The sequence below is a fragment of the Pseudomonas zanjanensis genome, from assembly GCF_014268745.2.
Classification (GTDB): domain Bacteria; phylum Pseudomonadota; class Gammaproteobacteria; order Pseudomonadales; family Pseudomonadaceae; genus Aquipseudomonas; species Aquipseudomonas zanjanensis.
In genome coordinates this window covers 1-57,671 of record NZ_JABWRB020000002.1, presented here as the reverse complement: position 1 = coordinate 57,671, position 57,671 = coordinate 1, and the positions used below count along the sequence as shown (strand labels likewise).

Below are 57,671 nucleotides of genomic sequence, written 5' to 3'. Positions count from 1 at the left end.
TTGGTGAACACGGTTGTAGGCTTCATCGGCCCGGAATACCTCTACAACGGCAAGCAGATCATCCGCGCCGGCCTCGAAGACCACTTCTGCGGCAAGCTGCTCGGCGTGCCGATGGGCTGCGACATCTGCTACACCAACCACGCCGAAGCCGACCAGGACGACATGGACACCCTGCTGACCCTGCTGGGCGTGGCCGGGATCAACTTCATCATGGGCATCCCCGGCTCCGACGACATCATGCTCAACTACCAGACCACCTCGTTCCACGACGCCCTCTACGCCCGCCAGACCCTGGGCCTCAAGCCGGCGCCGGAATTCGAAACCTGGCTGGCGAACATGGGCATCTTCACCCAGGCCGATGGCCGGGTGCGGTTCGGCGACAACCTGCCACCGGCGTTTCGTCATGCCTTAGCGCACTTGGGATAAGAGACCCGCCATGGATAAATCACCTGTCGATCCACAAAACCCCTGGCTGAACCTGCGCAACCTCACCCCGGCGCGCATCGCCCTGGGCCGCACCGGCACCAGCCTGCCGACCTCGGCGCAACTGGATTTCCAGTTCGCCCACGCCCAGGCCCGTGATGCCGTGCACCTGGCGTTCGACCACCAGGGCATCCGCGCACAACTGGATGAACGCGGCCGTGAGAGCCTGTTGCTCCATAGCGCGGCCAGCGACCGCAACAGTTATCTACAGCGCCCGGACCTGGGCCGACGGCTCGATGAGGCATCCGCGCAAATGCTGGACGCGTACGCGGCGGCCCACCCTGGCGGCGTGGACCTGGCCATCGTCGTGGCTGACGGCCTGTCGGCGTTGGCGGTACATCGCCATACCTTGCCGTTCCTGGCGCGGCTGGAAGAGCAGATCGCCGCTGACGGCTGGTCGGTGTCGCCCATCGTTTTGGTGGAACAAGGCCGCGTCGCCGTGGCCGATGAAGTGGCGCAACGGCTCGGTGCCAAGATGTCGGTGATCCTGATCGGCGAACGCCCCGGCCTCAGCTCCCCCGACAGCCTGGGACTGTATTTCACCTACGCCCCCAAGGTCGGCCTGAACGATGCCTATCGCAACTGCATCTCCAACGTGCGCCTCGAAGGCCTGAGCTACGGCATGGCGGCTCATCGCCTGATCTACCTGATGCGCGAGGCCTGTCGCCGGCAGCTCTCGGGGGTCAATCTGAAGGACGAAGCCCAGGTAAACACTCTAGAGTCGGAAAACGCTGCCGATATGAAAGGTAATTTCCTACTGGCGCCGCCCCGCGACTGATCCGTTTATCCGATTGCGTTTTTGATCCGCTTTCAGGCAGCATCAAAAGCACGGCAGCGCGACAGTGTTGTCAGAATATCTGTCGACCCTTGCAGACGAGACCTACCATGCGGATTATCCAAGCAACCCTGGAACACCTGGACCTGCTGACCCCATTGTTCGTCAAATACCGGGAATTCTACGGCTCACTGCCCTACCCGGATTCGTCCCGAGCCTTCCTCGAAAAGCGCCTGCGCCGCAAAGAGTCGGTGATCTACCTGGCCCTGCCCGATGACGACGACAACCGTTTACTGGGGTTCTGCCAGCTCTACCCGAGCTACTCATCGCTGTCGCTCAAGCGCGTGTGGATCCTCAACGACATCTACGTCGCCGAAGACGCCCGCCGCCAGCTGGTGGCCGACAACCTGATCCGCACCGCAAAAAAAATGGCCAAGGAAACCAACGCCGTCCGCATGCGCGTCTCCACCAGCAGCAACAACGAAGTCGCGCAGAAGACCTACGAATCGATTGGGTTCAAGGAAGACACCGAGTTCAAGAACTACGTGTTGCCGATCAGCGAAGATTTGACCTGATGACCGCGGACTGATCGTCCCCACGCTCCGCGTGGGAGCGATCAAACCTCTGTGGCCGAGTGAAACCCCTGTGGCGAGGGAGCTTGCTCCCGCTGGGCTGCGCAGCAGCCCCAATCTCCTGCAACCTCAACCTCAATGACACAGCACTAACCTGTGGCGAGGGGATTTATCCCCGTTGGAGCGCGAAGCGGTCCCAACAGCAGCCACCTTGGTCAACCTGATACACCGCATGCTCAGGTTTGGGGCTGCTGCGCAGCCCAGCGGGGATAAATCCCCTCGCCACAGGTATTCCTCTCGCCCCAAGGTGTTTGCCCTACCTCGAAATCCCCAGCTACAAACTCCCCCCGCATGCCCCCCGCGCCACCGTATAATGCCGCTCTTCCCAGCTTGTAAGAAAAAGCTACACACCCTGTAGCCATACTCAAAGCCAGACCCACCCGCCTGCCGAGTCGGGCCGCCACCACAGGTGCCATACATGGATTTCAACCCCCTCGACCTCATCCTGCATCTCGACGTCTACCTCGACATGCTGGTGACCAACTATGGGACGTGGGTCTACGCCATCCTGTTCCTGGTGATCTTCTGTGAAACCGGCCTGGTGGTCATGCCGTTCCTGCCCGGCGACTCCCTGCTGTTCATCGCCGGCGCCGTCGCCGCCGGTGGCGCCATGGACCCCGTCCTGCTGGGCGGCCTGCTGATGCTCGCGGCGATCCTCGGCGACAGCACCAACTACCTCATCGGCCGCACCGCCGGCGAAAAACTCTTCAGCAACCCCAACTCGAAAATCTTCCGCCGCGACTACCTGCAGCAAACCCACGACTTCTACGCCAAACACGGCGGCAAAACCGTGACCCTGGCGCGCTTCCTGCCGATCATCCGCACCTTCGCCCCCTTCGTCGCCGGCGTCGGCAAAATGAACTACCTGCGCTTCTTCGGCTTCAGCGTCCTCGGCACCGTCCTCTGGGTCGGCGGCCTGGTGACCCTCGGCTACTTCTTCGGCAACGTGCCCTTCATCAAGCAGAACCTGTCGCTGCTGGTCGTGGGCATCATCCTGCTGTCGCTGCTGCCGATGATCATCAGCCTGGTGCGCAGCAAACTGAACCAGCGCGCCTCGAAAGCCCACCCGCGCTGATCGCCATGTGGTCCCTGAGCAACTGGCGCCGCCGACGCACCCTCGCCAAACACCCCGTGGCCGAGGACACCTGGCAGCGGGTGCGCCAACAATTGAGCTTCCTCGACGGCATCAGCGCCGCCGAGGACCAATGGCTGCGGGAAGCCTGCGTGCTCTTCCTCCACGACAAACACCTCACCGCCCTGCCCGGCGTCGAACTGCACCAGGAACAACGCCTGCTGCTCGCCGCCCAAGCCCAATTGCCACTGATGCACCTCGGCGACCTGAACTGGTACCAAGGCTTCCACGAAATCGTCCTCTACCCCGACGACTTCCTCAGCCCCCAACGCTACCGCGACGCCAGCGGCATCGAGCACGAGTGGGACGGCGAACACAGCGGCGAAGCCTGGCCCCAAGGCCCGATCATCCTGGCCTGGGACGGCGTCATGGCGAGCGGCGGCTGGGACGGCTACAACCTGGTGATCCACGAACTGGCGCACAAACTCGACATGCTCAACGGCGACGCCAACGGCCTGCCACCGCTGCACGCCGACATGCGCGTCAGCGACTGGGCCGAGGCCATGCAGCAAGCCTTCGACGACCTCGACCGCCAACTCGACCACAACCCCGACGCCCAAACCGCCATCGATCCCTACGCCGCCGAAAACCCCGCCGAGTTCTTCGCCGTCACCAGCGAATACTTCTTCAGCGCTCCAGACCTGCTGCACCAGGCCTATCCACGGGTGTATGAACAGCTCAAGGCGTTCTACCGCCAGGATCCGTTGGCCCGGCTGCGGCAACTTCAGGCCGAAGATCCGGTCTATCAGGCGTCATACTAAGGTCTCTAAGACCCTGGTAACGTGGCAACAGCGGCCGAATATGCCTATAATCGCCGCCACTTTTTGGTCAATCCGACCAGTCATTTGGTCAACTAACGGGGGCACCGCCCAATGAGCTACAGCAAGATTCCGGCTGGCAAAGACCTGCCGAACGACATCTACGTCGCAATCGAAATCCCGGCCAACCACGCCCCGATCAAATACGAAATCGACAAAGACAGCGACTGCCTGTTCGTTGACCGTTTCATGGCCACCCCGATGTTCTACCCGGCCAACTACGGTTACATCCCCAACACCCTGGCCGACGACGGCGACCCCCTCGACGTGCTGGTCGTGACCCCTTACCCAGTGGCCCCAGGCTCGGTCATCCGCGCTCGTCCAGTCGGCATCCTGAACATGACCGACGACGGCGGCGGCGATGCCAAAGTCATCGCAGTGCCACACGACAAACTGTCGCAACTGTACGTCGACGTGAAGGAATACACCGACCTGCCACCGCTGCTGATCCAGCAGATCGAACACTTCTTCGCGAACTACAAAGATCTCGAAAAAGGCAAGTGGGTCAAGATCGAAGGCTGGGCCGGTGCTGATGCCGCCCGTGAAGCGATCACCCAATCGGTTGCCGCCTACAAAGGCTGAGACTGAACTTAAAAAGAACCCCGGTTAGTACCGGGGTTTTTTATGTTTGGACCCTGCTTAATACAACTTCGTATTAATAGCGTTTAGCTACGTTTACATTGCCAGTTTCGATTCCCGCAAACGGAAAGATCATCTTATAAATTCACACGACATGTTTATTGCCCAAAGCACAGTCGTCTCTAAACTTTCCGTTTATGAAAATACTTTCCAGTGGCGACCGCTTCAGAGCCCTCCTCAGAGAAGCGAACATCCGATCCGCCGACTTCGCGAAGTTGTACGGCGTGAAATCCCAACACGTGAACAACTGGTTCAACCGTGGCATCCCGCCCGGACGCATCCACTCCATCGCCAGCCTGCTGACCGTCAGCCCGGAGTGGCTCGCCCGCGGCGAAGGCCCACAAACGCCATTGGGCCTCGGCCCCGGCACCACCTATGAAGCCGCCGAAAACGACGGCGTCTACAGCGTGGCGGAACCCACGGACATCGAACTGCCCTTCTACAAGGAAGTCCCCATCGCCCCCGGCGAAACCAAAACCCACATCACCGAAATCCCCGACCAATCCATCCGCCTGCCCCGCAGCCACCTCGAATCCCTGGAAATAGACCCCAGCGACGCCATCTGCATCACCATGGTCGGCGACAGCATGGCCGAACGTATAGAAGACGGCTCCACCGTCGCCATTGACCGCGGCTTGACGCAAATTGTCGACGGACAAATCTATGCCCTCGAACATGACGGCATGCTCCGCATCAAATACCTCCACAGAATCCCCGGTAACCGACTGCGACTGCGCAGCCACAACAGCGCCGCGTACCCCGACGAAGTCTTCAGCGCCGAACAAATCGACGCACAACACATCCACGTGATCGGCTGGGTGTTCTGGTGGTCAACCCTCAACAAACAGAGACCGCCGGTGTCCGACTAACCCACCCAAGGCCAGAAACAGTGGCAGGAACTGCAGTAGAAGCTGTGGCAGGAGCTTTTGTGGCAGAGAGCTTTTGTGGCGAGGGAGCTTGCTCCCGCTGGGCTGCGCAGCAGCCCCCTGCTTTCCCCCTAAATCCCCCTAACCCAATGATTCCACACCACTTACCACTGGGCTTCCGAAGCAAACCCGCGTATCCTCCGCCCCACATTTGCGAGCCCACGCCTCGCACCGACAAGGCAGATCACTTTCTGACCAAGTCCCACAGCCGGCCGCAAGAGCCGGATGTACGTTTTGAAGGCTGGTAAGGTTTGTCAAAAACGAGCTGAATCAGTCAACGAGAAGCCGGCCATAAGCCGGCTTTTTAATGCGTCATTTATTGACCGTTGCCCATCTCACGTGCCCAAGACAACTCTAGTTGCTTATTGAATGGCGCAACGCCATGGCCAAACTCGCCTTACCTTCGTTAAGCTACCGCGACTTACGCATCAAAGCGCAGGCTTCGCGCAGAGTGGCTACGCAACCGAAGGATCGAACATGGCAGCCAGCAGTAATTTCGCCTTTCTCAAGGAACACGATCCCGTTTTCCTAAAGCTTGCGAGCACAGCCGAGCAGGTATTCGCCAGCGATCCCAATACAACGTTGATCAAACTACGCCAACTTGGCGAAGCCTTGGCCCAGGATTTGGCCAGCCGCGCCGGTATCGAATTTGATACCCACACCTCTCAGTCCGACCTGCTGTACAAGCTCAGCCGCGAAATCCAGCTGGATCAGAACATCCGCAGCCTGTTTCATACCCTGCGTGTTGAAGGGAACAGGGCCACTCACGGGTTCCATACTCAGCATCGTGAAGCCATGGATGGACTAAAGGTCGGTCGGGCCTTAACCATCTGGTATCACCGGTCCTTCGGCAAGAACGCCGAGTCCTTTAAGCCCGGCCCTTTCGTTACCCCCAGCGACCCCAGCGCCCCACTACGCGACCTGCAAAATCAAATCGAACAGCTCCGAGCGCAGCTCAACGATTCCAGCCAACAGCTGGAAAATAATCAGCAACTTGCCGAACTACTCAAGCGCGAAGCTGAAGAATACGCTGTGCTTGCCGAGCAGATGGATGCTGAGTCGCGCAGCAACAAGCAACTGATCAAAGAGCACGAAGCAGCCCTACAAAAGATGCGCTCAGAGCATGAGCAAAGCCTTAAAGCGCTGCAGCAGCAACTGGCCGCACAGCCGCAGGCCAGCAAACAGGTTGCCAAGAAAACCCAACAGGCCAGCAGTAGCTTTGATCTTTCGGAAGACCTCACCCGTATTTTGATCGATCAGCAATTAATCGACGCCGGATGGGACGCAGATTCTCTTGACCTCACTTACAGCAAAGGTGCACGTCCCGAGAAAGGTAAAAACAAAGCCATCGCCGAATGGCCAACCAGCAGCCCCAAAGCCTGCGCCGACTATGTGCTGTTCGCTGGCCTAATGCCTATCGCCATCGTCGAAGCCAAGCGTAAACGCATCAATATTGCCGACCGAATTCCCCAGGCTGAGCGTTATGCCCGCGAGTTCAACCTATCCAGTGAGCATATACAGCCTTGGTTGCAAGCTGGCCAAGCACAGCCTTGGAGCGATGGTGACGGTAGCCATTTCCGCGTGCCCTTTGCTTTCGCCTGTAACGGTCGTCCCTTTATTAAGCAGCTTGCAGAACAGTCCGGCACTTGGTTCCGTGATCTGCGCAGCCCTGCCAATACCCGCCGGCCGCTGCAAGATTTTCACAAGCCAAACGACTTACTAGATCTGCTCAAACGCAGCCAGGCGGAAGCCGAGGCCAAGCTCAAAGCTGAGGGCTTTGCTTACCTCAAGTTGCGCGATTACCAAGAGAAAGCCATCCAGGCCGTGGAACAGGCGCTGGCTGACAATCAGCGCGATTGTTTATTAGCCATGGCCACCGGCACGGGTAAAACCCGCACCATCATTGGCCTGATGTATCGCTTCCTCAAAACCGAACGCTTCAAGCGCATTCTCTTTCTGGTCGACCGTAGTGCCCTTGGCCAGCAAGCTATTGACTCGTTCAACGACACCACGCTGGAGCAAAATCACACCCTGGGGCAGATTTACGACATTAAAGAGCTCGGCGACATGGCCGCAGAAGCGGAGACCCGCATCCAGGTAGCCACCGTACAAGCCATGGTCAGTCGGATTTTCCGCTCGGATACCCCACCGTCCGTAGGGGAGTTCGATTGCATCATCGTCGACGAAGCTCACCGGGGTTATACGCTCGATCAGGAGATGACCGAAGGTGAGCTGACCGTACGCGATCACAGCCAATACCTCTCCCAATACCGACGTGTGCTCGATCACTTCGATGCCTGCCGTATCGGTCTAACGGCCACGCCAGCCAAACACACCAGCGAAATTTTCGGTAAACCGGTGTACACCTACAGCTACCGGGAAGCTGTTGCTGACGACTGGCTCATCGATCATGAGCCGCCGATCCGCTATGAAACCCAACTCAGTAAGCACGGCATCCGCTTTGAGAAGGGCGAATCGGTCAGCGTGATTAACACCCTGACCGGTGAGGTCGATGCAGCGGAGCTGGACGATGAATTGACTTTTAACATCGAGTCGTTCAACCGTACGGTCATAACACCGGCCTTTGACAAGGTCATCTGCGACGCACTGGCCAACGAACTGGACCCGTTCGGCGAAGAAAAGACCATGATTTTCTGCGTCAACCAAGCCCATGCAGAACGAGTAAAAAACCTGCTTGATGAGGCCTTCAAGGCAGCCTATGGCGAGCAGTACAACGAAGCGACCGTGCGGATCATTACCGGCCAGAGCGACAAGGTCGAGCAACTGATTCGCCGCTACAAAAACGAACCGCACCCCAGCATAGCCATTACCGTTGACCTGTTAACCACCGGCATCGACGTGCCGAAAATCTGCAATCTGGTGTTCATGCGCCGCGTCCGCTCACGTATTCTTTATGAGCAGATGAAAGGCCGTGCTACCCGTCGTTGCGACGAAATCGGCAAGACCGTGTTCCGCATCTACGACCCGGTCGACCTCTACGCCAGCCTCGAAGCAGTCGACACCATGAAGCCGTTGGTGAAGAACCCAAACATCTCGCTGGAACAACTGGTCAGCGAACTCACCAGCAGTGCAAGCCACGACGCACCCGGCAGCCAAGAAGACAGCAGCCATGCCCATGACGTGCTCGATCAACTCAGTCAGCGCATCATGCGCATCTTGCGCAAAGCCCAACACAAGGTCGAGAACAAACCAGGTCTTAAACGGAAACTTGATGAGCTGCAGGATATCTGGGGCATTGAACCAGCCAAGCTGCATAAGCACTTGCACGAGCTTGGTCCGCAGCAAGCCGCTAATTTTGTACGCCAACATAGCCAACTGATCGACCAGCTGGCTGCCGTCAGCGCCCTGTTGGGTTCGGAAAAATACCCGGTCATATCCCCTCACCCCGACCAGTTGATGGTACGCGAGCAAAACTATGGGCAATACCAAAAACCCGCGGACTATCTGGAGAGCTTCCATGAGTTCATTCACAAACAACTCAACCAGTCCGCTGCTCTTGGCGTCGTGGTTAACCGTCCCAAAGACCTAACGCGCGGACAACTGCGAGAAGTACGGCTGCTACTCGATCAGAACGGTTTCAGCGAAGCCAGCCTGAAAAGCGCTTGGCGTAATCAGACCAATCAGGAAATCGCTGCCAGCATCATCGGTTATATCCGCCAAGCCGCTATTGGCGAAGCATTGCTGCCATTCGATCAACGCGTCGCCAATGCCATGCAGGGTATTTACGCCTCGCAGCCCTGGACACCCGTACAACGCCGCTGGCTGGATCGTCTGGCCAAGCAACTGGTGCACGAAGTGGTGATTGATCCACAGCAGGTCAATGATGCCTTTAGGGGAGATGGAGGGATCAAGGGGCTGGATCGTAACCTGGGAGGGAAACTGGATTTGGTGCTGGAAGCGCTGAACGACAATCTTTGGTCGGCTGTTGGATGAATCTGAACCGTTTGAGGATTTTCCGGAGCTCATCATCCGCAGCCCCAGTACCGAAGGCATGCGCCCTTATACCCCAGCAGCGGAATCGCGCAGATCCGCAGGCGTCGCCTGTTCCACTCATCCTTGCGGCGCCAAAAAACTTGCAAAACGGAACATCTGTGCATAACCTCTCACGCAACACACCCGCCATGCCTATGGTTGCTCCGGCAGCTACGCACAAATTGAGCGGGTTTTTTATGCCCGGTAGTTTTTCCGCATGAAGCTTTTCAGCAAGCCAGCCATCGATATTCCTGCGCAATTGGCACTGCTCAAACAACGCGGGCTCACTATTCTGGATGAAGGCAAGGCACATTGTTTTCTCGAAGCCGTCAGCTTCTTTCGCCTCACGCCTTATATGCGCCCTTTCCAAATCTTGGAAGACGCCGAGCACGGTTTCAGACCCGGTACGCGGTTGCAGGCGCTCACTCGCCTATACGACTTTGACCGACGCTTGCGACTGCTAGTCATTGATGCCATTGAACGCATCGAGGTCGCGGCCCGAGCCGCCATCAGCAATCATATGGGGCCACACTTTGGCGCTCACTGGTATCTGGAGAGTCGCTTCTTTCAGCGCGATTATCGTCATCAGGCATTGCTCGATAGCATTCATAGCAAGCAAGACAAGGCGCGCCAGGACCATATGCGTGAATGCCGACGCATCGACGCATCCCAGGCGACCGAAGCCCGCAAAGCGCAGCTCAAAAGTCTGCGGACCAAGGAAAGCTATGCACGCCATTACGCATTGACTTACAACACTCCCGACCTAATGCCTGCTTGGGCAGCAATGGAAGAAATCACCCTTGGCGAGCTTTCGCACTTGTTCAAGGGATTGGCACGCGATGCCGACAAAAAGGCCATCGCCCGACGTCTAGCTTTGCCCGGTCCACTGCTGCAATCCTGGCTGCATACCCTAACGACCATCCGCAATATTTGTGCGCATCACGCACGGCTGTGGAACCGGGAACTGGGTATCCGTCCTGAACTGCCAAAAACCGTTAATTTCCTTTGGCCTCAACACTTACAACGTCCAGGGCAGCATGCCCGTATGTTTACGGTGTTATGCATCCTCAATTTACTGATGCGCCAGGTCAGCCCGCATACCAGCTGGGATAGACGTTTGCATGAGTTGTTAAACGAGTTCGCCGATATCAACCTGGCAGCCATGGGCTTCCCGCCGGACTGGCAGAATGACCCGTTCTGGCAAGTGCCCGGCTGAATAAGATTTTCGCGACCTACCCCGCTTACCATGAATCCTTTTTGAGAGCTCCCATGACCAACTCCGATATCGTCCAGAAGCTCTGGAACCTTTGCGACGTACTGCGCGACGACGGCATCAATTACAGCGACTACGTCACCGAGCTGGTATTGCTGTTGTTTATCAAGATGGAATTCGAACAGGTCCAGAACAATGACAGTTTCACCCATAAGTTGCCTGAGGGTGCCCGCTGGCCAGACCTGGCAAGCAAGTCCGGGCTCAACCTGCTCGATCATTACCGGCAGATGCTGTTGGACCTGGGCAAAAACAACGACCCGCTGATCGCCGCGATTTACGCCGACGCCCAGACTCGCTTGAAAGAGCCTCGCCACTTGGAGCAGTTGATCAAAAGCCTGGACGGGATCGATTGGTTCAGCGCCCGCCGCGATGGGCTTGGTGATCTTTACGAAGGTCTGCTGGAGAAGAACGCCAGCGAAACCAAATCCGGCGCCGGCCAGTACTTCACCCCGCGTCCATTGATCGACAGCATCATTCGCTGCATCAAGCCGCAGCCCGGGGAAACCATCCAGGACCCTGCCGCCGGTACCGCAGGTTTCTTGATCGCGGCGGATGCCTATATCAAAGGCAACACCGACGATCATTACGAACTCAATGACAAGGACCGCAGCTTTCAGCGTAACCGCGCCTTCATCGGCATCGAACTGGTGCCCGGCACCCGCCGTTTAGCCTTGATGAACACTTTGCTGCACGGTATGGAGGGTGACGAAGAAGGCGTGGTGCATCTCGGCAATGCCCTCGGCCAAACCGGGGCTAACCTACCCAAAGTTGATGTCATCCTCTCGAATCCACCGTTTGGTACAGCCAAGGGCGGCGGCGGTCCAACTCGCGATGATCTGACCTACAAAACCAGCAACAAACAACTGGCCTTTCTTCAGCACATTTACCGTGGTCTGAAATCCGGTGGCCGCGCCGCGGTGGTACTGCCGGACAACGTATTGTTCGAAGCCGGCGTTGGTACCGATGTACGCCGCGACCTGATGGACAAGTGCAACCTGCACACGATCCTGCGCCTGCCCACCGGTATTTTTTACGCTCAGGGCGTGAAGACCAATGTTCTGTTCTTTCAGAAGGGTACTGCTGACAATCCCCGGCAGGATCAAGGCTGCACACAGCGCACTTGGATTTATGACTTGCGTAGCAATATGCCTAGCTTTGGCAAACGAACGCCTTTTGGGGCGCAGCATCTCAAACCTTTTGAAGATGCCTATGGCGAGGATGCAAACGGTAATAGCCCGCGTGCTGAGAATGTCGAAGGCGTTGGCGAAAGCAGCCGCTTTCGGGTGTTTACCCGCGACTACATCCGCAAGGAACGGGGTGACTCGCTGGATATCAGCTGGCTTAAGGACGCTGACAGCGTGGATGCCGCTGATCTGCCCGCACCGGAAGTGCTGGCGGGTGAGGCTATGGCTGAACTGACCGAGGCACTGCGTGAATTGGAAGAGCTTATGAAGGCGCTGGGGGCTGGGGATGAAGTGGCTGCGCAGAAACACTTGATGGCCGAGGTTATGGGGCTCGCAGTAGTTGAGGGAATGGAAAATGAGTGACTTGCCAAAGGGGTGGACTGAAGAGAAGTTGACTGAATTGTGCCGCCCCAAGCAGTGGAAAGTAATCTCTGCTGCAGAGCTAACAAATACGGGGTACGTTGTTTATGGCGCAAATGGGAAAATCGGTTTTTATTCAAGCTATACACATGAAACCCCAACGCTAATGATTACTTGTCGAGGGGCCACCTGCGGCAATTTGCACGTATCGGAGCCGCGATCCTACATAAATGGAAACGCCATGGCTCTGGATAATTTAGCTGAGCAAGCCACTTCCACAAGTTATTTGAGATATATGCTCCAAGCTCGAGGCTTAACCGATGCAATTACTGGCTCAGCACAACCTCAAATAACAAGACAAAGCTTATCTCAGGTCTCGATAAGGTTGGCCCCGCTCACCGAACAAACCCGCATAACGCAAAAACTCGATGAGCTATTAGCGATAGCCGCCTCTCTTAAAGCACGTGTCGACGCCATCCCCGCCTTGCTTAAACGCTTCCGCCAATCGGTTCTTGCCGCAGCAGTTTCTGGAAGGCTGACGGAAAACTGGCGAACCGGAGATGTTCATTCTGCAAATGAAGACATACATTGGATAGAAACCCCTTTAAAAGTTCTGGGAGAGTTAGCTCGAGGAAAATCAAAGCATCGTCCTCGGAACGATAAAAGGCTATTCGGCGACAAGTACCCTTTTATACAAACGGGCCAGATATCCAACTCAACAGGGCGCATCAACAACACAAATATTTTCTATAGCGACTTTGGTTTAGCGCAAAGTAGACTTTTCCCAAAAGACACGCTTTGCATAACTATCGCAGCCAATATAGCAGACACAGCAGTCCTTGGCATTGAAGCTTGCTTCCCAGATAGCATCGTTGGCTTTATCGCAAACAATGAAAAATGCTCAACTCAGTTCGTCAAGTACCTCATTGATATAAACAAGAAAAAAATTGAAGCCCTTGCGCCGGCTACCGCTCAGAAAAATATAAACTTGAAGGTTCTGAGTGAGTTGGCTTTCCCGATGCCTCCCCTCGATGAACAAAAAGAAATCGTCCGCCGAGTCGAGCAACTCGTCGCCTTCGCCGACCAGCTAGAAGTCAAAGTCTCCTCAGCAAAGAAACGCATCGACCACATAACCCAAAGCATCCTGGCCAAAGCGTTCCGTGGCGAACTGGTACCACAAGACCCCAACGATGAACCTGCCAGTGTGCTGCTGGAGCGCATCAAGGCCCAACGTGCCGCCGCTCCCAAGGCCAAGCGTGGGCGCAAGGCCTCAGCTTGAGCGCATCACTGTCGCTATTTTCACGCTGGCCGTTACGCCCGGCAACTGAATAGGAAGTCATTTATGCCCATCCCGGATTTCCAGAGCGTCATGCGACCGATACTGGCCACCGTCGCCGACAATACTCCGCTAGCCCTAAGCGAACTTCGCGAGCGCATCGCTAACGAGTTTCAGCTCAGCGAGGAGGAGCGCAGCGAACGCCTGCCTTCCGGCAAGCAAACAGTCATTAACAATCGAGTCGGTTGGGCGCGAACCTATCTGAATAAGGCGGGGCTGCTGAGCATTCCGGCAAAGGGACTGGTGCAAATCACTGAACGCGGTCGAGAGGCGCTAAACAGCGGGCCGGCACGTATTACCGTTAGGTGGCTCAAGCAATACCCTGAATTCGCCGCGTTCCATACGACCAGTCCCGCCGATGACCCAGCGTTAGCCTTGCAGAGCGAACCGGTCGAACAAGCTACTCCCGACGAGCAACTGGCCGCAGCACACCAGGCGCTGACGCAATCATTGGCGGATGAACTGCTGGCCCTGGTGCGTGCAGCTTCACCAACTTTTTTCGAGCAACTGGTGGTCGATCTGATGATCGCCATGGGCTACGGCGGTTCACGCAAGGAAGCAGGACGCGCAACGCAACAAACCAACGACGACGGCATCGACGGAATCATCAAAGAAGACAAACTCGGCCTGGACGTCATCTACCTGCAAGCCAAGCGTTGGACCAACACCGTACACCGCCCGGAAATCGATAAGTTCATCGGCGCCCTCACCCGCCAACGCGCTCGCAAGGGTGTGTTCATTACCACTTCGGACTTCTCCAACGGAGCCCGTGAGGCCGCCTTGAGCCTGGATATCAAAGTGGTCTTGATCGATGGGTTGGAGCTGGCGCGGCTGATGGTCGAAAACAATCTCGGCTGCAACGTCAAACAGGTTTACGAAGTGAAGCACTTGGATAGCGATTACTTCGTGGAAGATTGACCCAGCTGGCTTGCCGCTCACCGCACCCACTGATGTCGTGCTGAGGTTCACAATTGTCCAACAGGCTGTTGGACAAATTGAGCGTGTTTCCGGGCTCTCTTATACAAAAACGCCTCTCTCGTCAGGGCAATTGGGCAGCAAGCTGTTGCACGACCTCAGTGCTCACCACCTGGATAACTCCCGGTAATTGTGCAAGTACCTCTTGCACAATTTGAGTCCATCGCTTATTCCGCGCCCCCTAAGAACATTCCTACAGCAATACTTCCTACATCCAAATACCGCGTCAACTCCGGACAAAACGTATCCCCTCTTGGGAACCATCCTACAACTTTCTGTTTTAGGACCTTGCTACCATTCGCCCAGAGCATTCCGACCTCATTAAAATATTCACCCCATCGAATTACTACAGCCAAACCTTTTAGAGTTTACTCATGACGACATCTGCCGAAGAATCGACACCCACAACCCAAGCGACGCCCCTGCTAGCCGCCCCTCGGTTCTACATCGTCTCGAAAAACAAATTCATCGTCATGTTTTTATTAACCCTTGGTTACTATTACACCTACTGGCTGTACAAAAACTGGAAAACATACAGGATCGCCACCAATGCAAGAGTGCTGCCCTTGATACGCACCATCATGGGCGTGCTATTTACTTATTCATTACACATGAAAATTGATCGACAACTATATATTTCTCATACGCACTACAAATGGCACCCGCGCCTACTTGCACTTGCACTTATAGTTTCCGAGTTTGTAGGGATTTATGCCGCATTCTGGCCGAGCGCACCTGGAGCTCATTCAGCCATTCCAGCAGCAACATTGCTTTTTAACCTGTTCTGCCTACTTCGGGTTCAGTCGGCAATTAACCATCTGGAAAATGATCCGCTAGGTCAGCAAAACTCCAAAATAACTGCTGCCAACTGCTTCTGGATTTCACTGACGGGTGTTGGACTGGCCATGCTGATCTATACGGCAGTGATGGCTAAGCTATAAGCCACCATGAAAAAAAGGTCTTGCCAAGCAAGACCTTTTTTTCATACCCGGGGTAAGCGCGGCCCCTTGTTACCTCACCTCAACAATATCCAAAGCCCGATTAGCCAACAGTTCACTCACCTCAATCACCTGCAAAATCCCCATCGCAACACGCCGTCGCGAACCCTCAAGGTCAAACGCCAGATCATTGATCATGGCATTGGCCGCAGCCAGGTTTTCACTGAGACTGGCAAGCAGGCATTCCGAATCAACATCAGGTGCGATGCGGAAGATGCTGTTGGGGTTGTCGGACGTTTCTTTCTTCGGCGTAGGCTTCAGGTAGTAATCCAAAGCCCGGTTAGCAGCATCATCAAGCTTCTTGTTACGAGCAGACTGAGCGCGAGACACATGCTCATCTGCAATCGGAGGGTTCGGTGTAATTTTGACCATAGCCTTAACTCTCTTTGGTGAGGCCACAACCCTCTCGCTGCTAAACGAGTGGGTGGCAGCTGTACGCGGGTTAGCAGACCGACGAGTTAAGAAATCGGCGCGCCCGAGGGCGCCCCACGCACAGCCACCATCAAATGCAGGGATGGGAATACCTGACTGATGAAGCTTGATGCGACTCAACTCGACGGGCTGCTAAACCCGATCACTGATGGGCAGTGACAGGATCAAAGCTACCGACGCGGCCAAAGACGCACAAGCCGGCGGATTCTGGCGTAGTTGTAGGCAATGGCGCAAGGTGATGTCGGTCGTGGCTAGTCTCGTGGAGTCACGATAAACAGCGGGCCGGAATGTTGTTTATACACCGCCATCGCGAGCAGGCTCGCTCCCACAGAGAAGCTTGCGTCACGCATTTCAAACATAGGAATGGCGGAGGGGTTTTGCTCGTGAATGCGGTGCGTCAGCGTCATTTAGCAAGGAGCGACGTTGCGGTTGGGGAATTGTGCAGCAGGCTGTTGCACTACTTATTAAGAGATTTCATCGTTCCAAGTACGCAATGCGGAAATGCATTCGCGACCGGCTGCATCCTTGCAGCCAGTCGCGAAGAGGGTTACGACTCGTTGTTCAATGGGGCTTGCGAGCATCGTCGCAATGAATCAGGCGGGATATCTCGATCATATCCACAACGGTTTTGCCATCGACCGCAAACCCGCTGCCTGAAACCCCGGTGTTGCTGTTACTTGAGGGTGACGTCAAGCATCGGCGGGATGTAGCCGTAGTCGTACTCGGCCACCACGAACGTCTGTTGCCCTTTTATTTTCATGCCCACCGTGGGTGCCTCGGTGCCGCCGACACGAATCTGCGTGCCGGTTTCGTCGGTCGGTACGCTGTCGATGAAGGAGGTCACCAGGCCGTTTGGCATGACATAGTGCGAGTAGGTCTGGAATGGCTGGGAGGATGGGTTGCCCAGCACCAGGCCGGAGCCGTTCAGCGGCACGTAAGGGCCGAACAGCGAGTCCGCGACGAAACCGTACACGCCGTCCGGGCCGGTGACACCGTCGGCATAGGTGAAGGTATGGCTGATGGTGAACAGGTAGTACTTGCCATCCTGGAACACGAAATGCGGGCGCTCGGTCTGGTCGTTTACCCCGACGGCGGTCAGCAGTGGCGGCAGCATTTCCCAGTCGTCGCCGTCGGCGTCGCGGGCCACGGCGATGCCGACACAGGCGGTCTGGAAGCGCGAGTTGCCGACGTCTTCATAACCCGGCGGCACGTCGCCGATTTCTGCCTCGCCTACTTTGTGGGCGCCGCGCTCACCGGCGACGTTGCCTTCGAACAGCATGTACAGCTTGCCATCGTTCGGGTCGCGGAAAGGCCATGGGTCGCGGAAACCCCAGAACGCGTTTTGTGCTTCGGTCTGGTACATGTTGCCGTCGGCCTCGAACAGCGGCTTGACCTTCTCGAAGCCGACCATGCTGACACCGTGTTCAGTGGTCACTACCCGACCGCGCACCTTGACGATGGTCGCGCCTGGGGTGACGGCGGTGTAATACAGGTCCACTTCACCTCGGTCGTTCAACAGGATCGGCGTACCGGCCCATTCGCGGGCGGTTGGGGAAACGCCTTCGGCCATCACGCGGCCACCGAATTCCCAGTTCTTGCCGGTACGAGAAAACCAGTAGTACATCTTTGCCCGACCGTGGCGATCGTTCCAATCGCGGAGGATGTCGTAGTTGCCGTCCTCGTCGAGGTACTGCGGGTCGTTTGGATGACGATCGGCGGTCAGGGTGAAGATCACCGACCAGCCATCGACGGACGTCACGTTACCGTCCAGGTCGCGCAGGGGCATGGTGTCCCAGATGAACACGTCGTTGTTCAGTACCGGGAAATCCGCGCTAACCAGCGGCTGGGTGGTGGTGGGGTCATCGGCCCGGACTTTCAGCGCGTCGGCGCGGGTCCAGAGGCTGGGTTGATGGGGGGTTGCACCGAATTTTTCAGTGGTGGTTTTCATGAGTTAGAGCCTCGTCCATGAATGGATTTAAATAAGTAGTGATTTAGAAATGCTGTATGTGCATACAGTGAAATCACCTTATAGAGGCTTGCCTATGCAGTCAAGCATAAAAATGCATTTGTGCATATTTTGGTTTTTTCTCGTAGCTGATACGTTTCAGCTTGGAGCGTTTTAAGAAGTTTGTTTTTTGGGAGATCGCCGATGTTACCTGCACGCTTGGTGTTCTGAGCGCTTGGCGCTATCGCGAGCAGGCTCGCTCCCACAGTTGGGCGTGGTATGGCTGTTATGGCGGTGGGTCAGTTGTTTTGATGTGGCTGGTGTTGCGCTATCGCGGGCAAGGCTTGCTCCCACAAGGGTTTGACTTGGTTGCGGGGTTGGGTTTGCTGGCCTTTTCGTGAACAGGCCTGCTTCCACAGAGGACCGACACAACGTGTCGCTGTTTTTTGATTTCTGCGACACGTTCCATTCTCATGTCGCTACCGGCGACATGAGAACAAAACGTGTCGTCAAAATGGTGTTTTAGCGACATGACAGATAAAGCGACTCCTTGGGACTGACTCGCCCCTCACCCCAACGTATTCAAACAAACCACCTTCGGCTGGGTCATTTCCTCGTAGGCAAAGCGCACCCCTTCCCTGCCCAAACTGCCGTACTTGGAGCCGCCAAACGGCATCGCATCGAACCGGAAATCCGACGAATCATTGATCATCACGCCCCCTGCTTCGATCCGTCGTGCAGCGCTCATGGCCGTGGATAAATCATTTGTGAAGATCCCAGCGTGAAGCGCGTATTCCGGTTCGTTCGCCAACGTGATGGCTTCATCGAACGTCTCGAATGGCTGCAACACCACCACAGGCGCAAAGGCTTCGTTGCGCCAGAGTCGGCTGGTGTGGTCGACGTTTTCCAGGACGGTGGCGGCGTAGCAGTTGCCCTGACGGCGGTGGCCGCAGAGCAAGGTGGCGCCTTGTTGCAGGGCTTCGTTGACCACTTGTTCGGCGTTCTGCGCGGCTTGTTGGCTGATCATCGGGCCGATGTCGGTGTTGGCGAGCAGTGGGTTGCCGACGACGAGGGCTTGGGCCTGGTTGACGAAGCGTTCGCGGAAGGCTGCGTAGATCGGTGCGTGGATGAGCAGGCGTTGGGTGCCGATGCAGTTTTGCCCGGCGGCCCAGAAGGCGCCGGAGACGCAGCTGTCGACGGCGGCGTCGAGGTTGCAGTCGCCCATGACGATGACGGGGGCGTTGCCGCCGAGGTCCATGGCGAGTTTTTTCAGGCCGGCGGTGCGGGCGATTTGTTCGCCGGTGACGAAGCCGCCAGTGAAGGAGATCATGCGCACGTCGCGGGCGGCGACCAGGGCTTTGCCCAGTTCCGCGCCGCCGGTGGCGACGGTGACGACGGTTTCGGGGAGGCCGGCGGCGACCAGGTACGACACCAGTTTGAGGGCCGACAACGGTGCCAGTTCGGACGGTTTGAGGATCACTGCGTTGCCGCCGGCGATGGCCGGGCCGAGTTTGTGGGCGACGAGGTTGAGCGGGTCGTTGTAGGGGGTGATGGCGACGATCAGGCCCAGGGGTTCGCGGGTGAACCAGCCTTGGCGCGATTCGGCGCCTTCGTAGGCGTCGAACGGGACGATTTCACCGGCATTGCGCTTGGCTTCTTCGGCGGAGAGTTTGAGGGTGTTGACGCAGCGTTTGACTTCTTTTTCCGCCTGTTTGAGGGTCTTGCCGGCTTCGTCGACGATGAGTCGGGCGAAAGCCTTGGCGTCGCGTTCGATGTTCAGTGCTGCTTGTTCGAGGATGCTGGCGCGGCGATGACGCGGGAGTGCGGCGCAGGTTTTTGCGCCGCTGCGTGCGGTTTCGAGCAGGTGTGGGACTTCTGAGGCGCACACGTCGGCGACGGTGCCGACGACGCTGCCGTCAAACGGGTTGAGGACTTCGATGTGCGGTTCGACGACCGCCAGGGCCAGGCGCGATACGTTCACAGGGTGTGCTCCTGTTTGCGGGTTGCCGATTGGTGGATGTGGATGATGTCGGACAGCAGTGCAAAGGCGGTTTCGGTGCGGCCGGCGCCTGGGCCGGAGACGGTGACGGCGCCGAGCAGTTCGCTGGTGAACGACACGGCGTTGGTGGCGCCGCTGATGCTGGCCAGGGGGTGGTCGTTGCTGAGCAGGCGCGGTTCGACGCTGGCGCTGACGGAGCCGTCGGCATTGCGGGTGGCTGCGCCGATGAGTTTCCAGCGTGCGTTGTCGCGGCGGGCTTTTTCGATGTCGTCGAGGGTGAGGGAGGCAATGCCGTTGCAGGTGACGTCGTTGATGGTGAGTTTGGCGTCGAGCAGTTCGTTGGCCAGGATCACCACTTTCAGGCGCACGTCATGGCCTGCGACGTCGGCGGTTGGGTCGGCTTCGGCGTAGCCCAGGGCTTGGGCCTGGCTGACGGCTTCGGCGAATCCGAGGCCGCCTTCCATGGCGGTGAGGACAAAGTTGGAGGTGCCGTTGAGGATGCCTTCGAAGCCTGTGATGGAGCTGCCGGCCAGGGCTTGTTTGGCGAGGCGGATGACCGGGGTGCCGCTCATGACCGAGCCTTCGTATTCGAAGGCGACGTTGTTGCGTCGGGCCAGGGCCTTGAGTTCGGCGCCGTGCAGGGCGATGGGGCCTTTGTTGGTGGTGACCACGTGTTTGCCACGCTCCAGGGCCCAGCGGCAGAACGAGGTGGCGGGCTCGCCGTCCACCGGGTTAGTGAAGGTGGCTTCGGCGATGATGTCGGCGCCGCAGTCTTTGATCACGGCTTCGTTGAGGGCGTCGACGGTGCCGCCGGGGAGTTGGGCCATGGCGCCTTTGCTGGCGGGCAGTCGGGCCAGCGAGGCGGCGTCGAGGCCGTGGCGGTTCATCACCGAACCGAGGAACAGGTCGGTCACGCCGACGATTTTCAGGGTGAAGCCGAGTTCGGTTTTCCACTGCTGGTTGCGCTCGGCAATCAGTTGGGCCAATGCCCGGTTTACACCGCCGAAGCCGACTAGGGCCAGTTTGTATTCAGTCATTTTTGTTATGTCCTTGATCCGGGTGATGAAGTTGTTGGGATCTAGGTTAGGGGTGTGGGGTGGGCAGTGAAATATGCCAATTTGCTCTATTTCTTGGGCGTTTTGACCAGGGGGTGGGCAAAGAGGTAGGCATGAAAAAAGCCAACAGCTTGGCTGACATCTCAGGCTGGTGGGATTGATTTGTGGTGGCTGGCTTGTACCACTGGCAGGATACCTAGCCCTGTGGGAGCGAGCCTGCTCGCGATGGGGGCAGGTCAGGCACATTGATGGTGGCTGGTGTACCGCTATCGCGAGCAGGCTCGCTCCCACAGGTATTTTTTCAGTGTTTGGTTTATTGGGGTCAGGGCATGCACCCGCCGGCTCTTGTGGCGAGGGAGCTTGCTCCCGCTGGGCTGCGCAGCGGCCCCAAAACATGCAGCGCGGTCGGTCAGGTTGATTGGGATCACCTGGTTGGGGCTGCTTCGCAACCCAGCGGGAGCAAGCTCCCTCGCCACGGGGGTTGTGGTGGCTGGCTTATCTGTGAAGCGGCGGCGAGCAGGCGGGGCCTGACCGAACACCTTCCCCTGTGGGAGCGGGCTTGCTCGCGAAAGGGCCAGGTCAGGCGACATTGATGGTGGCTGGTGTACCGCTATCGCGAGCAAGCCCGCTCCCACAGTTTTCTTCAGTGTTTGGTCTATTAGTGGCAGAGCATGCACCCGCCGGCTCTTGTGGCGAGGGAGCTTGCTCCCTCGCCACGGGGTTCACTGCTGTGACGGCTAGCGTGCCTAGACCACCGACGACAACACAAACGACGTCACGGTGTTCTCCACGCCCGGCAGCGCCGAGATCTCTTTCCACACCTTATGCACCCGCTCCGGGTTCGCCGCGCCGACCCTGAGCATCAAATCAAACTCGCCGCTCATCACATCGCACTGCAGCACTTCCGGCATCGCCTGCAACGCTTGCAACACCTCGGCACCGCGCATGCGGTCGTAGCGGTAGACGAAGATCACCGCGTTGATGTTCGACGACGCTTGCGCACCCTCCCCCGTGCGCACCGTATAGCCCTGGATCACGCCGTCGCGTTCGAGGCGTTCGATGCGTTGGCGCACGGCGTTGCGCGAGAGGTTGACCTTGGCCGCCAGCTCGGCGTGGGCGGCGCGGGCGTTGAGGCGCAGTTCGGCGATGATGCGTTCGTCGAGGGGATCGAGGATTCGCTTCATGGGGCCTCCGGTTATAGCGAGCCGAGCAGTTGATGGAGGGCAGCGAGGTCGTCCGGCTGGATGCGATGGATCTGCGCCGGGCCCTGCTCGGCCATCGGACGTTGTTGCGTCGCCACGGGGATCCCCAACTCACCAAGCAACACCGCCGATTTAATCGGTGAGATCTCGCCCAGGGTCACCATCGGCGCCACCAGGCTGCGGCGGTACAGGCGCGCCGCGAGCACACCGGTGGCGGTGTGTGGGTCGATGACATAACCGGTGTCGCGGTACAACGAAGTGATCTCGTTCAGCGTCTGCTCATCACTCACAGCGTACGAGTCGATGATCATCCGCGCCTGCAGCCAGAACTCGTTGCCAATGCTCATTTCGCCGTCGGTTTCGAAGGTGTGCATCAACGCGCTCACGGCTTGATCATCATGCCCATAGAGCTCCCAGAGAAACCGTTCCAGGTTGGAAAAGATCGACAAATCCATGGCCGGCGACAGGGTCTTGCTCGCACGTAACCGCGAATAGTGGTTCTTCAAAAAGAACTGATGCAGCGCGTCATTCTGGTTGGTGGCGACGATCATTTGCGTGATCGGCAAGCCCATCTTCTGGGCGATGTAGCCGGCATAGACTTCGGCAAAACTCGCCGCCGGCACGCTGAAACCGATGGGCCGCTGACCGCCGCCCAACTGCAGCACGGCGTGAAAATAAAACACCAACTGCGCCATGACGCTGACCCAGTTGCTGGAGTTGAAACTGATCGCCTCATGCTGGCGGAACAGTTGGGTGACGAGGGTCTGGCATTCATCGAAACTGCCCTCCACGGCCACTTGATGCACCCGCGGGTGCGCCGTCGCTTGCAGGTCTTGAAGTTGGTCTTGCGGTACGCCGGCCTCGGGATAAATCACCACCACGTCGGTCTCGTCGCAGTGCTTGAAGGCCTCAATGGCGGCCAGGCCGGTGTCGCCGTTGGTGACACCCATCACCACGGCGCGACGCCCGCGTTTGCGCAGGAAGTACTGCACCAGCCGCGCCTGCAGCTGCGCGGCAAAGTCCTTCGAGGAGCGGGTCGGGCCATGGAACAACTCCAGGACCCATTCGTTGCGATCCACCTGATGCAGCGGCGCCAGGGAGCGATGGCTGAACTGGCTGCCGGCCTCCTTGAGCAAGCGCTTGAAGTCGACCTCGGGGATCGCCTCGCCCACGAACGGGCGCATCACTCGGTAGGCCAGTTCGTCGTAGGACAACGTCGACCAATTAGCGATGTCCTGAGGTTCGAACAGCGGCAGTTCCACGGGGACAAACAGCCCGCCATCTTCGGCAATGGCCGACAGCACGACTTTTTCGAAATCGACCTGCACGGCGGAATTTCGGGTACTCACGTAGCGCATGCTCAACTCCGCAAACTCAGATAAAACAGCTCATTTGAAACGATGCGCCTGCTCCACCAGCCAGGTGGAAAACCGCGCCGCGTCCGGGTGTTGCTCGGCCCCGGAACTGCGCACCAGGTAGAACGATTCGCTGGCTTCGATGCGTTGGGCGAAGGGTTCGACCAAGCGTCCGTCTTCCAGCAATTCACTGACCATCGACGACCGCGCCAGGGCAATGCCCTGCCCCAACTCGGCCATGCGCAAGGTGCAAACCAATGTATCGAATTGCATGCCCGTCGAGGAATCCACCGAGTCTGCACCGACCATTTTCAGCCAGTAACCCCAGCCTTCTTCGTAACCCAGCACGTGCAGCAACGGATGCCTGGCCACGTCCGCCGGCACCTTCAGCGTCGCCATCAAGGCCGGCGCGCACACCGGGAACAAGGTGTCCCAGGTCAGCCGCTGCGACACCAGGCCGGGCCATTGACCGTGGCCCCAGCGAATCTCCATGTCGTCTTCGCCGTCCAGTTCCTTGACCCAGATGTTGCTGATGTAGCGGATATCGACGTGGGGATGGGCTTGACGAAAATCCACCAGTTTCGGCGCCAGCCAGTGCACGAAAAACGCCAGGCTGCCGCGCACCTTGATCGGCCGACGCTTGTGCTGGCCGAAGATTTCGTTGGTGCCCACCGCCAATCGCGTGATCGCATCTTGTACCACTGGCAGGTACGCCTGGCCCTCTTCCGTCAGACCGAGGCCACGGGGCAAGCGCTTGAACAGCGCCACCCCCAGGTGACTTTCCAACTGGCGGATCTGCTGGCTGACCGCGCCCTGGGTCAAGAATAATTCGTCGGCGGCGTGGGTGAAGTTCAGGCAGCGGGCCGACACTTCGAACGCCCGCAGCCAGTTCAACGGGGGCAACGTTTTTTGCTTCATGCTCTTACCTCGCTAACCCCCACGCACCGGGCACGTTTGCCCGCCCGTCGATGCGGTTTAAAACGCGTCGGACGGTTGTGCCACGAGGGCAACCGACAAGCGTCGCTCGCGGCTTTTGCGGGTAATGTAATACACGAAGTAACACCAGGCGATGAATGGCAAGCCGAAGTACAGCGCCACTCGCTGTTCAGGGTCGAAGGCGATGCCGATGCACGCCAGGCTGCAGCACACCAGCGCCCCCAACGGCACCCACGGATAACCGCGCACGCGGAACTTGAGGTCGCGAATGTCGCCGCCGTTGGCGACGTAGTGACGGCGAAAGCCGATCTGGCTCGCGGCGATGCTCATCCACACCACCACCACGGCCAGGCCGGAAATCGACACCAGCGCCAGGTAGATGGTGTCGGCGGCAAACACGCTGCTGAGCAGCGACGCGGCGCCGCCGGCCATGCTGACGATGATCGCGTTGAGCGGCGTGCCCATGCGGGTCAGGGCCGAGAACTGCTTGGGCAGGTGGCCTTGGTCGCTGAGGGTCCAAAGCATGCGTGAGGCGGCGTACAAGCCGGAGTTGGCCGCCGACAACAGGGCGGTGATGATCACGAAGTTCATTATGGCGGCGGAGTATGGAATGCCGATGTAGGTGAACACCGTGACGAACGGGCTTTCCACCAGACCGGCCTGTTCGCGAGGCAACAACGTCGCCAGGACAAAAATGGTCCCGACAAAAAACACCGCCAGGCGCAGCACCGTGGTGCGGATGGCGCGCGGCACGTTGCGTTGCGGATCCTTGGTTTCGCCAGCGGCGATGCCGATCAGTTCAGTGCCGGAGAAGGCGAAGGAGACCGCCAGCAGCGTCATCGCAATCGGCATGAAGCCCGTAGGAAAAAGTCCTTCGCGAGTGAAGTTACTTAACCCGATGCTGTGGGCCTGGTCGATGTTCAACAGGCCGAGAATCGCACCACCACCGATCAGCAGGAACACCACCACGGTCAGCACTTTGATCAACGACAGCCAGAACTCGGTCTCGGCGAACAACCGCACCGATACCACGTTGGTGAGAAACACCACGCCGGCAAACAGCGCGCTCCAGATCCACACTGGGGTGTCGGGAAACCATCGGGTCATGAGGATGCCGGCGGCGGTGAACTCGGAGCCGATCGCCACCGTCCACGTCAGCCAGTACAGCCAGGCCACGGTGTAGCCGGTGCCCGGCCCAAGGAAGCGCGTGGCGTAGGTGCTGAAGGAACCGGTTTCCGGCATCTGCACCGCCAGTTCCCCCAGGCACATCATCACCATGTAGACCATGAGCGCGCCGATGATGTAGGCGATCACCGCGCCCATGGGGCCGGCCTGGTTAACGGTGTAGCCGGAGGTCAGGAACAGCCCGGTGCCGATCACGCCGCCCAAGGCCAGCATGACGATATGGCGCGTCTGCATTTCCTGCTTGAAGCCGGCCCGCGTACTCGTTTGTTGTTCTGCTATGGACATGGTTGTTCTCATGAAATGTCAGGGCGCGCATCGACGTCTACGCGAGTCAGACAAGCGCCGCTGAGCTTTTATTATTATTCCTATTCATGAACGCCCCATTCACAGCCTTGTTATGGGGTACCAACTTTCAAACTTCAGCTTGCGGTCTCGATGTGGACTTCATTGAGTTGCGGATCGAGGGTCTTTTTGACGAAGGCGAAGGCCTGTTTCAGATCGTCCAGTAGATCGTCCGTGTCTTCGATGCCGACCGAGACCCGCACCAGGCCTTCGGAGATGCCCAGGGCCAGGCGTTCTTCCAAGGTGTTCTCGACATGGCTGGTGGTGCGGGCCGGGCCGTAGATGGTTTCCACCGCGCCCAGGTTGCCGGCGCAGTGGGCGAAGCGCAGGCGTGGCAGCAGCAACTTGACCGTGTCCATGCCGCCGACCAGGACAAAACTGACGATGGCGCCGAAGCCGGACATCTGTGCACAGGCGATGGCGTGGTTCGGGTGGCTGGGCAAGCCGGGATAATTCACGGCTTCCACCAATGGTTCAGTGCAGAGGAATTCGGCCAGGGCCCGGGCGCTGTGTTGTTGCTGGCGCATGCGCAATGCCAGGGTCTTCATGCCACGGATGATCAGGTAGGCCGAGAACGGGTCGAGGCTCGCGCCGTTGATTTCCCGGTAGTGCCGCACTTGGGCCATCAAGGCTTCGCTGCCACACACCAGGCCACCGAGCACGTCGCCATGGCCGCTGAGGAATTTGGTCGCGCTGTGAATCACCACGTCCACGCCCAAGGCCAGCGGGCTCTGGTTCAGCGGCGTGGCGAAGGTGTTGTCCGCCACGACCACGGCGCCGACACGCTTGGCCGCCGCCACCAGGCGCGGGATGTCGAGGATTTTCAGGGTCGGGTTGGTGGGGGTTTCCAGGTACAACACCTGGCAGCCCTTGGCGATTTCACGCTCCAGGTCGTCGTGGTCGAAGGTCTCGCACAGGGTCACCGCCACGCCGGTGCGCGGCAGAAACTCTTCGAAAATCTTGTTGGTGCCGCCGTAACTGTCCTTGGTCGACACCACCCGATCGCCATGGGCCAGGAAGGTGTAGAGCACGCTGCTGATCGCCGCCATGCCACTGCTGAAGGCCACTGCGGACTCAGCCATTTCCAGCTCGCGAATCTTGGCTTCGAGGGTCTCGACGGTCGGGTTGCTCATGCGGCTGTAGATAAAACCGGGGGCCTTGCCCAGGGCGACGTCGTACCAGACGTCGATGTCGTCGTAGCCGTACGCGGCACTGGCCACGATGGGGGTTTGCGTGGCGTTGTAGGGATGCCTGACTTGCTCCCCACCCCAAACCGCCCGGGTGCCCGCGCCGGCATTATCAAGCCCTGTGCTGTCAGGTTTATTGTTCATCGAGGCTACTCACACTGAGGGGGTGGACGTTGAGCCATCCACCGGATCTGAGGGCCAATATAGGGAAAAGCCGGGCGGTCGAGAAACGATGTTATCGGTGCCAAAGGGGTGGTTTTTTTAATGGCTGGATGAAGGTCTGAGAGTATCTGCGAACACAAAAACCTGTGGGAGCGGGCTTGCTCGCGAAAGCGGTGGGTCAGTCACTGAAGGGGTGAATGTGCAATCGCTTTCGCGAGCAAGCCCGCTCCCACACTGGAAATTGTGGTGACCTCGGGAATGCGTGAACGCCAGTCCTACAGGCGACCGCGGACTTAAAGGCTGTACGAATCATCGTGGCGAGGGAGCTTGCTCCCGCTCGGCTGCGGCGTAGGAGCTGCCGAGCGAAGCGAGGCTGCGATCTTTCCAAAGCCAGTTGAGTATCAAGCGAAAGATCAAGATCAAAAGATCGCAGCCTTCGGCAGCTCCTACCACGGCCCAGCGGGAGCAAGCTCCCTCGCCACAGGTTGTCGATCGTTCCTACGCGGGAGCGTGAGAGCGATCAAGCGAAACTAGCATTCGTCAAGATCGGCATTACCACTGCTAAGAATTTCAAGAATATGGTTCAGCCAGGATTCAGCGGATTCCCAGTCTAGCCAATAACAATAGTTGCAAGGCATTTTGTCCATGATGAATTCCCTAAGATTTTTTTCGTCAAGATCCATTGCAAGTAAAGTTGAAATTTCTTCTTTGATAATTTTGATATCTTGAGGCGCCGAGTCCGCCATAAAGGCTCTGATGATGTCATCAGGGTCCGATGAGTCGCACATCCAGTCTTGATGAAAGTAACAGCCAAAAAACTGAAAGAGCTCTGGATATTTATTTTCCATTTTTTTCAACATGCCCCGTAAGCAAATTATTCGATCGTTCCCACGCCCTTGCCGGGGATGTCGTCAGGGACGCTCCGCGTTCCGCTTCTGAATGTGACGCAGTGCATCACGGGATGCGTTCCCACGCGGGAGCGTGGGAACGATCAAACTCATAAGTTAGTTGGATAAAGGGTTAATTTTCCGAAATTCAGACTTATAAAAAGCGGAGGTCGCATAGGACAGTCCTCCAGCTCAATCATTGTTTTCGTTCCATTGATATCAATTATCGCAACTCCATCATCAGCCATGGAGATTAGAGACGCGCTGAGAAAAATGACTCCATCCTTTATGTTCAAGGAAAAACGATCACCTGAAACATCGACGTTATTGCCCCACTCAAACTCTTCATCTATCTCAAGCTCCACATCATGTTCCTCTCCGACTTTCGGAATATCGGCCGACCATGTCGCGACCGCGCTTCCGAAGTCTGTCGAAAAAGCTACTGAGATATTGCCACTGACGCTCTTCACTTCGTCTATTTTAATTTTCATTTTTTGCCCTTCGCCAAGGGAACGCGCACAACTGTATTGTCAATATTCATCACATTCCCCTTCAATTCATACGTCCATATCTCCTCATGATAATGGTGCTTGGTTGGCTTGCTGCTCATTTCATGGACACCATAACGAATACTCTTACGTCCATCTCCAGAAACCAACCTATCTGGGTCCGGCATATTTGTTCTGGGATGAATATTCGTATAGGGCCCCTCACCTAGAAATCGCTCCCACTCATCAGTAGCCTGCTGGGGCTTAATGGGCTTATTTGCGAAGACCTCCTTGTGATATCCCATTTGAGGGATATCAGAGGAAGCCTTCGGTAACTCAACTTCTCCCGCTTGAATCACCGCATCGCTGGCTGGACTCTGCTCGCCACGCAACGGCTTCTTACACCCATCCGGACAATCCACCAACCCCAACGGATCCACCCACCCCGTCGGGTTCAGGGTGTAGCGATACCCATTGAGCCCACCCACCAACTTGCTCGGGTCAGGCGTCAAATAGCGGCCAGTCTCGGGATTGTAGTAGCGGTGCCGGTTGTAGTGCAGGCCGCTTTCCGGGTCGGAGTATTGGCCCTGGAAACGCAGCGGTTGTTCAAGCTGCTCGCCGTCGCCGTGCCTGAGTGCGGTGACTTTGCCGTAGCCGTTGTAACGCGCCGACCAGACGATCTGGCCGTTGGGGTTGGTCAGTTCCTGGGGCGTGCCCAGGTGGTCGAGGTGGTAGTAGAACGGCGTGGTGTTTTCCGGGCCTTCGCCGTTGAGCATCGCCAGTGGACGGAAGGTGCCCGGTTCGTAGACGTAGCTGCGGTGATGGCGCGGGCTGTTTTCGGCGACGACTTGGTCGCCCTGCCAGAAAAACTCCGTGGTCAGGCCGTCCACGGTCTTGCTGATGCGTCGGCCGAAGGCGTCGTAGCGGTAGGAGGTTTCGCAGCCGTCGGCCGTGGTGATGCCGATCAGGCGGTGTTGGCTGTCGTAGCGGTAGGCGCTGACCAGGGCCTCGCCGCGGCGTTCGCGGATCAGGTTGCCGAAGGCGTCGTAGTCGTAGTGGCGGTCGCCCTCCTTCAGCAGGCGGTTGCCCTTGAGGGTGGTCGGGCCGGGGCGGTCCTGTATCAGCAGGTTGCCGGCCGGGTCGTGGCTGAAGTGTTCCGGCGGTTCGCTGTGGGAAAAGTCGATGCGGGTCAGGCGATCTAGAGAATCGTACTGGTAGCTGCGGCGGTTTCGGTGGTCGGAAAGGGTTTGCAGGTTGCCCTTGGGGCTGTAGGTATAGTCGCGCCAGAGCAGTTGCTGCTGTGGGTTCTGCCACGCGGTCTGGGCCTTGAGGCGACCCTGTTCGTCGTACCTGTAGTCACTGAGCAACTGGCCTTGCTGGCGTTGCCGTTCGCGGCTGCCGTCAAAGCGGTGTTCGGTCAGGCGTGCGCCGTTGAGGTCGATGGCGGTCAGTGCGCCGCCCGGGGCGTGGTGGTAGTCGAGCTGGCTGTCGTCCGGCAGGCGCAGGTGGTTGAGGCGTCCGCAGGCATCGTAGCGATAACGCAGGGTGCCCCAGCCCTGGTGCTCAGTGATCAGCCGATCTTGAGCGTCGTATTCGAAGGCCAGCGGATGGTCGCTGCCATCATCGACGTAGACCAGCCGGCCCAGTTCGTCGTAGCGGTATTCGATGGCCTGGCCGTCGGGCAAGGTCTTGAGTTGCAGCCGTCCGGCCGCGTCGCGCTGGTAGCGGGTGACCCATTGCGAACCGTCCTCGCCGTGTTCGGTTTTCTCCAGCAGGTGGCCGTTGAGGTCGTAGGCGTAGGCGGTGCGTTGGCCGTCGAAGCCGATTTGCTGTCGGATCAAGCCGTTGGGCGTGTAGTCCAGCTGATATTGTTCGCCGGATTCGTTCTCGATCTCGGTCAGCAACAGCCGCGCCGAGTCGTAGCGGTACTTCAGCTCGCTACCGTCGGGGTTCAGGCGACGGCTGACCAGGTGCAGGTCATCGGCGTATTCGTAGCGGGTGGTGCGGCCCTGCTCGTCGCGTTCGGCGATGACCTTGCCGTAGGCGTTGTAGCTCCAGGCCCGAATGGCGCCGGTGGGCAGGGTGACTTGCAGCAGTCGGCCGACGGCGTCCCATTGGTAGTGCGTGAGGGCGCCGTGTTCGTCCCGGCGGCTGAGCAAACGTCCCAGGGCATCGTAGGAAAAACACCGCCGACCGCCGTCGGGCAGGATTTCTTCGGTCAGTTGGCCCAGGCGACTCCAGGTGAAGCGATGTTCGCCGCCGTCCGGGTCGTACCTTGCCAGCAGTTGTCCGTGGGCGTCGTAGGCATATTCCGTACGCTGGCCGTCCGGGTCGATGCTGGCGATCACATCGCCAAGGTCATTGCGGCGGTAGGTCCACACCGCCTTGCCACGGGAACGGCTGTGCAGGAAACCGTTGCGGTATTCGTAGGACGTCGGTGCCTCGTCCGGTGGAATCAACGCCAGCAGCCGTCCGACGTCGTCGTAGCGGTATTCGCGGACCGCCCCCAGCGGGTCTTGTTCGGCAATCAGCCGGCCCTGTTCGTCATAGGCCTTGAGGTGTTCGCCGCCGTCGGGCTCGACCTTGCGCACCAGCCGCGCCCGGTCGTCGTGGACATACACTTCCTGGCTGCCATCCAGGTGCCGGACCGTGACGCTGCCGTCCTCGCCCCAGGTGTAGCGGCTGTCCATCTGCGCAAACGAGGCCCAATGCCGTACGCAACGGGACGCCCGCCCGACGCCTTGCCACTCCCAATAAAAACTCGCGCCGCCGGCCAGTTGCCGCTGGAGGATGACGTGCTGGTCGTCGTAGTCGTAGCGTTCGCTTTCACCGGCGGCATTGGTCGCTTCGATCAGTCGGAAACGTCCGTCGTAGCGGTAGGACACCAGCGTCTGCTCGGTCCGCCAGGCCTCGTCGAGGGTGATGGCCGGGTGGAAGCTCTGGTAATCGACGGCGATCAGGTGGCGCTGTTCGTAGCGCAAGCGCAGGGAACGCCCGGCACCGTTGTCCAGGCGGCAAATGTCGCCGTGGATGTTGCGCTGGAGGGTCAGGCGGTTGTCGTAGCGGTCGCTGAGGGCGATCAGGTGGCCGTCGCGAAAGTGCAGGAACGGGGCGTTTTCCCCCGGTTGGGCGACGATCAGTTCGTCCGGCTCGGCCCCCAGGTAGATTGCTGCGCGGGCCAGGCTGTTGTGGATCGCCGGGCGCTGGGTGGTGGGCAGTGGAAAGAGCGTGCGACGGTTTTCCTGGTCGACCCAGGTGACCTGTTCGCCGTCGAGTTCCAGGCGATGGGCCAGGGCATGGCTCCAGCCGCGCCCGAGGCCGATGTCCAGGTTGGCGGCGCTGGTGCGGTATAAACGGGTGAAAACGAACGGCAAACGGCCGTCGAGGGTGCCATCGTCGAGGGTCAGTAGTTCTTCGCCGGTGACCATTGACACCGGGCAGCCGCTGGTCTGGGTCTGGGCGGCGGTGTCGGCGCTGTCGCCGTTGGGGTTTTTCGATTGGGCGGGGGCGTCGTCGTGGGGTTCGTGTTGGCTCAGGCGGGTAGATGGCTGGGATTTTTCCCGCACGATCGGGGCCGGGTTGCTGACCGACAGCGGCGCGGAATCCCCAGTTGAGATCTGCAACGGTCTGACAGGCGCCGGCCCCACCGACGGTCCCTGACCGGCGATTACTACCGGCTTCAGTACGTCGGCATGTTTGTTGGAACTGTCGCCACCGAGTTGTCCGAGGCGTTGACTCGATGCCTGTAGCCACTTCCGGGCGCGTTCCGAGCGGACATGGCGCAGCACTTTACCGCTCATGCGCAGTCCCACGCCCAGGCCACCGGTCACGCGCGCCAAGAGGAAATTGATCAGAATCGAGGCGCGCATTTCCCCCAGGAGTTCGGCCATGTACTGGGGCGGCAGCATCCGCAGCCAACTGGTGAACGCCGCGGTGTAAACGAAGAGCAAGGGCTCATCGCTCAGGATCATCAGTCCTTTGGCAATCGCCTCGGATGACGCCTTCAGCAGTTGCTCAAGCTCGACTTCGGTGAGGTATTCCAACAATTTTTCACTGTTGGCCTGTAGATCCGCCAACAGATCGAAGACCTGTGTTACGTCGTCCCATAGCTCAAACAGGGCATTTTCAAAGCCACGTAGCTGGGCCTCCTGCAATGCGTTGAAGCGCTTTACAAAACCGCTCTCGGAAGACGCCTTCCACAATGGTTGAAACTCGTTCCACTCCGCTTTCAGCCAACCTTCAAGTTCGACGATCTCGTGCTGGTAGGACGCGTACAGCGCCCGGACATGATCGGTCGTGATATTTGGAAAAAAGCTGATCCGGTAGCGCTGGCCGCGGTCGCATTCGGACACTTCCAAAATGCCGCTGGGACCAATGACATGAGGGATCGGATCGCCAAACGTTTCCTTCCCCAGCTCGCCCGTGATGATCGGCTCCAACACCACTGGCGTGTCGCCGATCGGCACGAAACGCGAGGCCTGGAACATGTGCACCAGTGTCAGTGGGCCTTGTGCCGGACACCTCGCCACCACGGCGCTGACCTGTTTGCCACCGTCTTTCACGGGTGCGAGCGACACCTCCTTGCCGACTTTAAATACTTGCTGAATGTCCAGTGTCCGACCGGCCCAGAATCTTTCCGCCCAACTGTCGTAGTCGCCCAGACAGTGGCGAAAGTCCTGCAATACCTCCTCGACATCGGGTGAGTTCATGGCGGCCAAGACCAGCGAACCAATGGCACCGGTTAATGACGGGATCTTGTCAGGGAAACGCATGCAGGCAGCTCGCGGCGCAGGAGTGGGCGCGAGACTGTGCCGGGGATGACAGGAGAAATAAGTCAGTGAAAGAAGCGGGGCGTGTAGGGCAATTCGCTAATTAGGCCTACGTTGCGAGGATTCCGAAAAATCCTGTGGGATGCGGGCTTGCTCGCGAATGCGGTGGGTCAGCTGCCATTGATGTTGACTGACACTCCGCTATCGCGAGCAAGCTCCCACAGGGGAACTGCGGTGAGGTTGGGAATGTGTGAACAGTTGCTTTCACAGGCTCCCCTTAACTTAAGGGCATAAATCATCGTGGCGAGGGAGCTTGCTCCCGCTCGGCTGCGCAGCAGTCGTAAACCTGCCCGGACACCGCGTTGAATGGCCTTGGGGCTGCTTCGCAGCCCAGCGGGAGCAAGCTCCCTCGCCACAGGTTTAGCGTTTTTTGCATTCTCCCAGGGGGTCTTGCGCAGAAAAACGCGGGAATAGATGCCTACCCGCACGCATTCTCAAGAAATACCCGCCTGCAACCCCTCAACCTATCGTAATCTCGCACCTGTATAAGCCCAGCCCCGCCACCGGCCGAGATCTCACCCCGATGCCCTCCATCTACCAACTCAAGCCCGCCTTTCAAAACCTGCTGCGCCCCATGGTCCAACGCCTCTACAACAACGGTGTCACCGCCAATCAGGTCACTCTGCTCGCGGGCATCGTCTCGGTGTTGGTGGGGGCGGTCATTGCCTGGTTCGCCGACCATCCGTGGATTTTCGTCCTGGTGCCGATCTGGATGTTCCTGCGCATGGCGTTGAATGCCGTGGACGGCATGCTGGCGCGGGAGTTTGGTCAACAATCGCATCTGGGCGCCTACCTCAACGAGCTATGCGATATCATCGCCGACGTTGCCTTGATCCTGCCTTTTGCCTTGTTTGCCGATACCAGTCTTCTGCTCGTGTTGTTGGTCACGCTGTTGGCGTTGTTCAGTGAATACGCCGGCGTGCTGGGGGCGATGGTGGGGGCTTCGCGGCGGTATGACGGGCCGATGGGCAAGAGCGATCGCGCTTTTGTGTTTGGCGTGTTGGCGACCGGCATTGCCCTGGGTTGGCTCGGGGCACTCTGGATAAATGGTGTGATGGCGGTGGTTGCCGCCCTGCTGGTTTATACCTTGGTCAATCGGGTCCGTCATGGCCTGGGCCAGGTGACGGAAAACGCTCCCTCAGCATAAGGAAGTTGCAATGCGCGAAGCCCAACACCGGACATTCACCACCCACGATGGCGTGGAACTGTTCTACCAACACTGGCCGGCTATCGATGCCGCAGCGGGCGAACCCCGCCAGGCTGTGTTGTTGTTCCATCGTGGTCATGAACACTCCGGGCGCATTGCGCACCTGGTGGATGAGCTGGATTTGCCCGGGTTCGACTTCTTTGCCTGGGACGCGCGCGGCCACGGCCAGTCGCCGGGCGAACGGGGCGACAGCCCGAGTTTTGCCACCAGTGCGCGGGACGTGCAGACCTTCTGCGATCACATCGGCGCGACGCATCAGATCGACGAAGCGAACATCGCCGTGGTCGCACAAAGCGTCGGCGCGGTGATCGTGTCCACCTGGGTCCATGACTACGCACCGCGCATTCGCTCGCTGGTGCTGGCGTCGCCGGCGTTCAAGGTCAAGCTCTACGTGCCGTTCGCCCGGCCGGGCCTGGCGCTGATGCGCAAGTTCCGCGGCAATTTCTTCGTCAACAGCTACGTCAAGGCGAAATTCCTCAGCCATGACCCAGAGCGCGTGGCGTCCTACGACAGCGATCCGTTGATCACCAAGGCCATTTCGGTGAACGTGCTGCTGGGCCTGTACGAAGCCGCCGACCGCGTGGTGGCCGATGCCCAGGCGATCCAGGTGCCGACGCAGTTGTTGATCTCCGGTTCGGACTTTGTGGTGCACCGCAAACCCCAGGAGCAGTTCTTCGAACGCCTGGGCAGCCTGCACAAGGAAAAACACATTCTGCCGGGTTTCTTCCACGACACCCTCGGCGAGAAGAACCGCGCGCCGGCCATTGCCAGCGCCCGCCGCTTCATCCTGCAGAACTTCGCCCGTCCGCTGGAGCGCCCTTCCCTGCTCGACGCCGATCGCCTGGGCGCGACCTGCGCCGAAGCCGAAACCCTGGCCACCCCGCTGCCCCACAACTCCCTGCGTGACCTTTACTGGCGCATGACCCGCGCCAGCATGCGCTTTGGCAGCAAATTGTCCGCCGGGGTGAAGCTGGGCTTCGACACCGGCTTCGACTCCGGCAGCACCCTGGATTACGTCTACCGCAACCGCCCTACCGGCACGTCGGCGCTGGGCAAGATGATCGACCAGAACTACCTGAATTCCATCGGCTGGCGCGGCATTCGCCAGCGCAAGGTGCACGTCGAAGAACTGCTGCGCCTGGCGATGGCCGAGTTGCGCGCCCAGGACCGCGAAGTGCGGATCGTCGACATCGCCGCCGGCCATGGCCGCTACATTCTCGAAGCGCTGCAAGGCGTCAGCCCGTTGCCCGAGTCGATCCTGCTGCGCGACTACAGCGACATCAACGTGCGCGACGGCAGCGCGCTGATCGTGGAAAAAGGCCTCGGCGACATCGCACGATTCGTCAAAGGCGATGCCTTCGACCGCCAGGATCTGGCAGCCCTGGAGCCAAAACCAACCCTCGCCGTGGTGTCGGGCCTGTACGAACTGTTCGCCGATAACCAGATGGTCGGCGGTTCCCTCGCCGGCCTGGCCGAAGCCGTGGAGCCTGGTGGTTTCCTGGTCTACACCGGCCAGCCGTGGCACCCGCAACTGGAACTGATCGCCCGCGCCCTCACCAGCCACCGCGCAGGGCAAGCCTGGGTGATGCGTCGACGCACCCAGGCGGAAATGGATCAATTGGTCGAGGCGGCGGGCTTCCGCAAGATCACCCTGCGTGTCGATGAATGGGGCATTTTCAGCGTTTCGCTGGCGCAGCGAGTGCAGTAATGAGCGCCGTCATCGCTCCGGCCCGCGAACCCGCGTTGCTCAAACCGGCGGTGCTGTGGCTGCTGTTGCTGGCGCCGCTGTTCTTCACCACCTACGGCTTCGCCACCTGGGTCACCGCCCAGCGTGACGACGTCGGCACGCTGGTGTTCGCCTGGGAAAGCCACATGCCGTTCATGGCCTGGACCATCGTGCCGTACTGGTCGATCGATCTGCTGTACGGCTTGTCCTTGCTGTTGCCCAACAGCCGCGACGAACTCAAGCGCCATGCCTTGCGCCTGCTCACGGCCCAGGTGATTGCGGTCAGTTGCTTTTTGCTCTGGCCGCTGACGTTTACCTTTCCCCGGCCGGAAATGGATGGGCTGTTCGGCTGGATGTTCGACGTGCTGGCCGGCTTCGACAAGCCATTCAACCAGGCGCCGTCGCTGCACATCGCGCTGCTGGTGGTGCTCTGGGTCTGTTACCAGCGGCACTTGCAGGGTTTCTGGCGTTGGCTGATGCACGGTTGGTTCGCCTTGATCGGCGTGTCGGTGCTGACGACTTATCAACATCACTTCATTGACCTGCCCACGGGCGCGTTGGCCGGTTGGTTGTGCGTCTGGTTGTGGCCGCTGGATCGACCGAGTCCGCTGTCGAGCGCGCGCCTGACGGCCGATCCGGCCCGCCGACGCCTGGCCTTGCGTTATGGCCTGGGCGCGGCGGCGCTGTTTATCCCGGCGTTTGCCTTCGGCGGCGCGTGGCTCTGGCTGATCTGGCCGGCGGTCGCGGTGCTCATGGTGGCGCTGAATTACTTGATGTTCGGTGCAGATGGTTTCCAGAAGCGTGCCGATGGTCGCTTGAGTCCGGCGGTGCGTTGGTTGCTGGCGCCGTACCTGGCGGCGGCGTGGATCAATTCCCGCTGCTGGACGCGCAAGCACCCGCAGCCAGACCTGATCGCGGATAACGTCTGGCTGGGGCGAGTGCCTACGCCAATGGAATTGAAGGACAGCACGTTTACCGGCGTGCTCGACCTCTGCGCGGAACTGTCCATGGACAGCTCGAATGTCGCCTATCGTTCGTTACCGGTGCTCGACCTCACGGCGCCGACCGCCGAGCAATGCCTGAAAGCGGCAGAAGCCATCGAAAGCCTGCGCCAACATGGGCCGGTGCTGGTCTGCTGCGCCTTGGGTTATTCGCGCAGCGCCACGGCGGTGGTTGCCTGGTTGTTGCACACTGGCCGGGCAGCGAGCGTTGACGCAGCGATCGTGCAGATCCAGCGCGCTCGACCGCGCATTGTCTTGCACGCCGCGCACCGTCGGGCACTGGAACAGTTATCCACAACACGGGGGAATGCTCATGATCAGTGATATGGAACTCCACACCGTGGCGAGCCTATTGCGCCGGGGTCATTCGCTGGACCAGCTTTCCACGGGACTGACGCTGCTGGCGGCGCTGCTGGGGTTGGGGCAATGGCTGGTGGGCCTGATCGATCCGTGGTTGCTGCTGTTGAGTGCTGTGCTCCTGGTTATCGGAGTGGTGGAAAAATACTGGGCACTGCGCGTGGCGTTCGACGCCGATCTGTTCCAGCGCATGGCCGACAGCACCCACTCCCTGGCCGAACGCACCTATGAATTGGATCAAGCCCTCACCGCGTTGGGCCTGCAACCCGCCGAACGGGCCGGGCGCCTGTGGACCGAACGACGGCACGGCGCGTTGTTGCTGCTGCGTCGGCAGTCGCGGTTGCTGGCGATACAAGTTGTCCTGGTGCTGGGCTTCATCGTGGCCAGTCCCTGGTTAGCTTCAGGTATCTAGATAGTTTTTTGTGGCGAGGGGATTTATCCCCGCTGGGCTGCGAAGCAGCCCTCAAACCAGGCAACTCGGTGTGTCGGGAAGATTGAGTTAACTGCTTTAGGGCTGCTGCGCAGCCCAGCGGGGATAAATCCCCTCGCCACAGAAGAGTGCTCGCCACAGTGATGCTTATGTTTCTCAGGACAAGGAATCCTCATGTTCGAACCCGTGGTCGCCAACCTCATCACCTCCGCCGCTCGCATGGTCACGGGCGCTCGCAGCCTGTGGCTCGGTTGCGCGCCGACGCCGGTGCAGCGGATCTACTTCGCCAACCACAGCAGCCACGGTGACTTCGTGCTGCTCTGGGCCTCGCTGCCGCCGGCGCTGCGCAAGCTCACCCGCCCGGTGGCGGGCTCTGACTATTGGCAAACCAGCCCGGTGCGCCGCTACATCATCAACCGGGTGTTCAACGGCGTGCTGGTGGACCGCGAGCGCAAGGACCCTGCGTACAACCCATTGCAACCGATGCTCGATGCACTGGAAAACGGCGACTCGCTGATCATCTTCCCGGAAGGCACGCGCAATCCGGAGGAAGGCCTGTTGCCCTTCAAGAGCGGGATTTATCACTTGATGAAAAACCACCCCGAGGTCGAGGTGATCCCGGTGTGGATCGCCAACCTCAACCGCGTCATGCCCAAGGGTCGTGTGCTGCCGCTGCCGTTGTTGTGCACCACCAGTTTCGGTGCGCCGCTGTGCATCGAAGAGGGTGAAAGCAAAGAGCAATTCCTTGAACGCAGCCGCGCCGCGCTGCTGGCACTGGCCCCGGAGCACGTCTGACATGGATCGATATACCCTGATGTTGTTTGGCGGGATCGGCGCGATTCTGGTGCTGGCGTCGCTGATTGGTTTCATTCTCAGGCTGCGGACCAAAGGCGCGCCGAACTCGGTCATCGATAACCTCAACGCCCGGATCAACGCCTGGTGGATCATGGTGTTGGTGATCGGCGTGGCGTTCTGGCTCGGTAACGCGGCGGTCATCCTGTTGTTCTACGCGGTGTCGTTCTACGCCCTGCGGGAATTCCTGACCCTGACACCGACCCGGCGCAGTGACTACCCGGCCCTGGTGGCGGCGTTCTACCTGGCCCTGCCGCTGCAATACCTGCTGATCTACTACGACTGGTACGGGCTGTTTTCGATCTTTATCCCGGTGTATGTATTCCTGCTGCTGCCGATCCTGGCGTCCCTGGGCGGCGACAGCACGCATTTCCTCGAGCGCGCGTCGAAGGTGCAGTGGGGCTTGATGATCGCGGTGTTCTGCATCTCCTTCGTCCCCGCCCTGCTGACCCTGGACATCGCCGGTTTCGAAGGGCGCAACCTGTTGCTGATCGCCTACCTGGTGATCGTGGTGCAGCTCTCGGATGTGTTGCAGTACGTCTGCGGCAAGCTGTTCGGCAAACACAAGATCGCGCCGAACCTGTCGCCCTCGAAAACCGTGGAAGGTTTTGTCGGCGGCATCTTCCTGGCCTCGCTGATCGGTGGTGCGCTGTGGTGGATCACGCCGTTCAATCCCTGGCAGTCGTTCCTCATCGCCTTGCTGATCAACCTGCTGGGCTTTGCCGGCGGCATTGTCATGTCAGCGATCAAGCGCGACCGCGGCGTCAAGGACTGGGGCCACATGATCGAAGGCCACGGCGGCATGCTCGACCGGCTGGACTCGGTGTGCTTCGCCGCGCCGATCTTCTTCCACCTGGTGCGGTACTGGTGGACTTGAAAGAGCCTGCGGCGAACCCCTGGACCTGTGGGGGTCTGTGGTGAATACCTAACCTGTGGGAGCGGGCTTGCTCGCGAAATCGGTGGGCCAGCTTGCATTGATGTAGACTGTGCAGCCGTCTTCGCGAGCAAGCCCGCTCCCACAGTGTGCCCGGGCGGGTGGTTTAGCGGTGGGTCGACGGCATGGCCGTGGGATCAACACGAACGGTACGAGCCTGGTTCGTAGAGCGTTCCCACTCCCTGGCATCGTGACTGCAAAAAATCTCCAGGTGCCCATTCTGGCCCGCCGCCAGTTCCCGCAGGCGATCCTGATTGCGCAGCCGTGCCGGGCGATAAGTGTCCATCATGTACTGATAGAACTTCAGCCCCGGCGGGCAACGCCGCTCGGGCTGATGGACTTCATCGTGGAAGAAATACGCATCGCCGGCATGGAGCATCCAGCCGTCCGGTGTCCTCAGGGCGATCCCGGCGTGGCCGGCGGTGTGGCCTTGGAGCGGGACCAGGAAAATGTCCTCTTCTTCCGCCCCGATCAACGCGCGCACCGAATCAAAACCGAACCACGTATCACCGTCCGGGGCATAGAACTCCCAATTGTCGACGCCCTGCCACTGGCGCGCCTGGAATCGCCGTCGACTGATCCAGGTGTCGGCGCTGCGGGCCATCGCCATCTCGTCGCGCATCACGTGAACCCGAGCCTGGGGAAAGTCCTGGAGCCCGCCGGCGTGATCGAAATCCAGGTGCGTCAGCAGGATATGCCGCACATCGCCGGTGTCGAAACCCAACCGGCGCACTTGCTCCAACGCGGTGAGGCGATGCTCGAACTTGATGTTGTTGAACGCCCGGAAGCATCGGCTAAGCCGTTCGGGCGTCTGGACATCCCGCTGGCCAAAACCGGTGTCCACCAGGACCAGGCCATTGTTGTCGGTTTCGATCAACAGGCAATGACACACCAGGCACGCCGTCAGCCCCCGACTGTAGCCATCGAACAACTTCCCACCCACGGGGCACATGCAACCGCAGTTCAGGTGATGGATACGCATGGGGGCCTCCTGTCACGAATGGCGTGCCGCTCTCGGGTTTTTCTTGGGCTCTTTAAAATCGACAGGGAGGGGGCAGGCGCAATTCCGCAAAGGCGACAGGCGGTGGGTATGCCTGGGCGAACACCCATACTGTGGGAGCGAGCCTGCTCGCGAAAGCGGTGTGTCAGTCAACAATCATGTTGGATGTTCCATTGCTTTCGCGAGCAAGCCCGCTCCCACAAGGGGGTCAGTGCTTAGTCCAGAAAATCAATCAAGAATCAAATGCGGCAAAAACCGGCTGGAATCCTTGGTGATCAGGCTGTTGTCTTCCCGCACACCGATGCCGGCGGCCTGGTCGCCGATGACCCACGAGCCGATCAGGGTGTAGCTGTCGTCGAATTTCGGCAGTGGCGCAAATTCCTGGAGGATGAACGGCGCGTCGGTGTAGGGGCCGCCTTCCTTGACGGTCAAGCCGTCAGCGGTCTGCAGCTCGATGTTGGCGCCTTCCCGGGAAAAGAACGGCTTGCGCACCCAGCCTTTCGGCACCGCTTTGCGGGTGTCGGTGTCCAGGTGGGCGGCGAGCAGGTTCGGGTGGCCTTTGTTGAATTCCCACAGCAGCGGCAGGATGCCTTTGTTGGAGATGATCGACTTCCAGGCCGGCTCGAAAAACTGCGTATCGCATTGAGCGATCGCTTCACCAAAGGGCTCGTGGAAGATGAATTCCCACGCATGCAACTTGAACAGGTGCGGAATCCAGCGCTCTTCCAGGTCGACGAAACGTCCGTCGCTGTTGAGGCCGATGTCTTCGATATCGATGTGCCGCGATTCAATGCCGACTTTTTCCGCGATCAGGCGCAAGTAATCCGTGGTGCCTTTGTCTTCCACCGAGCCTTTCATCGAGGCGAAATAGAACGGCTCCTTGAGCTGCAATTGGGCGAAGGCCTGGTGCAGCTTGGTGTCGATGCTGTTGAACTGGTCGGCATGGGCCGGCAGCATGCCGCGCTCGATGCATTGCTCCAGCCACCCCCACTGGAACGCCGCCGCCTCGTAGAGGCTGGTCGGCGTGTCGTAGTTGAGTTCCAACAACTTGGCCGGGCCCGTGCCGTTGTAGGAGAAATCCATGCGCCCGTACAGGTGCGGATGGCCTTCCAGCCATGACGTGCGCACCAGGTCGAAGAACTGCGCGGGAATGCTCAGGCGTTCCAGCAATTCTTCGCTCTGGACCACCCGGGCCACCAGGTCCATGCACATGTCATGGAGCTCGGTGGTCGGGTCTTCCAGGTCGTCCTCGATCTGCTTGAGGGTGAACTGGTAGTACGCGCTTTCGTCCCAATAGGGTTCGTCGTCGATGGTGTGGAACAGAAAGCCGAGTTGCTCGGCGGTCTGTTTCCAGTCAGGACGTTCTGCGCAATGGATCTTTTTCATGACCCTCGTTCCTTAGCCGCCGGAGCTGCTCGAACCGCCCCAACCGCTGCGGGCACTGGACTTGCTGCCGAAGCCACCGCGCGAGGTGGACGACGCAACGGACATCGCCTTGCTGGTCTTGACGGAGTCGGTGTAGCTGCCGTACCGCGCCTGGTTGGACTTGGTAAAGGTCGAGCCGCTGGAAACCCGCTGGCTCAGCGTCGAGGACCCGAAGTTGCCGCGATCATCGCGGTAGCGGTAGACCGGCTCGGAGTAATAACTGCTGCGGTTGCCGCTCAACATATTGCCGATCAGCAGCCCGGTCAGCAGGTTGCCAAAGCCTGAACCACCGACGTTCGCTTCCGAAGCCGGCAACTGGGCCCGGGCGGCATCGACCTCGGACTGCGTGACTTCGCCATCGGCGTTCAGCTCGAAACCACCCAGCTTGGGCAGGAACTTGCCGGCCGAGTCCTGCTGGCACCAATCGGGCACGAAGTCGGCATCGCAATCGGCCTTGCTATCGTAGACCGGCGCGATGCGACGATGCTCACCCATGGCGGTCATGTAGGCGGTGGAGCAAATGTCCACCGGCAGCTTTTCATCGACACATTCCTGGACGGACTGGAAGTTGTACTTCTTCTGCAACTTGTAGGTTTTTTCCGCAGGCCCGCAACCGGATATCGCCAGGGCGACCGACGCGGCCAGCGAGAGCTGGACGTACTTGCTTCGTTTCATCGGGATCTCCGTGGCGCAATCAGTTCGTGGAAGGCGTCATGCACGCGGCGTTCAACATGCCGACGCTGATGGCCACGGCGGCGATGTAGATACCCGCGGCGATTTCACCGTTCTTGATGCGCGCGGAAGCGCCCTTGAGCACCAGGCTGGTGACCAGAAACGCCAGCAACTGGACGACCGCGGCGATCACTGCCCAGACGACGAAGTCCAGCATGCTGATCGAGTAGGCGATCACGTTGCTGGCCGGAATGGCGAAACCGATGACGGCGCCGCCCAGGGCGATGGCTGCAGCCACGTTGCCCGAGCGGATCAGTTCGAATTCCTTGTGCGGCGTGACGCGGGTGTAGATGAACTGGAACAGCGCGAACAGCACGGCGGCGCCGAGGATGTACATGACAAAGCCAAGCACGGCGGCTTTGTTCAGGGAAATGGAGAGCGCTTCAAGCATGGACTTCTTCCTTATTCAAAGAGTGTTCAGGTCAGTGGTGTACAGCGAAATACCCAGCGAAGTGCTCAGGCTGACAGTGCCTTCGGCGTCCTCTTCGACGGAAAACAACAGGAACTCCCGGCGATCCGTCAGGCCGGTGTCGCGGGCATACAGCATCGAACGGTGCTCGACGCTGTAGGACTCTTCGGGATTGCTTACGCGCTCGCTCAATCCCACCAGCTCGGTCTGGCCCGCCTCGGTGCCCCATTCGCGGCTGTACTCGACGCCGTCGTGGGTGTAGGTCGGCAGGCCGATCAGGCTTTCCGGGCCGGCCAGGCGACGCAATTCCGCTTCGCTGTTGATCGTGACGTAGCTGAGGTAGTTGAACAGGATCACCGACTCGACCTGCCCGGCGACGTCGCCGCTGGTGTGCACTTGCAGCCAGTAGTCTTCGTCGTTCATGTAGCAGCGCGACAGCCAGTTCGACTGCCCGAGGTCGACGATGCCCAGGCTCCAGATCTGTTGGTTGCCTGGGATGACCACGGCGGTGTTGCCGTCGAGCAGCAATTTGAGCGTGGCATCGAACATGACCTGCTTGCCGGAGGCCAGGCCCAGCGGCCCAACGACAGGCGCGCTATTGCTGGCTGTTGCGCTCGAATTCGGGGCCTCGAGCCCCATCAACTGTTTAAACCACCCCATGGGAAATTTCCTTGAGACGCGCCGAGGCGATATAGAAGAGTTCGCCGCCCACCACACGGGTGGCACCGGGCGGGTTGATCGACGGCTGGCGGGCACCCTGGGCGCGGTAACCGATCAGCGTAGCGTTGTGCTGCTCTTTCATCCGGATATAAAGGTCGCCAAACGTCGCTTCAAACGCTTCGGGCAGCTTCATCAGGTATTGCGTGGCGCCTTCGCCGACGCAGAGCAATTCATTGATGACCACCGATGAGCCCGGGTCCTGGGAGGCACGCACCAGCATCTCGATGGCCATGCTGGAGGTGCACTCCAGGCTCGGCGCGTAGGCGCTGGCGAGGGCGGCCACTTCGCTGTCATTGAAATGGGCGACCACATGCCCGACAGGCCCCAGTCGATTGACCGCCAGCACGGTGGCCAGGGTCAGGTCGTCGGAAGGGGTGCGCACCAGCACGCGTTCGGCACCTGGCACGCCGGCACGCTGCAACAGCGCGACGGAGGACAGGCTGTCGCCCTTGATGTAGGTGGCCTTGCCGGGCATGGGGTTTTCTTCGAGATCGCAATCGCAGATGACGATCAGGTTGTCATTGGACGTTTCGTCCTGCAGCAGCAGTTCGATGACCCGCTCGCTGGTGGCGCCCTCCCAACCGATGAGCACCGTGTGGCCGACCTTGCCGGTGAAATCGCCTTTGCCCTTCATGCCTTTTCTCCATACATCGATGACGCTGCTGGTGGTTTTGCCGATGACCGTCGTCAACAGGGCAATGCCCCCGAGCATGATCCAGGTCGCCACGAAAATCCGTCCGGCGGAGGTCTGTGGCAACAGATCGCCATAGCCGACGGTGAGCGTGGTGGTGAGATAGAAGTAGATAAACGTGGCGGCGGCGATGAGGTGTTGCTCGCCCAACAGCACCAGGCCGATCCAGGCCGTGGACAGGTGCACGCCCAGCGCAATGGCCAGCCCCGCCCAACCGAAGCGATGGAAGAAGGACGACGCGTACGTGCGCAACAAAAGGAAAATCGACATTGCGTCCCTGACTCCGTGGGGCTTGGTTCCTGGCGGGATCATCGCTCTGGCGCCTGGGGGCACGAGCGTAGTGGCCGGACAGCATTAAACCTGTTGCGCGGCTTGGATAGAAGTACCTGCGTAACAATAAATCCGTGGCGTGCCACACCCTTGTGGCGAGGGAGCTTGCTCCCGCTGAGGCGCGAAGCGGCTCCAAAAGGGGCCTGCTGCGCAGTCCAGCGGGAGCAAGCTCCCTCGCCACAGGTTCAGTGCGCTCAGGGTGATGAGCGCACCTGCATGACTTACTCAGCCGATTTTTTCTTCAGGCGTTCCAGGATCGCATTGGCGCTGCCTTCGTTTGGCGTGATGCCGGCATCGCGCAGCTTGCGCTCCAGGTCGGAGCCGGTGGAAGCCTCGGCCAGTTCGTCCTGGGCTTGCAGTTCAGCGGCACGTTGTTGTTGCTTGGCTTGCAGGCGGTTGAGCGTACCGACGGCAGTTTCCAGCTTGCCATTGGCGCCGCCACTGGCGATCGAGGCGCTGACCTGAGCCTTCTGCACGCTTTCACGGGCCTTGGCCATGTCCACTTGCTGGCGCAGGCTCTTGATGCGGGCTTCGGCCTTGGTGATGTCCTTGCGCATGTTGTCCGCGTAACCGCCGAATTCGGTCGCGTGCTTTTGCTCGGCGTCCAGTTCGTTGGTCAGGGTCGAAATGGCTTCGGCCACTTCCAGCGCCAGGTCTTCGCGGTTGGCCTGGATCGCGGCCAGGGCCTTGGCTTCCAGGTCCTTGATCTTGGCGTTGTATTCGCCGACGCGATCGGTCGCCAGCTTGTGCTTGGCCATGATGGTGACCAGCTCACGCTTGGCGTTGGCCAGCGCGCTGTCGGCATCGCGGATTTCCTGGTCGAGGATGCGCAGGGCCTGTTGGTCGACGATCGATTCGCCGACTTCGTTGGCACCGCCACGCAGTGCGGTGAACAACTTGCTCCAGATGGACTGAGTCATTGGATGTTCCTATTCGGCGAATTAGATGAAGAAGCGTTCGAAGGCTTCGCTGGCGCGCTGGACATTGTCGACGAGGGTTTTGACCTCGGTGACGACGTTGGTCAGGCTGGAGTCGGCGCTCAACGCACCGAACATGTTGTAGACCACCTGTCCGTTGGGCATGGTCTCGATGCCGATGGACGACAGCGGGAACATTTCCCGGCTGCGCAACACCGCGTCGTTGAAGGCCGCCACATCGCTGATCGACTCGACGTCCACCAGCACGGTATCGACGATGATCTGGTCGCCTACCACAGCGATGTAGATGGGCAAGCCACCGAAGTCATTCATTTCCAGCTTGATGCTGGACTCGGAGCCTTGGACGAGGGAGAGGGTGATGTCGTTCGCGACCACTTCGTCCAGGGCCTGAAGGGCGCTGTAGAGGCGATCGATGTTCCAGTTATTACCTGCGCTCATGTAATCCTCCGACATGAATGAGCCAGCCAGAATCGGTTGGCGTAGCTGTTTCTCCATTTGCTTGAGCAGGCTTCTGTTTTCGGGAAGCACCCAAGCCTCGTGTTTCACATAACCGGCGGCACTCAAGCCCGCGCGCATCTGCTTCATGTAGAAGCTCGACGGTTTTTTCGCCGAGGGTTTGGCGCGCTCTCCCGTGCGGCTCGCTGGATCGGTCACAGACCCGTCAGGCGGATCTGATGGAGAGCTGGTTGGCATGGTACTGACCCCACTGTGAAAAACTCACGCGTGAGAAACACTACAGGCACTTTCCAAACCCCACAATAGCTCACGCGTGAGATTTTTTATTGCAGCCCATCCAACCCTGTGGGAGCGAGCCTGCTCGCGATAGCGGTACATCAGCTTGCATTGATGTGGATGCAAGACCGTCATCGCGAGCAAGCTCAGCTCCCACAGGGGGGTTCGAGCGCTCACAGATCAGACGTTCGCCACAGTTCCTCTGTGGGAGCGGGCTTGCTCGCGAAATCGGCGGGTCAGCTTGCATTGATGCTGAATGTGCCGCCGTCTTCGCGAGCAAGCCCGCTCCCACATTAGGAGATCTCCACAGGCTGCTACCTCAGCTTTGGCTGCTGATAGGCGGCTTACGGGTAGCTAAAGCTTTTGACCAACGTCAGCTCCCCCACCGCCCGCATCGGCACGACGAAGGTTTCCATTTTCTCGTTCGGCGTGCCCTCTTCGGTGATCACGGTGACCTGCGCGGTGGTCAAGGCCTGTTGCGCCTGCGCCACGGACTCGCCCTCTTCGCCGTCCTCCTCACTGCGATAACCGCCGCCGTAGTAATTCACATACACCAGGTACTGGCCCTTGATCGGCGCGGGCATGGCGAAGATTTCCGGGCCGTAGCCGGTGGTGACGTCGACGTCGAGGGCCGCGCCGTTGGCGACGGCTCGGTCGCCGTACCAGATGTGCGCGCCATCGGGGGTGACCAGGTGCAGGTCCAGGTCGGTGCCGTCGCTGTCCCACGTCAGCAACACCCGCAGCTTGGCCGGGGTGGCGCCGCCGCTGGTGTTGAGAAATTGCGTGCGGTGGCGCTGCTGGCCATCGGCGCTGCGCACTTCAACGCTGTTGCTGCCGTTGGGGAACGAGAACGGCCGGTCGAAGCGACCTTCTTCATCCAGTTTCAGCGGCAGGCTGACGCCGTTGACGATCAACTGGCCCGGCGCGTTGCTGTCTTTGGGCGCACCCTTGATCTGCCCGGTAATGCGCGCGGTGTCGGCCTGGCCCGGGGGCGTGTTGACCGACGAGGCCGGGTAATTGACGGTTTGGCTGAAGCTTTCGCCTTCACCCCCCGGCGCACCGCTGCGCCAGCCACCAATGGGGGTGTCGAGCTTTATAGAGTCGGCGGCCATGGCCGGTGATAACGCGGTCAGGGCGCAGAGCAACAGCAAGACCTGTGGATAACGGAGTGTCATGGTCTATTCCAGCAAGAGGTGACGGGCGAGCCCTTCGATATAGGTTTCGTCCTGGCCGTTGGGGTGAGCTTCGAAGGCCAGGTGCAAATATTCATGTGTCAGGTCGAGACGGTCTTGCAGCGACAGCACGCCGCGCACGTAGATGCGCTGGCGTTCGCGGTCGACATACGGCCGGCCGAAGGCGACACGGCAGACGGCGAAAGCGCTGATTTCGTTGTAGCCGACTTCACTTTCCAGCCGCTCGCGCCAGCCCCGGCGCTGCTTCAGCAGCCAGTCCTGGGCGGCGGGCAGCGCCTCGCAGGACGCCACGGGGTTGTCCCAGCGGCTGAGGCTGGCGCGCGGATAGGCGTGCAGCAGGATGGCGTCGTAGCGTTGGCCAGCGTTGGCCTGCTCCACGGCTTGCGCCCAGGACAGTTTGTCCGGGCCCGGCTGGTCGGAGTGGTAGGTGACATCGGTGCCGGCCAAGACCAGGTCGCTGGTCCAGGCGGCAATGGCCCGGGTTCCAGGCGCCGCCGGGCGTGGCGCGACGCGCTGGCGATGGCTGCTGTCGTCGATGCTCAGGCAATCACCGTTGCGCTGGGCGTTTTGCAGCAGATACGTGCGAATCGCCACCGCCAGGGCCTTGGCGGCTTCGGCGGGCTCTGCCTTGGCTTCGCGCTGCAAGACCCGGGCGACATACTCCTCGCGGTCCAGGCGCGCCACCAGCTTGCCGGGCAGCAGGAACAGCTCGCCATCGCTGTGGATGTCCAATTGGTTGCCGTTGCTGAATTCGACGCGGTAGTCACCGCGCAGTTGACCCGGTGTGGCCGGCCGCTCGCCGGCCATCACCCGTTGCAACGGATAACGGGCAAACAGATCGACTTCCACGCAGCGCCCGGTGTCCGCCGGCCAGCGGGACGGCAACGCCGCCGCCAGACCTTCGCCGTAGACCTTGAGGACCTGCTGGCTGGTGCCACGGCCACCGGCCCACACCGGCGTGCCGTCAGACAGCCAACCGGCAAATCCACCCTGTCGCGAGGAAGGCCCCTGGTCACCCAACCAGCTCCAGGTCTTGACCCGCAGGCGGCTGCCCAACTCACCGACCAGCCGCCCGTCCGCCGCCCCGAGGACCACGTCCAACAGCACCCGGCGGGCCTGGTCCTGGGCCGGCAGCATGGCCAGGGCCTTGAGCAATCCCGCGACCGGTACTTGCGTCTGGGGTTGCAGCGTTGGCAGGTCCAACAACCAGGCCGGCGCCTGGCGCGCCTGCCAGTAATCGCGCCAATTCGAGGCCGATAGCCCGAGCCGCTGCGGCTCGAAATACAAACCGCAGGACTTCACCAGCGCTTGGTCACGACCGATGCTCTGCCCGGGATTGCAGCAATAGACTTCTTCCTTCGACTCGCCGCGGCACTCATACACCGGTTCGCGAGCGTTGGTGTCCACCAGCCAGGCGTAGACAAACAGCTTCCACAGGCTGCCCAACGGTGCCTGCAACGTGTCGGGCAATGGCTGGCGATCCAGCACCTGGGTTTGATTCACCCGCAGCAATTGACCGTCGAAGGCCAGGCGCAACGGCTCGTCCTGCGCTGTCGCCAGCGCAGGAATCAAGCACAACCACCACCAACCCCAAGGCCTGCGCATGTCAGTTGACCGTCACCTGACCGAGCGCCGGTTTCTGTTCGCGAGCCTGATTCTGTGGTGCATAGACTTGGGTAAAGCGCACCGGCGGCAAGGTGAACTGACCTTTCTGGGAGAAGCGCACCAAGTGTCGCAGGCGCAGCTCGCCACTGAGGGCGTCCAGTGGTATCGCATAGGCCATCTGGCCCGGCTCGAAGCGCGCCTTTTCCAGGGACGTCGGCTCGCTGTCGGCCTTGCCCATCAACTGGATGCCCCAGGTGGTGCGTTCCACGTCGGCGCCCGGCGGCAACGGTACTTCGAGCATGCCGTAGCGCAGTGGCGTCGGAGCCTTGCTGTTGATGATCACTTCATCCAGGTAGAGGCTGTCGCTGGACAACGGTTTGTTGCCCACGGCTTCGAGCTTGAAGGTGAAGGCCTCGTCGCCCGGCACCAAGCGCGACAGGCGCCGGGTGATCGACACGGCCATCGGTGCCACCGGCGCTTGCTGGCTCTGGAAGCTCAATGCCGCTTGCAGTGGACGCTCCTCGGCACCGTTCAGGGTCAGCATCGTCGGAAGCTGCGCGCCCTGCCACTGCCAGTAGGTTTCACCGGTCGCGCCTTGCTTGGCAACCCAGCCTTCGCCCGGCGCCAGGGCCACGGACGGCGCGGCCTGTTCGATGCTGCGCTGCAACCAGGTCAGGGCCAGCGCCCGTTCCAGGGTGGACTGCTGCGGCAGCACGCGCTCCAGCAGTGCCGTGGCGCGGGCTTGATCGAAGCCCTGCAGCGACAGCAGCAAAGCCTCGACGAAAGGCTGCGAGCTCAGCTCCAGTTGCTGTTGCGCAGCGTCGGCCTGGCGGCTGAAGGCCGCGGGCAACGGCACCTTCGCCTGCTTGGCGAGGGACGCGGTCAGCACTCGGGCGCTGGCCAGGCCAAGCGCGGAGTCCGGCGCGTACATGACCAGGCTGTCCTCGCCGCTGTCCAGCACGCTCTCGGTGCTGTCTTCGCTGGCCTTCGCCAGGTCGTCCATCAGGCCGCTGAGCAAGGTATTCACCGGCAGTTGCATCTGCTTGGCGAACGACAGGATCAACGCACGTTGCAGCAACGGTGTATCAGCGGCCTCCTTGGCGTAAACCTCCAGCACCCGCTGCCAGTGTTCCGGCGGCAGGCTCAGGTCCAGGGCCTGGCTGGCGTGCCAATCGGCGTAATAGGCGTAAGCGGTAAGGAATGCATCTGGCTCACCGTCCTGGCCCCACCAGGTGAAGCTCGCCGACGGCCCGGCCATCTGCACCAGGCGCAAGCGGCTGTTCTGCATGATCAAGCGCAAGCGGTCGCGGATCTGCGGATTCGACGCCAGGGTCGGATAGGCGATGCTCAACGGCAACAGACGGCTGGCGGTCTGCTCGACGCCACCGTAGGGGTAGCTCAGCAGGTCATCCAGGGCCGAACGGAACAACGCTTGCGGGCTGTCATCCAGGCGCAGGCGAATATCTGTGGCGTCGGTCGGCAAGGTCAGCGGAGTGTCGCCACTGGCCACATCAAGGCGCTGGCTCTGGGTCACTTGCCAGCCGTTGCCGCTGGCGTTCAGGTGCATGGCCAGGGCGTCCTGGGTTTCGCCGTTCAATTGCAACTGCACGGTCAAGTCGCCGCTGCTCAATTCCAGGGCCGGCAGCGCCACGTAGTTGATGCCGTTTTTCAGCTCCGCCACCACGCGCTGTTCAGCACCGGCGTAACGGATCAGCAGCTCGGCCTTCAGGGGTTTTTCCGATTGGCTGAAGGCGAACAGGCCCAGTTGCGGCTTGTCGCCCGTGCGGAAGCGGGTCGGGCCGCTCCACTTCAGGTACAGCGGTTTTTCCGACGCAATGAACTGCTTCTTCTGGCCGACTTGGCCGTCGTCAGCGATCGCCTTGGCCGTGATGCGCCAGCGGGTCAGCGAGTCCGGCATCTTGAAGGTGAAGCGGGCCTTGCCGTTGGCGTCGGTGACCAGCTCCGGTTGCCACGCGGCGGTGTCGACGTCTTCACGCCGTGGCCGCTCCAGCACCTTGACCCCACGCTCGCTGCGGTTGGCCTTGCCCGGCGCGCCGGGGCTGCCTGGCAGCGCCACGTCATAGCTGATGAACGACAGGCTGGCACTGGTGCGCACGTTGTTGCGGCGCGGGTGATAGAAGAACTGGTCGATGGTCGGCGCCACTTCCGGTTGCAGGGCGTAGACCATCTCATCGACCACGCTGACCGTCAGGTGTGCCGGGATCGCCTTGCCGGCGAACTGGGTGCTCAGGTCCACGGTCACCGTGTCGCCCGGACGATAGGTGGCTTTGTCGGTGACGACAGCCACATCGATCTGCGGCGTGATCACCTTGATGCCGGCGTTCTGGAAGCTGTACTGGCCGCCCTTGGTGTACAGCACCGAGAACGTCAGGTTGGGCGCAAAGCTATCCTTCACGGCAATGCGCGCGCGGTATTGGGTGTCGCTGAGCTTTTCCATCTTCAGCCAGTCGCCACCCTTGGACAGCAGCGCCGTGGCCTCGACCTTGTCCCGCTCAAGCGACAGCAACGCATCGCTGACCGGCTCGGGGAAGGTGATCAGCGCCAGCGCTTCGTCACCGGTCTTGTACTCAGGCTTGTCGAAGACAATCTCGACCGTGCCCGGCACGGCCTTGATGCCTTCACCGGTCACCGCGTGGGCGGCGGCGCCAATGACCCGGCCGTGGTCGTCCTTGAGCGTCAGGTTGTAGGTGCCGGGGCGCTCGAAGGTCAGGCTGAAGCCCTTGTCCTTGGCCGCCAGCTTGCCTTCGCCGGTGCTCTGGTCTTCCAGGCGCACCCAGGCGTAGCTGCCGGGTGTCACAGCCTTGGCCTGTTCGGTGCCGCCTTCGTTGGCGTAGCTGAACGACACCTTCTGGCCGGCGGCGCTGAACCGCTGGGGAGCGCTCAGGCGGAAATTCGCCGCGCCACGGTCGATGAGGATTTCCTTGGTGGTCTTGACCCGATACGCCGCGCCATCGCTGGCGAACACGGTGAGCGTGTAGCGGCTCGGCTTGTCGGCGGCCGGCAGGTCGAGGGTCGCGTTGCCCTTGGCATCGGTGGTCACTTCGCTGCTGGTCAGTTCCACCGGGAATTGCCCCAGGTATTGCAGCTCGTTATCGACCATCGACAGTTGCTGGGCCCGCAGGCTCAGGCTCACCGTGGCATTCACCACCGGCTTGCCGTCCGGGTACAGCAGCACGAGGTTGCCCTTGACCGGCTCGCCGGTGCGGTAATCCTGCTTGGCCAGGTTCAGGGCGATCTCGAAGTGCGGCTTGATGTATTCGGCCACGCGAAAGGCGCTGCTGTAGAGCTGGTCCTTGTAACTGAAGCGCAGCTCATAACCACCGGCCACGGCGTTTTCCGGCAGTTGGAAACGGCCTTGGGTACCGGCCTTGGAGTCGAGCTTCAGGGCCAGGGTTTGCAGCGCGGTGCCGGTGGCGTCGAGGACGCTGACATTGACGTCGGCGGCGGTCGGTTGCACCGAGTCACGGGCGTTCTTGAACTCGCGACCGACGATTTTCAGTGACACCCAATCCCCCGGCCGGTACAGCGGCCGGTCGGTGAACGCATACAGCTTGGTGTCGTAGATTTCGCTGTCGTAGTAGAAGTTTTCCGAAACGAATACGCCGCCCTCCTCGTCCTCACCAATGACGAACGAACGCTCCGGGCTGACGTGCTTGAGGCGCAGCAGGCCGTCCTCATCGGTGGCACCGCTGCTCATCACGCCCAGGCCGTCGGTCCACAGCACATTGACCTTGGGCACCGAACGCCCTTCATGCTTGCGTGCGGCCCAGACCAGCAATTCATCGCCGGCAATCTTGCTCACGGCCACGGTGTTGGAGACGAAGACCATGGTGGTCGCGCGGTATTTGCCGATCAGCGCTTCCACCAGGTACAGGCCTGGCTTCAACTGGCCCAGCGGCACATAGACGTTGCCCGGGGCAACGCTGACGAACTCACTGGATGAACCGGCCAGGTTGACCCCGGCTGGCGGCTGGATTGGCTTGGCCTGCCACAGCGGATAACGGAACTGGCTGACCACCGGCAAGCCCGGGATCAAGGCGAATTGCGCCGGTGCCTCGTACGGGGTCGGCGCGACCAGGGCGTCGCCGATCCTAAGTTCCGGCACTTGCTCGGTGACGTGCTGGCGCGATTCGTAGGAGAACGCCCGTTGCATCACTCGACGGGACTTGCGGTACCAGTTGTCCCACAGGTACGCGAGAGTGTTCGACAGGCCTTCGCCCTTGAACTGGCCGTCGCTGACCACGCGGTGCAGGTTTTTCTGGCGCTTGAGGAACTCCAGCGGTTTTTCGATGCGATAGACGCGGATGTCGGCGCCGCCGTAGGGTTCCATGCGGTACCGACGGTAGTCGCGGCCCGGCGCTTCGAGGCGAACCATGGCCTGTTCGTCGCTGGCAAAACTGCTGTCGGCCAGCAGGAAAAAGCTTTCGCCGGACACCGGCGTGTAGCCGCTGGGCTCCACCGTGTCTTCGGCATTAACCAGGGGTGCCAGCAACAGGGCGAACAGCAGGGGCAGTTTTGAACACAAGCGCAGCATGCGGGCACCGGTCATTGGGAGAGAAAGTTGAGTCGATAGACGCCGATGAAGTTGGGGTTGGCTGCGTCGGGTATCCATCGGGTGTCCTTCCAGTTCATGAGTTGTTGCAGGCTTGCGGAGCGCATGCCGTTGTCGGTAGGGGTTGTGGTGCCGGTGTGATAGGCGATGTAGCGGCCCATCCAGATCATCAAATGCTGGTCATCGCCCTGATCGAAGAACATCAGGTCGCCGGGGCGGGCCTGGGCGACATCGCGGCCCACCAGGCGACTGTTGAACTGGATCAGCTTGATGGCGTTGACGTAGGGCCCGACCTTGCCGCCGCCCTGCTGCCACTGCTGGGCGAGGCGCCGTTGCGCATCGCTGAGGGGCAGTTCCGGGGGCAGGTAGCGATTGGACAGGCCATTGCTGCGCAGCCATTTTTCATCGTGGACCTTCAGGGCTTCGTTGGCAGCGAAGCGCACCAGCCCGGCGCAATCCTGCTGGTACCAGCGCGGGCTCGGGCCTTTGGTCAGCTGTTCCTGCGCAATGCGCACGAACCAGGCGCGAAAGACCTGGGACTGCTGCACGTCCAACGCCGGCGCCTCGACCGCACGCGCCGGCCCGCCGAGCAGCAGTGCCAGCAGCAGCGTCAACGCAGGGTTGCGGATCAGTGCGGTCACAGCGCTTTCCATTCCAGCGGCAGCCACTGCCAATGGCCGTCCGGCTCGCTGCCCGCGGGCAAGGTCAGGGCGTATTTGCCGTAGCCGCCGAGGGTGCGCAGTTTCGGGATCAGGTAGGTTTGCGCGGCGTTGTAGAACACCGGCTCCATGTCCTGGGGCAGGCTGTCGAGGGTTTCGCGCTGCATCAGTTGCGCCATGGAATCCGGGCCGAAGTAGACCGGCATCAGCAGGTCTTGGGGCACCACCTCGGCCATGGGCGGGAAGCGCTTGTCGAGGGTGCCGAGGGCCTTGTCCACCAACTTGTCGTCGAGGGAGAACAGCAAGGTCGAGCCATGACGGGCCAGGCTGACCCGCAGGAACGCCTTGCCGGTGATCGCTTCGGGTTGCTCGGCTTCCTTGGCCGAATAAGGCCCGAAATTGGAGCTGACCTGGCGTTGCCATTGGTGCGTCGAACCTGCTTGCTTTTCCACTACCGGGAACGCGTGTTCGGCGACGTTGTTTTCATAGGCGCCGACCATCGAACCGAACAGGTTGCCCAGGTCGGCGTCGAGCTTGCCGTCGTCGTCATTCAGGCTCGCCACCAATAGCGGCGTGTACAGCCGCGAATCGGCGTACCAGCACAGGCCGGCGGCACCGGTCACATGATCGACCATGGCCTGGGCGGCTTTTTCCTCGGCGCCCAGTTTCACCAGCAATGGTTTCTGCTGCTCGGCGGCCAGGGGCAAGGCCACGCAAGCGCTGGCACCCATGGGCATGGCTTGCCAGATTGGCTTGAAATCGAAGTCCGGCTGGTTTTCCTGCTCGTCCAGGGCCAGGAAGCTGTGCCAGCCCTTGTCGTCCATGTCGAAACGCAAGCCGGCGAAGTTCGGGATGAACCGCTGGTAGCCCATGGCGAGCACGCTGGCGTTGACCGAGATGCGTTGCTTGACCTCCGGCGCCTTGGGCGGCAGGCCGAAGGCTTCAGGGAACAGTTTGTCGCCGTTGAGCAAGGCCGCCAGGGCGGTCGTCGAAACGCTGCCCGGCTCCACCGCCGACCCGCTGGCCGGGTCGTACAGCTTGGTCGGGTTGGACAGCACGACCAGTTTGTCGCCGTGGGAGGCGAAGGCCAGGGATTTGCTGGCGTTGTAGCTGAGCTGGTAAAGCGCGACGTCGTCACCGCCGACCTTGAGGTCGCTGAGCTTGCTCAGTTGCGTGTCATCCAAGGCGACTTTCGCCAACGGCTCCAGCACCTTGGCCAGGCCGCCGCGATCCATCACCAACAGGAAATCCTTGAGGCGACCGTCCGCACCGCGCCACAACGCGACGTCGGCCGGCTGGTCGAAAAGCGCTTCGATCAGGCTGTCCTGCAACTTGAGGTCATGCTCGTAGATGATCCGGCGCAGGCTGCCGATCAGCCCGAGGCGGTCGGCATGGGCTTCGTAATAGAAGACGAAGTCCTCGGTGAGCGTGGCCTTGAGGAACGGCACCGCCAACAGGTCCTTGGGCAACTGGCTCAGTGAATGGGTCTCGAGCAAGCCGTCGGGACGGCTCAGGCCGAGTTTTTCCAATGCCAACGCCATGGGCGGCGCCTTGGGCTTGTTGATGAACCAGCCCAGCCCGGCGGCCACACCGGCGACCAGGCACAGCCCGATCAGTATCGCCGGCCAGCGGCGCACAGGTTTGGCGACAGGTGTCGGCGTGGTCGGGGAAGCAGTGTTGTCGCTCATATTCACAAGGGCCTGTTCATCCGTGGAGCGGATTTAGTAGTTGAAAGTCTTGACCAGCAACAGATCGCCAATGGCGCGCAGGGGCACGACAAAGGTCTCGCGTTTTTCATCGACGGTGTTTTCGTTGAGCACCAGGTTGATCTGCGAGGTGATCACCTCGTTCTGGTTGCTGGTCTCATCGAAGTTGTAGCCGCCGCTGCCGTAGTTGCCCCAATAGTTCACGTAGACCAGGTAGGTGCCGTGCATCGGCGCGGTCATGGTGAACATCTCAGGGCCGGGACCGTCGACGCCATCCGGGTCGAGGCCGCCGCCGTTGGTCAGCGCCGGGCGACCGAAGAAGGCATGTTGGCCGTCGGGTGTGACGATATGCAGGTCGAGCTCGGCCTTGGGGTCGTCCCAGCCCAGCACCACGCGGATCTGCGCCGGGGTGCGCAGGTTGTTGGCTTCATAGAATTGCACGCGCTTGAGGGACTGGCCTTCGGAGCTGCGCACCTCGACGCTGTTGGAGCCGGCGCCGAACGCATACGGCCGGGCGAACCGTCCTTCGTCGTCGGTATAGAGATTCAGTGGATTGCCGTTGACCGCCAGGCTGTGGGGCTGGCGCGCCGTGCCCATCGCCTTGATCTGGCCCTCGATCATCGTGCGGTTGCGCTGGATGCCGCGGTCGATGGGTGGCGTGGGATACGCGACTTGCGGGTTTTCCGTACGATCGAGCAAGCCGCTGTAGCGCCAGCCGCCCACCGGCTCCGACATTTCAGCCGAAGGCGCGGCCCACGCCAACGGCGCACCGAGCAACACGATCAATAAAGAAAGAAAACGCACGTATGCCTCCTGCCATGCACGACGCAACCCGGCGCCCTTCCAGGGCGCTGCTTGTAATTATTCGGGTTTCGTCTGAGGGCCCCGTTACAAGGCAATGCTGTTCACTTAAGGCAATCGAT

46 protein-coding genes and 1 pseudogene (1 of these 47 running past the window's edge) are annotated in these 57,671 nt (G+C 60.3%); 21 read left to right on the top strand and 26 right to left on the bottom strand.

Annotated elements, in window-relative coordinates:
- The 13 genes from HU715_RS16035 to HU715_RS15975 all read left to right on the top strand — a co-directional run.
- Nucleotides 1–426, top strand: the final stretch of a protein-coding gene (locus tag HU715_RS16035; protein WP_186706588.1) for an ethanolamine ammonia-lyase subunit EutB. It extends 969 nt beyond the left edge of the window; the window shows 426 of its 1,395 coding nt (coding positions 970–1,395); its start codon lies off the left edge, out of view; its stop codon occupies nucleotides 424–426.
- A 10-nt stretch (nucleotides 427–436) separates the two neighbouring features.
- Nucleotides 437–1,261: an ethanolamine ammonia-lyase subunit EutC gene (gene eutC, locus HU715_RS16030; protein WP_186706589.1), complete on the top strand. Its 825-nt coding sequence runs from the start codon at nucleotides 437–439 to the stop codon at nucleotides 1,259–1,261.
- A 107-nt stretch (nucleotides 1,262–1,368) separates the two neighbouring features.
- The gene (locus HU715_RS16025) at nucleotides 1,369–1,833 is read left to right on the top strand and encodes a GNAT family N-acetyltransferase (RefSeq protein WP_186706590.1); all 465 of its coding nucleotides are present in this window, start codon (nucleotides 1,369–1,371) and stop codon (nucleotides 1,831–1,833) included.
- 475 nt (nucleotides 1,834–2,308) lie between these two features.
- Nucleotides 2,309–2,965 (top strand): DedA family protein, encoded by a 657-nt coding sequence (locus HU715_RS16020; RefSeq protein ID WP_186706591.1) that lies wholly within the window; start codon nucleotides 2,309–2,311, stop codon nucleotides 2,963–2,965.
- A 5-nt stretch (nucleotides 2,966–2,970) separates the two neighbouring features.
- Nucleotides 2,971–3,783 (top strand): M90 family metallopeptidase, encoded by an 813-nt coding sequence (locus HU715_RS16015; protein ID WP_186706592.1) that lies wholly within the window; start codon nucleotides 2,971–2,973, stop codon nucleotides 3,781–3,783.
- Nucleotides 3,784–3,894: 111 nt separating this feature from the next.
- Nucleotides 3,895–4,422, top strand: a complete 528-nt coding sequence (ppa, locus tag HU715_RS16010; RefSeq protein WP_186613746.1) for an inorganic diphosphatase — start codon at nucleotides 3,895–3,897, stop codon at nucleotides 4,420–4,422.
- A gap of 194 nt (nucleotides 4,423–4,616) precedes the next feature.
- A complete protein-coding gene (locus HU715_RS16005; protein ID WP_186706593.1) occupies nucleotides 4,617–5,348 on the top strand; it encodes a LexA family transcriptional regulator in 732 nt (243 codons plus the stop codon).
- Nucleotides 5,349–5,882: 534 nt separating this feature from the next.
- Nucleotides 5,883–9,359: a type I restriction-modification system endonuclease gene (hsdR, locus tag HU715_RS16000; RefSeq protein WP_186706594.1), complete on the top strand. Its 3,477-nt coding sequence runs from the start codon at nucleotides 5,883–5,885 to the stop codon at nucleotides 9,357–9,359.
- A gap of 256 nt (nucleotides 9,360–9,615) precedes the next feature.
- A complete protein-coding gene (locus tag HU715_RS15995; protein ID WP_186706595.1) occupies nucleotides 9,616–10,614 on the top strand; it encodes an Abi family protein in 999 nt (332 codons plus the stop codon).
- Nucleotides 10,615–10,667: 53 nt separating this feature from the next.
- On the top strand, nucleotides 10,668–12,218 hold the full coding sequence (locus HU715_RS15990; protein WP_186706596.1) for a class I SAM-dependent DNA methyltransferase: 1,551 nt from the start codon (nucleotides 10,668–10,670) through the stop codon (nucleotides 12,216–12,218).
- Nucleotides 12,211–13,494, top strand: a complete 1,284-nt coding sequence (locus HU715_RS15985; RefSeq protein WP_186706597.1) for a restriction endonuclease subunit S — start codon at nucleotides 12,211–12,213, stop codon at nucleotides 13,492–13,494. The genes HU715_RS15990 and HU715_RS15985 overlap by 8 nt, the downstream gene beginning before the upstream one ends.
- Before the next feature lie 63 nt (nucleotides 13,495–13,557).
- A complete protein-coding gene (locus HU715_RS15980; RefSeq protein WP_186645326.1) occupies nucleotides 13,558–14,469 on the top strand; it encodes a restriction endonuclease in 912 nt (303 codons plus the stop codon).
- Between the two features lie 431 nt (nucleotides 14,470–14,900).
- Nucleotides 14,901–15,467 (top strand): hypothetical protein, encoded by a 567-nt coding sequence (locus tag HU715_RS15975; RefSeq protein WP_186706598.1) that lies wholly within the window; start codon nucleotides 14,901–14,903, stop codon nucleotides 15,465–15,467.
- Between the two features lie 69 nt (nucleotides 15,468–15,536).
- Here the strand turns inward: HU715_RS15975 and HU715_RS15970 are convergent, their stop codons facing one another.
- The 12 genes from HU715_RS15970 to HU715_RS15915 form a co-directional block, all read right to left on the bottom strand.
- Nucleotides 15,537–15,896, bottom strand: a complete 360-nt coding sequence (locus HU715_RS15970; protein ID WP_186706599.1) for a DUF6124 family protein — start codon at nucleotides 15,894–15,896, stop codon at nucleotides 15,537–15,539.
- A 733-nt stretch (nucleotides 15,897–16,629) separates the two neighbouring features.
- Nucleotides 16,630–17,904: a glycoside hydrolase family 68 protein gene (locus tag HU715_RS15965; protein WP_186706600.1), complete on the bottom strand. Its 1,275-nt coding sequence runs from the start codon at nucleotides 17,902–17,904 to the stop codon at nucleotides 16,630–16,632.
- A 565-nt stretch (nucleotides 17,905–18,469) separates the two neighbouring features.
- Nucleotides 18,470–19,882 (bottom strand): aldehyde dehydrogenase family protein, encoded by a 1,413-nt coding sequence (locus HU715_RS15960; protein WP_186706601.1) that lies wholly within the window; start codon nucleotides 19,880–19,882, stop codon nucleotides 18,470–18,472.
- Nucleotides 19,879–20,937 carry a homoserine dehydrogenase gene (locus tag HU715_RS15955; protein ID WP_186706602.1) on the bottom strand — a complete coding sequence of 353 codons (1,059 nt, stop codon included), beginning with the start codon at nucleotides 20,935–20,937 and terminating at the stop codon, nucleotides 19,879–19,881. Before HU715_RS15955 ends, HU715_RS15960 begins: the two co-directional genes overlap by 4 nt.
- Before the next feature lie 764 nt (nucleotides 20,938–21,701).
- Nucleotides 21,702–22,139, bottom strand: a complete 438-nt coding sequence (locus HU715_RS15950) for an Lrp/AsnC family transcriptional regulator (protein WP_053188548.1) — start codon at nucleotides 22,137–22,139, stop codon at nucleotides 21,702–21,704.
- Nucleotides 22,140–22,150: 11 nt separating this feature from the next.
- Nucleotides 22,151–23,515, bottom strand: coding sequence for a threonine synthase (thrC, locus tag HU715_RS15945; RefSeq protein ID WP_186706603.1), 1,365 nt, complete (start codon nucleotides 23,513–23,515; stop codon nucleotides 22,151–22,153).
- A 30-nt stretch (nucleotides 23,516–23,545) separates the two neighbouring features.
- Nucleotides 23,546–24,430: a LysR substrate-binding domain-containing protein gene (locus HU715_RS15940; RefSeq protein ID WP_186706604.1), complete on the bottom strand. Its 885-nt coding sequence runs from the start codon at nucleotides 24,428–24,430 to the stop codon at nucleotides 23,546–23,548.
- Between the two features lie 57 nt (nucleotides 24,431–24,487).
- Nucleotides 24,488–25,918 carry an amino acid permease gene (locus HU715_RS15935; protein WP_186706605.1) on the bottom strand — a complete coding sequence of 477 codons (1,431 nt, stop codon included), beginning with the start codon at nucleotides 25,916–25,918 and terminating at the stop codon, nucleotides 24,488–24,490.
- 134 nt (nucleotides 25,919–26,052) lie between these two features.
- Nucleotides 26,053–27,306 (bottom strand): cystathionine gamma-synthase family protein, encoded by a 1,254-nt coding sequence (locus HU715_RS15930; protein ID WP_186706606.1) that lies wholly within the window; start codon nucleotides 27,304–27,306, stop codon nucleotides 26,053–26,055.
- Nucleotides 27,307–27,854: 548 nt separating this feature from the next.
- Nucleotides 27,855–28,172, bottom strand: a complete 318-nt coding sequence (locus tag HU715_RS15925) for a contact-dependent growth inhibition system immunity protein (protein ID WP_186706607.1) — start codon at nucleotides 28,170–28,172, stop codon at nucleotides 27,855–27,857.
- Nucleotides 28,173–28,321: 149 nt separating this feature from the next.
- Nucleotides 28,322–28,702: a hypothetical protein gene (locus tag HU715_RS15920; protein ID WP_186706608.1), complete on the bottom strand. Its 381-nt coding sequence runs from the start codon at nucleotides 28,700–28,702 to the stop codon at nucleotides 28,322–28,324.
- Nucleotides 28,699–33,471 carry an RHS repeat-associated core domain-containing protein gene (locus tag HU715_RS15915; protein ID WP_225917649.1) on the bottom strand — a complete coding sequence of 1,591 codons (4,773 nt, stop codon included), beginning with the start codon at nucleotides 33,469–33,471 and terminating at the stop codon, nucleotides 28,699–28,701. The genes HU715_RS15920 and HU715_RS15915 overlap by 4 nt, the downstream gene beginning before the upstream one ends.
- A gap of 580 nt (nucleotides 33,472–34,051) precedes the next feature.
- On the opposite strand from HU715_RS15915, the gene HU715_RS15910 reads away from it, so the two are divergent.
- The 6 genes from HU715_RS15910 (at nucleotide 34,052) to HU715_RS15885 (ending at nucleotide 39,978) form a co-directional block, all read left to right on the top strand.
- Nucleotides 34,052–34,675: a CDP-alcohol phosphatidyltransferase family protein gene (locus HU715_RS15910; protein ID WP_186710517.1), complete on the top strand. Its 624-nt coding sequence runs from the start codon at nucleotides 34,052–34,054 to the stop codon at nucleotides 34,673–34,675.
- A 10-nt stretch (nucleotides 34,676–34,685) separates the two neighbouring features.
- Nucleotides 34,686–36,443 carry a bifunctional alpha/beta hydrolase/class I SAM-dependent methyltransferase gene (locus tag HU715_RS15905; RefSeq protein WP_186710519.1) on the top strand — a complete coding sequence of 586 codons (1,758 nt, stop codon included), beginning with the start codon at nucleotides 34,686–34,688 and terminating at the stop codon, nucleotides 36,441–36,443.
- Nucleotides 36,443–37,786 (top strand): phosphatase PAP2/dual specificity phosphatase family protein, encoded by a 1,344-nt coding sequence (locus tag HU715_RS15900; protein ID WP_186710521.1) that lies wholly within the window; start codon nucleotides 36,443–36,445, stop codon nucleotides 37,784–37,786. Before HU715_RS15905 ends, HU715_RS15900 begins: the two co-directional genes overlap by 1 nt.
- Nucleotides 37,776–38,231, top strand: a complete 456-nt coding sequence (locus HU715_RS15895; RefSeq protein WP_186710523.1) for a hypothetical protein — start codon at nucleotides 37,776–37,778, stop codon at nucleotides 38,229–38,231. Before HU715_RS15900 ends, HU715_RS15895 begins: the two co-directional genes overlap by 11 nt.
- Nucleotides 38,232–38,423: 192 nt before the next feature.
- Nucleotides 38,424–39,044, top strand: a complete 621-nt coding sequence (locus HU715_RS15890) for a lysophospholipid acyltransferase family protein (protein ID WP_186710525.1) — start codon at nucleotides 38,424–38,426, stop codon at nucleotides 39,042–39,044.
- 1 nt (nucleotide 39,045) lies between these two features.
- On the top strand, nucleotides 39,046–39,978 hold the full coding sequence (locus HU715_RS15885) for a phosphatidate cytidylyltransferase (RefSeq protein WP_053125762.1): 933 nt from the start codon (nucleotides 39,046–39,048) through the stop codon (nucleotides 39,976–39,978).
- Nucleotides 39,979–40,141: 163 nt separating this feature from the next.
- Here HU715_RS15885 and HU715_RS15880 read toward each other — a convergent pair whose 3' ends face one another.
- From HU715_RS15880 to HU715_RS15820, 13 genes are all read right to left on the bottom strand, one after another.
- On the bottom strand, nucleotides 40,142–41,017 hold the full coding sequence (locus HU715_RS15880) for an MBL fold metallo-hydrolase (RefSeq protein WP_186710526.1): 876 nt from the start codon (nucleotides 41,015–41,017) through the stop codon (nucleotides 40,142–40,144).
- A gap of 246 nt (nucleotides 41,018–41,263) precedes the next feature.
- A complete protein-coding gene (locus HU715_RS15875; RefSeq protein ID WP_186710527.1) occupies nucleotides 41,264–42,421 on the bottom strand; it encodes a glutathionylspermidine synthase family protein in 1,158 nt (385 codons plus the stop codon).
- 12 nt (nucleotides 42,422–42,433) lie between these two features.
- Complete coding sequence (locus HU715_RS15870; protein ID WP_186710528.1) at nucleotides 42,434–43,135, bottom strand: DUF1190 domain-containing protein; 702 nt, start codon at nucleotides 43,133–43,135, stop codon at nucleotides 42,434–42,436.
- Between the two features lie 19 nt (nucleotides 43,136–43,154).
- Nucleotides 43,155–43,583 (bottom strand): DUF350 domain-containing protein, encoded by a 429-nt coding sequence (locus tag HU715_RS15865; RefSeq protein ID WP_014340424.1) that lies wholly within the window; start codon nucleotides 43,581–43,583, stop codon nucleotides 43,155–43,157.
- Nucleotides 43,584–43,598: 15 nt separating this feature from the next.
- Complete coding sequence (locus tag HU715_RS15860) at nucleotides 43,599–44,261, bottom strand: DUF2491 family protein (RefSeq protein WP_186710529.1); 663 nt, start codon at nucleotides 44,259–44,261, stop codon at nucleotides 43,599–43,601.
- Nucleotides 44,248–45,282, bottom strand: coding sequence for an ion channel (locus HU715_RS15855; protein ID WP_186710530.1), 1,035 nt, complete (start codon nucleotides 45,280–45,282; stop codon nucleotides 44,248–44,250). The genes HU715_RS15860 and HU715_RS15855 overlap by 14 nt, the downstream gene beginning before the upstream one ends.
- A gap of 281 nt (nucleotides 45,283–45,563) precedes the next feature.
- Nucleotides 45,564–46,262 (bottom strand): PspA/IM30 family protein, encoded by a 699-nt coding sequence (locus HU715_RS15850; protein ID WP_186710531.1) that lies wholly within the window; start codon nucleotides 46,260–46,262, stop codon nucleotides 45,564–45,566.
- A gap of 21 nt (nucleotides 46,263–46,283) precedes the next feature.
- Nucleotides 46,284–46,865: a YjfI family protein gene (locus HU715_RS15845; RefSeq protein ID WP_186710533.1), complete on the bottom strand. Its 582-nt coding sequence runs from the start codon at nucleotides 46,863–46,865 to the stop codon at nucleotides 46,284–46,286.
- Between the two features lie 491 nt (nucleotides 46,866–47,356).
- Nucleotides 47,357–48,187: a YfaP family protein gene (locus HU715_RS15840; RefSeq protein WP_186710535.1), complete on the bottom strand. Its 831-nt coding sequence runs from the start codon at nucleotides 48,185–48,187 to the stop codon at nucleotides 47,357–47,359.
- 3 nt (nucleotides 48,188–48,190) lie between these two features.
- On the bottom strand, nucleotides 48,191–49,810 hold the full coding sequence (locus tag HU715_RS15835; protein WP_186710537.1) for a DUF2300 domain-containing protein: 1,620 nt from the start codon (nucleotides 49,808–49,810) through the stop codon (nucleotides 48,191–48,193).
- Between the two features lies 1 nt (nucleotide 49,811).
- Nucleotides 49,812–54,380 (bottom strand): alpha-2-macroglobulin family protein, encoded by a 4,569-nt coding sequence (locus HU715_RS15830; RefSeq protein ID WP_186710553.1) that lies wholly within the window; start codon nucleotides 54,378–54,380, stop codon nucleotides 49,812–49,814.
- Nucleotides 54,377–55,036: a DUF1175 domain-containing protein gene (locus HU715_RS15825; protein WP_186710539.1), complete on the bottom strand. Its 660-nt coding sequence runs from the start codon at nucleotides 55,034–55,036 to the stop codon at nucleotides 54,377–54,379. Before HU715_RS15825 ends, HU715_RS15830 begins: the two co-directional genes overlap by 4 nt.
- On the bottom strand, nucleotides 55,021–56,100 hold the full coding sequence (locus tag HU715_RS15820; protein ID WP_186710541.1) for a DUF2138 family protein: 1,080 nt from the start codon (nucleotides 56,098–56,100) through the stop codon (nucleotides 55,021–55,023). Before HU715_RS15820 ends, HU715_RS15825 begins: the two co-directional genes overlap by 16 nt.
- A 42-nt stretch (nucleotides 56,101–56,142) precedes the next feature.
- On the opposite strand from HU715_RS15820, the pseudogene HU715_RS15815 reads away from it, so the two are divergent.
- Both HU715_RS15815 and HU715_RS15810 read left to right on the top strand, forming a co-directional pair.
- Nucleotides 56,143–56,249: pseudogene (locus HU715_RS15815) on the top strand.
- A 133-nt stretch (nucleotides 56,250–56,382) separates the two neighbouring features.
- Complete coding sequence (locus HU715_RS15810) at nucleotides 56,383–56,523, top strand: hypothetical protein (RefSeq protein ID WP_186710543.1); 141 nt, start codon at nucleotides 56,383–56,385, stop codon at nucleotides 56,521–56,523.
- 240 nt (nucleotides 56,524–56,763) lie between these two features.
- Here HU715_RS15810 and HU715_RS15805 read toward each other — a convergent pair whose 3' ends face one another.
- Nucleotides 56,764–57,552: a DUF2135 domain-containing protein gene (locus tag HU715_RS15805; protein ID WP_186710545.1), complete on the bottom strand. Its 789-nt coding sequence runs from the start codon at nucleotides 57,550–57,552 to the stop codon at nucleotides 56,764–56,766.
- Nucleotides 57,553–57,671: the final 119 nt, after the last annotated feature.

Excerpts from the sequence above, each read along its gene's own strand:
- eutC (WP_186706589.1), top strand. The coding sequence starts at position 437 with ATGGATAAATCACCTGTCGATCCACAAAACCCCTGGCTGAACCTGCGC.
- HU715_RS16025 (WP_186706590.1), top strand. The coding sequence starts at position 1,369 with ATGCGGATTATCCAAGCAACCCTGGAACACCTGGACCTGCTGACCCCA.
- HU715_RS16020 (WP_186706591.1), top strand. The coding sequence starts at position 2,309 with ATGGATTTCAACCCCCTCGACCTCATCCTGCATCTCGACGTCTACCTC.
- HU715_RS16015 (WP_186706592.1), top strand. The coding sequence starts at position 2,971 with ATGTGGTCCCTGAGCAACTGGCGCCGCCGACGCACCCTCGCCAAACAC.
- ppa (WP_186613746.1), top strand. The coding sequence starts at position 3,895 with ATGAGCTACAGCAAGATTCCGGCTGGCAAAGACCTGCCGAACGACATC.
- HU715_RS16005 (WP_186706593.1), top strand. The coding sequence starts at position 4,617 with ATGAAAATACTTTCCAGTGGCGACCGCTTCAGAGCCCTCCTCAGAGAA.
- hsdR (WP_186706594.1), top strand. The coding sequence starts at position 5,883 with ATGGCAGCCAGCAGTAATTTCGCCTTTCTCAAGGAACACGATCCCGTT.
- HU715_RS15995 (WP_186706595.1), top strand. The coding sequence starts at position 9,616 with ATGAAGCTTTTCAGCAAGCCAGCCATCGATATTCCTGCGCAATTGGCA.
- HU715_RS15990 (WP_186706596.1), top strand. The coding sequence starts at position 10,668 with ATGACCAACTCCGATATCGTCCAGAAGCTCTGGAACCTTTGCGACGTA.
- HU715_RS15985 (WP_186706597.1), top strand. The coding sequence starts at position 12,211 with ATGAGTGACTTGCCAAAGGGGTGGACTGAAGAGAAGTTGACTGAATTG.
- HU715_RS15980 (WP_186645326.1), top strand. The coding sequence starts at position 13,558 with ATGCCCATCCCGGATTTCCAGAGCGTCATGCGACCGATACTGGCCACC.
- HU715_RS15975 (WP_186706598.1), top strand. The coding sequence starts at position 14,901 with ATGACGACATCTGCCGAAGAATCGACACCCACAACCCAAGCGACGCCC.
- HU715_RS15970 (WP_186706599.1), bottom strand. The coding sequence starts at position 15,896 with ATGGTCAAAATTACACCGAACCCTCCGATTGCAGATGAGCATGTGTCT.
- HU715_RS15965 (WP_186706600.1), bottom strand. The coding sequence starts at position 17,904 with ATGAAAACCACCACTGAAAAATTCGGTGCAACCCCCCATCAACCCAGC.
- HU715_RS15955 (WP_186706602.1), bottom strand. The coding sequence starts at position 20,937 with ATGACTGAATACAAACTGGCCCTAGTCGGCTTCGGCGGTGTAAACCGG.
- HU715_RS15950 (WP_053188548.1), bottom strand. The coding sequence starts at position 22,139 with ATGAAGCGAATCCTCGATCCCCTCGACGAACGCATCATCGCCGAACTG.
- thrC (WP_186706603.1), bottom strand. The coding sequence starts at position 23,515 with ATGCGCTACGTGAGTACCCGAAATTCCGCCGTGCAGGTCGATTTCGAA.
- HU715_RS15940 (WP_186706604.1), bottom strand. The coding sequence starts at position 24,430 with ATGAAGCAAAAAACGTTGCCCCCGTTGAACTGGCTGCGGGCGTTCGAA.
- HU715_RS15935 (WP_186706605.1), bottom strand. The coding sequence starts at position 25,918 with ATGTCCATAGCAGAACAACAAACGAGTACGCGGGCCGGCTTCAAGCAG.
- HU715_RS15930 (WP_186706606.1), bottom strand. The coding sequence starts at position 27,306 with ATGAACAATAAACCTGACAGCACAGGGCTTGATAATGCCGGCGCGGGC.
- HU715_RS15925 (WP_186706607.1), bottom strand. The coding sequence starts at position 28,172 with ATGGAAAATAAATATCCAGAGCTCTTTCAGTTTTTTGGCTGTTACTTT.
- HU715_RS15920 (WP_186706608.1), bottom strand. The coding sequence starts at position 28,702 with ATGAAAATTAAAATAGACGAAGTGAAGAGCGTCAGTGGCAATATCTCA.
- HU715_RS15915 (WP_225917649.1), bottom strand. The coding sequence starts at position 33,471 with ATGCGTTTCCCTGACAAGATCCCGTCATTAACCGGTGCCATTGGTTCG.
- HU715_RS15910 (WP_186710517.1), top strand. The coding sequence starts at position 34,052 with ATGCCCTCCATCTACCAACTCAAGCCCGCCTTTCAAAACCTGCTGCGC.
- HU715_RS15905 (WP_186710519.1), top strand. The coding sequence starts at position 34,686 with ATGCGCGAAGCCCAACACCGGACATTCACCACCCACGATGGCGTGGAA.
- HU715_RS15900 (WP_186710521.1), top strand. The coding sequence starts at position 36,443 with ATGAGCGCCGTCATCGCTCCGGCCCGCGAACCCGCGTTGCTCAAACCG.
- HU715_RS15895 (WP_186710523.1), top strand. The coding sequence starts at position 37,776 with ATGATCAGTGATATGGAACTCCACACCGTGGCGAGCCTATTGCGCCGG.
- HU715_RS15890 (WP_186710525.1), top strand. The coding sequence starts at position 38,424 with ATGTTCGAACCCGTGGTCGCCAACCTCATCACCTCCGCCGCTCGCATG.
- HU715_RS15885 (WP_053125762.1), top strand. The coding sequence starts at position 39,046 with ATGGATCGATATACCCTGATGTTGTTTGGCGGGATCGGCGCGATTCTG.
- HU715_RS15880 (WP_186710526.1), bottom strand. The coding sequence starts at position 41,017 with ATGCGTATCCATCACCTGAACTGCGGTTGCATGTGCCCCGTGGGTGGG.
- HU715_RS15875 (WP_186710527.1), bottom strand. The coding sequence starts at position 42,421 with ATGAAAAAGATCCATTGCGCAGAACGTCCTGACTGGAAACAGACCGCC.
- HU715_RS15870 (WP_186710528.1), bottom strand. The coding sequence starts at position 43,135 with ATGAAACGAAGCAAGTACGTCCAGCTCTCGCTGGCCGCGTCGGTCGCC.
- HU715_RS15865 (WP_014340424.1), bottom strand. The coding sequence starts at position 43,583 with ATGCTTGAAGCGCTCTCCATTTCCCTGAACAAAGCCGCCGTGCTTGGC.
- HU715_RS15860 (WP_186710529.1), bottom strand. The coding sequence starts at position 44,261 with ATGGGGTGGTTTAAACAGTTGATGGGGCTCGAGGCCCCGAATTCGAGC.
- HU715_RS15855 (WP_186710530.1), bottom strand. The coding sequence starts at position 45,282 with ATGTCGATTTTCCTTTTGTTGCGCACGTACGCGTCGTCCTTCTTCCAT.
- HU715_RS15850 (WP_186710531.1), bottom strand. The coding sequence starts at position 46,262 with ATGACTCAGTCCATCTGGAGCAAGTTGTTCACCGCACTGCGTGGCGGT.
- HU715_RS15845 (WP_186710533.1), bottom strand. The coding sequence starts at position 46,865 with ATGAAGCAGATGCGCGCGGGCTTGAGTGCCGCCGGTTATGTGAAACAC.
- HU715_RS15840 (WP_186710535.1), bottom strand. The coding sequence starts at position 48,187 with ATGACACTCCGTTATCCACAGGTCTTGCTGTTGCTCTGCGCCCTGACC.
- HU715_RS15835 (WP_186710537.1), bottom strand. The coding sequence starts at position 49,810 with ATGCGCAGGCCTTGGGGTTGGTGGTGGTTGTGCTTGATTCCTGCGCTG.
- HU715_RS15830 (WP_186710553.1), bottom strand. The coding sequence starts at position 54,380 with ATGACCGGTGCCCGCATGCTGCGCTTGTGTTCAAAACTGCCCCTGCTG.
- HU715_RS15825 (WP_186710539.1), bottom strand. The coding sequence starts at position 55,036 with ATGGAAAGCGCTGTGACCGCACTGATCCGCAACCCTGCGTTGACGCTG.
- HU715_RS15810 (WP_186710543.1), top strand. The coding sequence starts at position 56,383 with ATGCTCGTAGATGATCCGGCGCAGGCTGCCGATCAGCCCGAGGCGGTC.